This is a genomic window from Sporosarcina contaminans, from assembly GCF_042679045.1.
Classification (GTDB): domain Bacteria; phylum Bacillota; class Bacilli; order Bacillales_A; family Planococcaceae; genus Sporosarcina; species Sporosarcina contaminans.
Window position 1 is genome coordinate 1 of the sequence record NZ_JBHTLT010000037.1, and the last position, 57,671, is coordinate 57,671.

Annotated in this window: 52 protein-coding genes (1 of these 52 running past the window's edge); 11 read left to right on the forward strand and 41 right to left on the reverse strand. The window is 40.7% G+C overall.

Going from position 1 to position 57,671, the window contains the following annotated elements:
• Window positions 1–233 precede the first annotated feature (233 nt).
• A complete protein-coding gene (locus ACFQ38_RS07575; RefSeq protein WP_336822417.1) occupies window positions 234–737 on the forward strand; it encodes a TspO/MBR family protein in 504 nt (167 codons plus the stop codon).
• 114 nt (window positions 738–851) lie between these two features.
• Here ACFQ38_RS07575 and ACFQ38_RS07580 read toward each other — a convergent pair whose 3' ends face one another.
• The 16 genes from ACFQ38_RS07580 to ACFQ38_RS07655 all read right to left on the reverse strand — a co-directional run bounded on the left by ACFQ38_RS07580 (window position 852) and on the right by ACFQ38_RS07655 (window position 15,637).
• Window positions 852–1,469, reverse strand: a complete 618-nt coding sequence (locus tag ACFQ38_RS07580) for a hypothetical protein (protein ID WP_336822418.1) — start codon at window positions 1,467–1,469, stop codon at window positions 852–854.
• 45 nt (window positions 1,470–1,514) lie between these two features.
• Window positions 1,515–2,168, reverse strand: a complete 654-nt coding sequence (locus ACFQ38_RS07585) for a pilus assembly protein TadG-related protein (protein WP_336822419.1) — start codon at window positions 2,166–2,168, stop codon at window positions 1,515–1,517.
• On the reverse strand, window positions 2,165–2,518 hold the full coding sequence (locus ACFQ38_RS07590) for a pilus assembly protein (RefSeq protein WP_336822420.1): 354 nt from the start codon (window positions 2,516–2,518) through the stop codon (window positions 2,165–2,167). The genes ACFQ38_RS07585 and ACFQ38_RS07590 overlap by 4 nt, the downstream gene beginning before the upstream one ends.
• Before the next feature lie 74 nt (window positions 2,519–2,592).
• Window positions 2,593–3,039, reverse strand: coding sequence for a hypothetical protein (locus tag ACFQ38_RS07595; protein WP_336822421.1), 447 nt, complete (start codon window positions 3,037–3,039; stop codon window positions 2,593–2,595).
• A 15-nt stretch (window positions 3,040–3,054) separates the two neighbouring features.
• Entirely contained in the window at window positions 3,055–3,720 is a 666-nt protein-coding gene (locus ACFQ38_RS07600; protein ID WP_336822422.1) for a hypothetical protein, read from the reverse strand.
• Window positions 3,713–4,090, reverse strand: coding sequence for a hypothetical protein (locus ACFQ38_RS07605; RefSeq protein WP_336822423.1), 378 nt, complete (start codon window positions 4,088–4,090; stop codon window positions 3,713–3,715). Before ACFQ38_RS07605 ends, ACFQ38_RS07600 begins: the two co-directional genes overlap by 8 nt.
• A gap of 70 nt (window positions 4,091–4,160) precedes the next feature.
• The gene (locus ACFQ38_RS07610) at window positions 4,161–6,035 is read right to left on the reverse strand and encodes a hypothetical protein (protein ID WP_381480266.1); all 1,875 of its coding nucleotides are present in this window, start codon (window positions 6,033–6,035) and stop codon (window positions 4,161–4,163) included.
• 15 nt (window positions 6,036–6,050) lie between these two features.
• Window positions 6,051–7,454 (reverse strand): vWA domain-containing protein, encoded by a 1,404-nt coding sequence (locus tag ACFQ38_RS07615; protein WP_336822425.1) that lies wholly within the window; start codon window positions 7,452–7,454, stop codon window positions 6,051–6,053.
• 20 nt (window positions 7,455–7,474) lie between these two features.
• The gene (locus ACFQ38_RS07620; protein ID WP_336822426.1) at window positions 7,475–7,684 is read right to left on the reverse strand and encodes a hypothetical protein; all 210 of its coding nucleotides are present in this window, start codon (window positions 7,682–7,684) and stop codon (window positions 7,475–7,477) included.
• Between the two features lie 21 nt (window positions 7,685–7,705).
• A complete protein-coding gene (locus ACFQ38_RS07625; RefSeq protein ID WP_336822427.1) occupies window positions 7,706–8,638 on the reverse strand; it encodes a type II secretion system F family protein in 933 nt (310 codons plus the stop codon).
• 4 nt (window positions 8,639–8,642) lie between these two features.
• Window positions 8,643–9,569: a type II secretion system F family protein gene (locus ACFQ38_RS07630; RefSeq protein WP_336822428.1), complete on the reverse strand. Its 927-nt coding sequence runs from the start codon at window positions 9,567–9,569 to the stop codon at window positions 8,643–8,645.
• Window positions 9,566–10,915, reverse strand: a complete 1,350-nt coding sequence (locus ACFQ38_RS07635) for a CpaF family protein (RefSeq protein ID WP_381480267.1) — start codon at window positions 10,913–10,915, stop codon at window positions 9,566–9,568. Before ACFQ38_RS07635 ends, ACFQ38_RS07630 begins: the two co-directional genes overlap by 4 nt.
• A 10-nt stretch (window positions 10,916–10,925) precedes the next feature.
• On the reverse strand, window positions 10,926–12,086 hold the full coding sequence (locus ACFQ38_RS07640) for an AAA family ATPase (protein ID WP_336822429.1): 1,161 nt from the start codon (window positions 12,084–12,086) through the stop codon (window positions 10,926–10,928).
• 27 nt (window positions 12,087–12,113) lie between these two features.
• The gene (gene cpaB / locus ACFQ38_RS07645) at window positions 12,114–12,911 is read right to left on the reverse strand and encodes a Flp pilus assembly protein CpaB (protein ID WP_336822430.1); all 798 of its coding nucleotides are present in this window, start codon (window positions 12,909–12,911) and stop codon (window positions 12,114–12,116) included.
• 475 nt (window positions 12,912–13,386) lie between these two features.
• Complete coding sequence (locus ACFQ38_RS07650) at window positions 13,387–15,126, reverse strand: AAA family ATPase (protein ID WP_336822431.1); 1,740 nt, start codon at window positions 15,124–15,126, stop codon at window positions 13,387–13,389.
• Between the two features lie 379 nt (window positions 15,127–15,505).
• Complete coding sequence (locus ACFQ38_RS07655) at window positions 15,506–15,637, reverse strand: hypothetical protein (protein WP_336822432.1); 132 nt, start codon at window positions 15,635–15,637, stop codon at window positions 15,506–15,508.
• Window positions 15,638–15,900: 263 nt separating this feature from the next.
• On the opposite strand from ACFQ38_RS07655, the gene ACFQ38_RS07660 reads away from it, so the two are divergent.
• Window positions 15,901–16,713, forward strand: coding sequence for a C40 family peptidase (locus tag ACFQ38_RS07660; RefSeq protein WP_336822433.1), 813 nt, complete (start codon window positions 15,901–15,903; stop codon window positions 16,711–16,713).
• An 88-nt stretch (window positions 16,714–16,801) separates the two neighbouring features.
• Here the strand turns inward: ACFQ38_RS07660 and ACFQ38_RS07665 are convergent, their stop codons facing one another.
• Window positions 16,802–17,746, reverse strand: a complete 945-nt coding sequence (locus ACFQ38_RS07665) for a patatin-like phospholipase family protein (protein WP_336822434.1) — start codon at window positions 17,744–17,746, stop codon at window positions 16,802–16,804.
• A gap of 313 nt (window positions 17,747–18,059) precedes the next feature.
• Between ACFQ38_RS07665 and ACFQ38_RS07670 the strand changes: the two genes are divergently transcribed.
• Entirely contained in the window at window positions 18,060–19,112 is a 1,053-nt protein-coding gene (locus ACFQ38_RS07670) for a YsnF/AvaK domain-containing protein (protein ID WP_381480268.1), read from the forward strand.
• A 123-nt stretch (window positions 19,113–19,235) separates the two neighbouring features.
• On the opposite strand, the gene ACFQ38_RS07675 is transcribed toward ACFQ38_RS07670, so the two are convergent.
• From ACFQ38_RS07675 to ACFQ38_RS07685, 3 genes are all read right to left on the reverse strand, one after another.
• Window positions 19,236–19,664: a hypothetical protein gene (locus ACFQ38_RS07675; RefSeq protein ID WP_336822436.1), complete on the reverse strand. Its 429-nt coding sequence runs from the start codon at window positions 19,662–19,664 to the stop codon at window positions 19,236–19,238.
• A gap of 487 nt (window positions 19,665–20,151) precedes the next feature.
• Complete coding sequence (locus ACFQ38_RS07680; protein ID WP_336822437.1) at window positions 20,152–20,889, reverse strand: hypothetical protein; 738 nt, start codon at window positions 20,887–20,889, stop codon at window positions 20,152–20,154.
• A complete protein-coding gene (locus ACFQ38_RS07685) occupies window positions 20,882–24,715 on the reverse strand; it encodes a DEAD/DEAH box helicase (RefSeq protein WP_381480269.1) in 3,834 nt (1,277 codons plus the stop codon). Before ACFQ38_RS07685 ends, ACFQ38_RS07680 begins: the two co-directional genes overlap by 8 nt.
• 257 nt (window positions 24,716–24,972) lie before the next feature.
• On the opposite strand from ACFQ38_RS07685, the gene ACFQ38_RS07690 reads away from it, so the two are divergent.
• Entirely contained in the window at window positions 24,973–25,905 is a 933-nt protein-coding gene (locus tag ACFQ38_RS07690; protein ID WP_381480271.1) for a general stress protein, read from the forward strand.
• Between the two features lie 418 nt (window positions 25,906–26,323).
• The gene (locus ACFQ38_RS07695) at window positions 26,324–26,545 is read left to right on the forward strand and encodes a hypothetical protein (protein WP_336824522.1); all 222 of its coding nucleotides are present in this window, start codon (window positions 26,324–26,326) and stop codon (window positions 26,543–26,545) included.
• A 294-nt stretch (window positions 26,546–26,839) separates the two neighbouring features.
• On the opposite strand, the gene ACFQ38_RS07700 is transcribed toward ACFQ38_RS07695, so the two are convergent.
• Entirely contained in the window at window positions 26,840–27,550 is a 711-nt protein-coding gene (locus tag ACFQ38_RS07700; protein WP_336824521.1) for a sulfite exporter TauE/SafE family protein, read from the reverse strand.
• 208 nt (window positions 27,551–27,758) lie between these two features.
• Between ACFQ38_RS07700 and ACFQ38_RS07705 the strand changes: the two genes are divergently transcribed.
• Complete coding sequence (locus ACFQ38_RS07705; RefSeq protein ID WP_381480272.1) at window positions 27,759–29,444, forward strand: methyl-accepting chemotaxis protein; 1,686 nt, start codon at window positions 27,759–27,761, stop codon at window positions 29,442–29,444.
• A gap of 348 nt (window positions 29,445–29,792) precedes the next feature.
• Entirely contained in the window at window positions 29,793–30,971 is a 1,179-nt protein-coding gene (locus ACFQ38_RS07710; RefSeq protein ID WP_381480273.1) for a M20 metallopeptidase family protein, read from the forward strand.
• A 61-nt stretch (window positions 30,972–31,032) separates the two neighbouring features.
• On the opposite strand, the gene ACFQ38_RS07715 is transcribed toward ACFQ38_RS07710, so the two are convergent.
• From ACFQ38_RS07715 to ACFQ38_RS07795, 17 genes are all read right to left on the reverse strand, one after another.
• On the reverse strand, window positions 31,033–32,703 hold the full coding sequence (locus ACFQ38_RS07715; RefSeq protein WP_381480274.1) for an acyl-CoA dehydrogenase family protein: 1,671 nt from the start codon (window positions 32,701–32,703) through the stop codon (window positions 31,033–31,035).
• Window positions 32,700–34,205 (reverse strand): class I adenylate-forming enzyme family protein, encoded by a 1,506-nt coding sequence (locus ACFQ38_RS07720; protein WP_381480275.1) that lies wholly within the window; start codon window positions 34,203–34,205, stop codon window positions 32,700–32,702. The genes ACFQ38_RS07715 and ACFQ38_RS07720 overlap by 4 nt, the downstream gene beginning before the upstream one ends.
• 311 nt (window positions 34,206–34,516) lie before the next feature.
• On the reverse strand, window positions 34,517–34,894 hold the full coding sequence (locus ACFQ38_RS07725; RefSeq protein ID WP_381480299.1) for a MerR family transcriptional regulator: 378 nt from the start codon (window positions 34,892–34,894) through the stop codon (window positions 34,517–34,519).
• A 257-nt stretch (window positions 34,895–35,151) separates the two neighbouring features.
• Complete coding sequence (locus ACFQ38_RS07730) at window positions 35,152–36,426, reverse strand: TRAP transporter large permease (protein ID WP_336824516.1); 1,275 nt, start codon at window positions 36,424–36,426, stop codon at window positions 35,152–35,154.
• Window positions 36,423–36,920, reverse strand: a complete 498-nt coding sequence (locus ACFQ38_RS07735; RefSeq protein WP_336824515.1) for a TRAP transporter small permease — start codon at window positions 36,918–36,920, stop codon at window positions 36,423–36,425. The genes ACFQ38_RS07730 and ACFQ38_RS07735 overlap by 4 nt, the downstream gene beginning before the upstream one ends.
• Before the next feature lie 250 nt (window positions 36,921–37,170).
• A complete protein-coding gene (locus ACFQ38_RS07740) occupies window positions 37,171–38,205 on the reverse strand; it encodes a TRAP transporter substrate-binding protein (protein ID WP_336824514.1) in 1,035 nt (344 codons plus the stop codon).
• Entirely contained in the window at window positions 38,202–39,110 is a 909-nt protein-coding gene (locus ACFQ38_RS07745) for a hydroxymethylglutaryl-CoA lyase (RefSeq protein ID WP_381480276.1), read from the reverse strand. The genes ACFQ38_RS07740 and ACFQ38_RS07745 overlap by 4 nt, the downstream gene beginning before the upstream one ends.
• Entirely contained in the window at window positions 39,110–40,312 is a 1,203-nt protein-coding gene (locus ACFQ38_RS07750) for a CaiB/BaiF CoA transferase family protein (protein ID WP_336824512.1), read from the reverse strand. The genes ACFQ38_RS07745 and ACFQ38_RS07750 overlap by 1 nt, the downstream gene beginning before the upstream one ends.
• A gap of 12 nt (window positions 40,313–40,324) precedes the next feature.
• Window positions 40,325–40,996, reverse strand: coding sequence for a GntR family transcriptional regulator (locus ACFQ38_RS07755; protein WP_336824511.1), 672 nt, complete (start codon window positions 40,994–40,996; stop codon window positions 40,325–40,327).
• Between the two features lie 358 nt (window positions 40,997–41,354).
• Window positions 41,355–42,125, reverse strand: coding sequence for an ABC transporter ATP-binding protein (locus tag ACFQ38_RS07760; RefSeq protein WP_381480278.1), 771 nt, complete (start codon window positions 42,123–42,125; stop codon window positions 41,355–41,357).
• Complete coding sequence (locus ACFQ38_RS07765) at window positions 42,115–43,098, reverse strand: FecCD family ABC transporter permease (RefSeq protein WP_381480300.1); 984 nt, start codon at window positions 43,096–43,098, stop codon at window positions 42,115–42,117. The genes ACFQ38_RS07760 and ACFQ38_RS07765 overlap by 11 nt, the downstream gene beginning before the upstream one ends.
• Window positions 43,099–43,121: 23 nt before the next feature.
• Window positions 43,122–43,994 carry a heme ABC transporter substrate-binding protein IsdE gene (isdE, locus tag ACFQ38_RS07770; protein ID WP_381480279.1) on the reverse strand — a complete coding sequence of 291 codons (873 nt, stop codon included), beginning with the start codon at window positions 43,992–43,994 and terminating at the stop codon, window positions 43,122–43,124.
• 15 nt (window positions 43,995–44,009) lie between these two features.
• A complete protein-coding gene (locus tag ACFQ38_RS07775) occupies window positions 44,010–44,951 on the reverse strand; it encodes an NEAT domain-containing protein (protein ID WP_381480280.1) in 942 nt (313 codons plus the stop codon).
• Window positions 44,952–45,023: 72 nt separating this feature from the next.
• Window positions 45,024–46,568 carry an NEAT domain-containing protein gene (locus tag ACFQ38_RS07780; RefSeq protein WP_381480281.1) on the reverse strand — a complete coding sequence of 515 codons (1,545 nt, stop codon included), beginning with the start codon at window positions 46,566–46,568 and terminating at the stop codon, window positions 45,024–45,026.
• A 21-nt stretch (window positions 46,569–46,589) separates the two neighbouring features.
• Window positions 46,590–47,192 (reverse strand): NEAT domain-containing protein, encoded by a 603-nt coding sequence (locus tag ACFQ38_RS07785; protein WP_381480282.1) that lies wholly within the window; start codon window positions 47,190–47,192, stop codon window positions 46,590–46,592.
• A gap of 485 nt (window positions 47,193–47,677) precedes the next feature.
• Window positions 47,678–48,577 (reverse strand): 3-hydroxyacyl-CoA dehydrogenase, encoded by a 900-nt coding sequence (locus tag ACFQ38_RS07790; protein WP_381480284.1) that lies wholly within the window; start codon window positions 48,575–48,577, stop codon window positions 47,678–47,680.
• Between the two features lie 130 nt (window positions 48,578–48,707).
• On the reverse strand, window positions 48,708–50,165 hold the full coding sequence (locus tag ACFQ38_RS07795) for a methyl-accepting chemotaxis protein (protein WP_381480286.1): 1,458 nt from the start codon (window positions 50,163–50,165) through the stop codon (window positions 48,708–48,710).
• A gap of 221 nt (window positions 50,166–50,386) precedes the next feature.
• On the opposite strand from ACFQ38_RS07795, the gene ACFQ38_RS07800 reads away from it, so the two are divergent.
• Together ACFQ38_RS07800 and ACFQ38_RS07805 are read left to right on the forward strand one after the other, a co-directional pair.
• Window positions 50,387–50,530 carry a YfhE family protein gene (locus ACFQ38_RS07800; protein WP_336824503.1) on the forward strand — a complete coding sequence of 48 codons (144 nt, stop codon included), beginning with the start codon at window positions 50,387–50,389 and terminating at the stop codon, window positions 50,528–50,530.
• 322 nt (window positions 50,531–50,852) lie between these two features.
• Window positions 50,853–52,229, forward strand: coding sequence for an alkaline phosphatase (locus ACFQ38_RS07805; protein ID WP_381480287.1), 1,377 nt, complete (start codon window positions 50,853–50,855; stop codon window positions 52,227–52,229).
• A gap of 273 nt (window positions 52,230–52,502) precedes the next feature.
• Here the strand turns inward: ACFQ38_RS07805 and ACFQ38_RS07810 are convergent, their stop codons facing one another.
• Complete coding sequence (locus ACFQ38_RS07810; protein ID WP_381480288.1) at window positions 52,503–53,546, reverse strand: NlpC/P60 family protein; 1,044 nt, start codon at window positions 53,544–53,546, stop codon at window positions 52,503–52,505.
• 220 nt (window positions 53,547–53,766) lie between these two features.
• Here ACFQ38_RS07810 and ACFQ38_RS07815 point away from each other — a divergent pair, with 220 nt between their 5' ends.
• Complete coding sequence (locus ACFQ38_RS07815; RefSeq protein ID WP_381480289.1) at window positions 53,767–55,014, forward strand: copper amine oxidase N-terminal domain-containing protein; 1,248 nt, start codon at window positions 53,767–53,769, stop codon at window positions 55,012–55,014.
• Between the two features lie 232 nt (window positions 55,015–55,246).
• Here ACFQ38_RS07815 and ACFQ38_RS07820 read toward each other — a convergent pair whose 3' ends face one another.
• Complete coding sequence (locus ACFQ38_RS07820) at window positions 55,247–55,735, reverse strand: hypothetical protein (RefSeq protein ID WP_336824499.1); 489 nt, start codon at window positions 55,733–55,735, stop codon at window positions 55,247–55,249.
• A gap of 125 nt (window positions 55,736–55,860) precedes the next feature.
• Entirely contained in the window at window positions 55,861–56,733 is an 873-nt protein-coding gene (locus tag ACFQ38_RS07825) for a phosphotransferase family protein (protein WP_381480290.1), read from the reverse strand.
• A 176-nt stretch (window positions 56,734–56,909) separates the two neighbouring features.
• On the opposite strand from ACFQ38_RS07825, the gene ACFQ38_RS07830 reads away from it, so the two are divergent.
• Window positions 56,910–57,671: the 5' portion of a glycosyltransferase gene (locus tag ACFQ38_RS07830; protein ID WP_381480291.1), read on the forward strand. The gene runs 294 nt beyond the window's last position; 762 of the gene's 1,056 nt are visible here — the first part of the coding sequence; the start codon lies at window positions 56,910–56,912; the stop codon falls past the right edge of the window.

Here is a 57,671-nt window from a genome sequence, read left to right on the forward strand (position 1 = left end):
CACGGCCAACAGTAGGGATCACACGCAAAAATAGAGAAAGGTGAATTTGAGCATACTCAAATTCACCTTTCTCATTGTTTAAAGCTAGTTATGTCCCAGCCTCTTTATCAAACTGATTGTCGTTACATTCAGCTCCTCAAGAACCAACATGAAAAAATCATTTATGATTCGGACGAGCTTTAACCGTTTTTATTTTTGAGAATCGGGAACGATAGGAATAGGAGGTGTGACGATTGGAGTTATTAAAAGTTAACGGGCGTTTTGATGGCAAAAAGATTGCAGTCGGTATATTGGTGCCGGTCATTGGTGGAGCAATAACGGGTTGGCTCGCAAACAGGAACGCTCAAGAAAAGTACGATAAATTGAAAAAGCCTTCTTATTCTCCCCCGCCATCGGTATTTCCGATCGCATGGACAACCCTTTATACGATGATGGGCACAGCAAAGTATCGAGTGGGCATGAGGCAGGAAACAGGAAATAAAGAAAAACCTGCAATTCCACTGTACGAATTGCAACTAGGGATGAATTATTTGTGGTCATTTCTCTATTTTAGATGGGGATTAAGAGGAACAGCTCTCATTGAAATGACCGTTTTACTATCGACAATTGCATTGACAACATACGAATTTTATCAAGTGGACCGAACAGCCGGTACGTTAATGATCCCTTATCTCGGATGGGTACTATTTGCGCTTTGTTTGAATTATCATACGTGGAAATTGAATGACCGGAAGTGATTCAACTGTTTACAATCTACTTGAAAATAAAGACGGCCAAACGTAACCTGATTCGTTAAGCCGTTTTTTCTATTACTTGAAATTAGCTGCAAAGCCTTTGCACTATTTTCAAAATTACAAGCTATGCTCTACAAAACCATTCTCTTTCTTTACCTGTTCAATTTGATCAACCGGAATTGAGAAAGGTGTTGCTAAGTACAACAGCCCCACACTGACAAAATAAACAAAGATACTTAACCCAAAATTAGGATGAAAAGATTTCATTTGAAAGAAGATCAGCATGAAAATGGATGCAACTACAAAAATACGCATTAATACAGGCAATCGATATAATGTTTTTATTTTACTGGGACTTACAAAAAGCAATAGGATCTTTTCTCTAATGAAATGAGCATAAAAGAAGACGATCATCATCAATGGTGAAACAACCCAAAAGTAAGGTGTCCCATAACATAATCGTAATATTGGCAACGAAGCAAAAATATTTAGCCCTATTAAAAACCAATACATATTAATTGTATAATAATGTTTAGATTGATATTTATATCTTTTCCACAATCTAATTAAATGGATTACAATCAGTCCTTCTACTGCGAGTAAAATGGGTAGCCAAAAAAGGAAACGGCCTTCAGGAAAAGCAGCTGCAGCTAATAAGGATAATACATGAACACCAATGACAAGCCCTAACCGTTTTTCCGCAACTTGTTTGACTTCAATTTCACGTTGGTTCATTTATTCACGTCCCTGCAGATTTTTGTAATGATAAGCTTACCATAATCAATCAAATCCTCCCACTATTCCTTGCAAATAGCGTAAAGAAGGTCCACTCCCTTTTTGGGGAATTTCCTTCGACATTTTTGGCATATAGTTTTCAGCATGATCTGTAATGGCTTCATAAGTCGCGTCGGCTTGCACCTCCACACGGTAGTCGAGGCTAAATGTAACCGTACTCCGCTCAATATTGCCGCCATTATCTTCAATTACTTCTCGTACTACTTGTTTGAAATGATCTATTGCACCATTAATATGTCTGGATATTGACATTTTCAAAGACTCATAGTCTGTTATACGTGATGGCAAAACATCATTCAGCGCATGTATATATGCAATATCCTTCGCTTCTCCTCGTTGTCTATTCTTCTCCGCTTCTTCATCAATTAGTTCACTGACAGATTTCCCATCATCCGCTTTGCGTTGTTTCTCAACTTCTTCAACTTCACTACGATCAAAAGCTTCGACTCCTTTAACAGTCGCCTCCACCAACACAGAAGTGCCAGCCAAAGCTGCTTGCTGTGTTGCAGTTGCAGCTTGCTGTTTAACCGCATATACTTTCCCGATATTGACAACGATCACAAAAATTACAATGGACATGACCATGATCCAAAGAATATAGACCATCCCATGCCCATTTTCATTTTTTACTGTATTCATTCCATCATCACCTTACCTGCTGCTGTAGAATCAATCGGAACAGACATTTTTGATTTCCACTTTTCTGGTATAAAAACGAGAGGATGCCTTGCATTCACTTTCAACTCGAATCTTCCATCACCATTGGAAGGAATGTCAATCGTTACATTCGTTATTAAACTGCTATTGCCAATGGATTCATTGACCGTTTCAAGCGCTTCTTGATAGCTGCCTGTCAAAGCATACATTTGAGCACCATCATTGGCCGCGGATTTAATGCTAATGACCGCATATCCAGATGCTACAACTTGCCATAACAACAGGAAAAACAGAAAGTAAAAGGGAAGAACTCCTATGAATTCTATGCTCAAAGAACCTTTTTCATTGCGGATCGATCGAAATGCTTTCAGTATAATCACCTCATTCGATAGACAATTGAATTTCTTTATTTTGCTTCTACAATCGCATTTTGATTTACTTTATATTGAATATAAAATATGTGAAAAAAGAAGAGCAAAAATTGGTTGTACTTAATTGACGAAGTGCTTTCAATCAATTCCCGCATGCGAAAAACAGTGTAATACAATAAACCGACAAAGAAGAAACTAAAAATGATATCAAATGACTCAACGTATAAATATCCGATATCCGTAAAGATGAAATGCCTAAAGACATTTAAGAAAAAGAACACGATCAATAGAATTGTAGAAATGCTCCACAAATAAAAAGGGACATGATTTACTGAGTTTAGCTGTTGCACATCTTTTTTTCTATTCAACATCCAGATTCCCATGTAAAATCCCATCGAAATAATGCTTAAAATTATCATTAGCCAAACAGGTGCTTTTTTTAATAATAAATCTTCCGTTTTTTTAGTCGAAGTCGTTTTCATTTCCTACACCTCGCTTTAAATATTGATCATCGAAAAGTCTTCCTTCTTCTGTCTGTAGCGTATCGTTAAATAAATATAGAGGATTGGAAAAATAATCATATTAATTAGTGATCTTACTAACATATAAGAGAGCATATTATTATTAAAATTTTGAATGAAAAACATCATTCCAGCCCAAAGGAAGAGGAGCACGGACACGACAATGATCATATCAACTACTATTGCAATATTTTCCTCGATAATTTTATTTTTCGCCTGCACAAACATTTCTTTAATGGACGGATAATCTGAAAAGAATGGATAAATGATCGTAAATAGTAACAAAACGATCGTTGGGACCATCATCATCCAGCTTGTATAAATTGCCAACGTGTAAAATAAAAAGGAAGTGAACAAAAGAGGACCGAATTGGGTTGCAAAAAAGGTTAAACATTCTTTCAAACCAGCTCGTTCATCCTCAAAATCTCGTAAAGTCAGCCATAAAAATGGCGGCAAACAAATGATAAAATTAAATAGAAGGCTATAGCCTAAAAAGAAAACTGAAAGGTTGCCTTCAAACTCTATGCTAAATTGGATAATGGCAATAAATATAAAGCTAGTAATTGGAAAAATGATGAAAAGCATTAAGAGTAAAATACCGATTAAATTTCGATTATAAACATCTACCATATCTTTAAACATCGGCAAGTCTCCCGCTTCTATTTTTAATGAATAAAGTAATTGCTGTTACACTGAGCGCCATTAATACGGCAAAAGAAAGCATGTTGTTAATGCTTGCCGGGTTAATAAACACCCAAACACCTAACACAAAGTTAGAAAATAATATATTTAACATCGCAATAATCAATGCACCTATGTAAGAAGCAGTAAATGGTGTTTTAGGATTAAAAATGACTGCAAAGAATCCCATCGATCCATAAAATGCAAGCATTTGGATGATCAAGAAGGCTATGCTGTTATCAAATTGTATTAGCCCCAAAATAACCGATACAAGAATTGATAATAATAAGGATAACCCTATTGCCTGCATAAATTTTTTAACGTCAAACACTTTGTCTTCACGCCCTTCCTATTGATAGAGGAAGTCCTGTCAAGGAAATCCCTGACCGACTTCCATCATCTTATGAGCCCCAAATGCTCTTCAAGTTTCCGAACAACTTCTTGCCCGAATCAAATATTCCTTTTGCTGCTTTGACAGCTCCATCATATACAGACTTCACTGCATCTCTGGCAAATTGTTTAACAGCTCGACCAGTTTTCGTATTTAACAAAACAGTTGAAACACCGCCGACAATTAAACCAACACCTGCTCCAACTAACGTACCTACAATCGGAACAGGAACGGCAGTGCCTACCATTGCTCCTGCAGCCATACTGCCCGCAACAGAAGAAAGTGCTGTAATTCCGACACCAATCCCAACGTCAGTTGTTAAGTCCGCTGCAAAGTCTGTCGAAGCATAACCTTTTTTTGACTTTTCGGGATCTCCCCATTTAGAATAATCAAAAACACTATTCGCGGAGCTTAAAAGAACGTTAACCGGACCATTAAGCTTTGCAATGTTTGAAAGCTTCCAAAAGCCTTTGCTCTTAATATTGATTGCATCGTTAACACTTGATTTTGCGGCATCTTTTGTAAGCTGCCATTTAGATTTGTTTTGATTACCTTCAATCGGAATCTTTTTCGAGGCGTGATAATCATCTAATAAGTCCTGCCCAAGCCTTACGTTAAGTTTTCGCGTCTTGCCATCAACCGTATACTCCTTAAATTTTTGAAAATAATAATTGAGAATAGGATTTTTTACGTATCGCTGTCCTAAGATTTTATAATTACCAGTGCCATCTGGAACAATTTTAAAACCAGCCTGATAAGCTGCGATTGGTCCTAACAGCTTCTCACCGAAACCAAACCAATACGTTTTAATGTCCTTAATCGCACCGGTTACATGACCAAAAAGACCTCTTTCACCATCGGTTGATTTAACTAAAACATTCAGCATGGACGGGCCTCCGGCAAATGGATCAACATCGTCTATGCTACCTCTACTACTGGAATGACTATGTTCACGATCTCTTGTTGGCCCGCCTCCAGTCATGCCGTCTGAGGAACTGTCGCCTCCAGAACTATTACCACCACTTAGACCATCGCCGCCGTTTGGACCGTTGCCATTTGGACCATTGCCTCCGTTTGTACCATTACCGCCATTCGGACCTTCGCCACCATTCGGTCCATTGCCGCCATTTGGACCATCGCCGCCATTCGGACCATTGCCTCCGTTCGGACCATTGCCACCGTTCGGACCGTTGCCTCCGTTCGGACCGTTGCCTCCGTCAGGACCATTGCCTCCGTTCGGACCATTGCCTCCGTTCGGACCATTGCCTCCGTCAGGACCATTGCCTCCGTTCGGACCATTGCCTCCGTTCGGACCATTGCCTCCGTTCGGACCATTGCCTCCGTTCGGACCATTGCCTCCGTTCGGACCATTGCCTCCGTTCGGACCATTGCCACCATTCTGACCATTGCCACCATTTGGGCCATCGCCGCCATTTACAGCTGTTCCTCCATTTGGAGCTTGCCCTCCTGTTACTGCATCGCCAGTTGCAGGAGGATTACCGTTAAAGACAGGGGGTTGTCCAGTCGTTGGACTTTCACCAGCCGTAATTTGGCTGCCCGCTATTAACCATTCCCCGTATTCCGTGCCGTTGAGCGTACTAGGTATTAGGAAGAGACCGCTATTTTTCGCATAGACTGGAATAATTGCCTTTCCTGAGTGTTCTGGGAAAGTAGCCTTAATAGGCGTTCCAATTTTATAGACCTCTCCTGGCGTTATAAATGTGCCACCTGAAATTGGCTCACCTGGTGTGATTGGCTTCGTTACATCAATTGGTTTCCCCGGGGTGATCCAATTTGCCATAGCGATAGCGGGCAAGACCGTCCATGACAGGATGATTGCCAAAGTGAATATGGCAAACGCTCTTCTCAGCTTTAAACTCTTCAAATATATTCTCCTTTCTTAATCAGGAGTGTTTTGCAAATATTTGTCTTCTAACGCTTGAATTGCTTCGTTGTATTGCATATCGTTCATCTTTTTTAAATCCTCTTTGAGTGCATTTTGTTGAGATTTAATCCAATCATGGTATTCAGAATTCCTTGTACGCAAATAGTCATGGCTTTCACGGGACATAATTTTTTTCGTCTGATATAGATATTGCAAAGCGAAGCCTACTTGCTGCCCTTCATCCACAACCTTTTTATATTCCTTTGCATCGTATCCAAAAATTTCAAGTCCTTTTTTTGTACGTTCGTAACTTAATGATTTCGCTTCGCTCTCTTTCCATTCAGCCCATTTTTTCGCTATATCCTTTGCTTGATCAAGCTCCTTTTGAAGAGAAGCAGCATCTTGCACATCCTGGTAAGTCCCTTCTACAGCTTTCGCCACTTCTTTCAACTGGCGCTGTCCGTCATGGTCGACATTAAAACCAATTACGTTAATGATTGGGGTAATATTCGAATCATACAAAGCTTTCGCAGCCGCAACCGGATCATCATCACAAGTTGAAATTCCATCGCTGACGAGATAAACAATATTCGTATTCGAAGCTCCATCATAGGAGGCCAGATCTTTTTGTGCTTCCGTCAACGCCAATTCTGTCGGTGTCCATCCAGCTGGCTGTACTTGATCTAATGATTTTTGGAACGCAGCTTTATCGTACGGCTGGAAGGGATAAAGCAAATCACTGCTACTACATGACATTTCTTTATCGGCAGAGCTTCCAGTTCCTTTATGTCCATAGACACGCAATCCTACATTCGTTTCTTTCGGCAAACTGCCAACAAATTGGACAATTGCTTTTTTCGCAGCCGCCATTTGCGTTTGCCCACCAATATCCTTCGCCATACTTCCTGAGCCATCTAAAATAACTAATACATTTAAGTTATCCTTAAACTGCATGCGCGGATCTTCGACATCTGGACTACCTATTGACGAAAATTTCAATCTTGCAATTAAATCTTCCGGCCCTTGATAGTCTTGCTGAAAAATAGCAAGCAGCTCATTATAAAAATGGTTCAATTCATTTTCTGTCGGATTGTCCGAAATGTTAGGCAAGTCTTTCGTCAATTCATCAATTTTCTTTTGCCCTTCTTCGTCAAGAATAGAAATATAGGATGTATAACCAGGAGAAAGTGCAGCTACTTCTGATAGACTTTTAGGAAGAGGTGCTGCTTCAATTTCACTATCTTTGCCGCTATCGCTGTTATCTTCATCTGCTTCTTGCCCTTTATCCGTTCCCTGCTTTTCTTCTGAAGTTGATTTCTCTTCTAATTCATTCGATTTCTCAGGTTTTGCTTTTTCACTACAAGCGCTCATAAATACAATTACAAAGATGACTGTTAAAATAGGTATAATTCTTTTCATATGAACTCCTTTACAAGCAATCAATCTCCTACCATTTCACTAATTTTGGTTACAATCTTACCGATCAAATCCCCAATTGAAGCTTCTTCATTACTGACAGCTGTAGAAATAATACCCAACACTAAAATAAGCAAAGCAGCAATTCCTAACCATTCCAACGATTGAGCCCCTTTTTCGTTTTTCACTGGATGGCTCATCTTTACTAAAGCATTCATCAGTTTTTCTTTCATTGTAAAATCTCTCCTTATGGTTTAGTTGAATAATTCAAAAATCCCTTTATTCTGGTTGAATATATTTATTATCATCAAGCCTCCGATTAGAATGAGGGCGGAAGGCAATACAAGAAATGTCGTCACTAACGTCACTTTTGGTGATGCTTTTGCCGCCTTCTCTTTAATCAATTCTTTTTTTAATTTCCTCATCTCTTCAGCTTGTTGTTTAAACGTGTCTGCAATCGGTACACCTAAACGCTCCCCTTGGATGAGAGACTTGATCAATATTTGAAATTCCTTACTGTCATTCCGATCTAAAAGTGATTTATAAGCTTCCACTCGAGGTACGCCTACACTTAATTCTTGGATGAACCTTCCGAACTCCGCTTTAATTGGCCCTTCGAAATAATGCACAATGTCCCGCAATGCTTGGTCCATTCCAACGCCTGCCTGCAAAGTGACACTCATCGTATCCAAAAAATCTGGCAGCTGATAGGAAATTTCATCTTGTCTCTTTTTAGCCTTTGAGCGCAGCCATACAATCGTCCCAGCAAAACCGAACACCGGTAGCAAAATAAGCATAAATTGGGATAATGGGAAGCGCAGTATGAAAAGCACACCGCCAATGAATAGACCTGCGATCATCATAAATATTTTCAATCCTTGGAACCGTGCCACGGTTAAACCGTATGGAAAACCGGCTTGGGTTAGTAGCTTTTTCACCTCTTCATTCTCACTGGAAAAATTGATACGTTGGCCCAAGTCAGAAAAATCATCAGCAAATTTAAATAACCGCTCCAAATTTTTCTCTTTTTTCGTCTTTTTTTTCTTAGTCCAAGTCTGTATGAAAATAGAGTCATGCAGTTCCTCACGCAAATTTCGCTTTTTATCCAAATAAATATAATAAGCTCTCAAAGACAGCCCGATTAACGCGACGACTATTACGGTACATAAGGCAATCATGCCATCCATATACTCACACCCTAATATTCGTGATTTTTCGAACGATGACAAAAGTTAATACAGTGCCGATCAAAAATAGTGTCAGTAAAACAATTCCTATTCCTGTAAATAATGGATCTAAAAACCCATCAATAATATTGTTCATCATTAACACTAAAAAAATAGGAATCAATGGAACCATATTTGAAACATATCGCTGTTCAGCTGTCATCGTTTTCACTTCTTGTTTTAACAGCTTCCTTTCATCCAACGTCTGGCTCATTTCATCTAAAACCGCAGAAATATTGCCCCCTGCCTTTTTTTGAATAAGCAATGTAGCGGCAAATAATTGAAATTCCTTATGTTCTATCCTTTTTTCCATCGTCCGAAGAGCCATCGAAAAGTCTATGCCCAATGATAATTCATGCGCCATTCTCTTAAACTCACTTTTTGCAGGTTCCGCTATTTCCTGGGAAATAAGTTGGATTCCTTGATTAAGTGTCATTCCGGATCTTGTAGAGTTTGCTAAAATCCGGCAAATTTCCGGCAACTGTTCAATGAACATTTGCTTTTTCTTGTTTTTTCTTAAGATGAATAGCAGGCGTCTACTGCCTTCAACTAATAACAATGCAATGAATAATGATGGAAGTAAAAGTAAGTTAAACATGTTCATAAGTACGATGATGATGCCTAAATAACCGACAATAAGCGCTCCGATGAATTCGGATGGTGTAAACGGAATATTTGCGTCAGACAATTTCCGTTCAATCGCCTTCGCAGATTCTGTCTCATCGAATTTTGTACCGATAAGAACAATGACACTTTTTCTTTTTTCTCCATCAAGATAAAACTGCTGTACTTCTTTTCGCCATTCTCGTTTCAACTTCCTCATGCCTAAATAATGATAAATGGCATATAAGAAGACGAAGACAGTTGCTGCGGCTACGAGGGCTTCCATCATATAGAAACCACCTCTCTCACTTCAAATAGCCGCTCATCCATCTCGATTCCAAAAGTACGAATTCTGTCCAAACACATTGGTATTTCTCCAGTTGCTGTGAAATGGCCGGTGACCGTCCCGTCTTCCAGCATACCGGTTCGTTTGAATTTAAAAATTTCAACAACGCGATGGGACCCATCATCAAATTTCTGCACTTCCGAAATGGAAATAATTTTCCTTGTGCCATCTGTCAGTCGGGTTGCCTGAATAATAATATCTAATGCTCCGATAACGTATTCCCGAATAACAGACGACGGCAAGTCCATCCCCGCCATAATGACCATCGATTCAACTCGGCGCATCGCGTCTTCCGGGGAATTGGCATGTACTGTAGTCAATGAACCTTCATGCCCTGTATTCATTGCTTGCAACATGTCAAATGCCTCGCCACTTCGGACTTCTCCGACGATAATTCTGTCTGGACGCATCCGTAGCGCATTTCGCACCAAATTCCTTATCGTCACTTCACCTTTCCCTTCGACGTTAGCTGGCCGTGCTTCCATCCCTACGACATTCGGCCGGTCAAGCCGCAATTCCGCAGAATCTTCGATTGTAATGACTCGTTCACCATGTGGAATCGAAGCAGCGACGACGTTTAGCAAAGTCGTCTTTCCTGATCCGGTTCCTCCAGAGATCAAGACATTCATTTTTGCTTTCACTATCCCCTTTAAAAACTGTGACATCGTTTCACTCAGTGAGGAAAACCTTAGCAAATCCTCCATTTGAAAAGGATCTTCCCGAAATTTCCGAATGGACACCAACGTCCCTGATAAACTGACTGGCGCAATGACCGCATTCACTCGGCTACCATCTGGTAAACGAGCATCTACCATCGGAGAGCTTTCATCGATACGCCTTCCTAAAGGAGCAACAATTCTGTCCACAATATGCCGTACATGTTCATCATCTCGAAAAGACACATCCGCTGTTTCCAATCGCCCCGCCTTTTCAACGTATACCTCGTCAAAACCATTGATCAAAATTTCCGTTATATCCGGATCCTTGATCAACGGCTCTAAAGGTCCATAACCAACGGCTTCATCTAAAATCCTTGTAATGAGCAGCTCTTTATCATTCCGTGAAATGATCACTTTTTCCTCGGACATAAAGTGGGACACGTACTGCTCGATCCGCAGCCGCATTTCTCCTGGCGTCAATTGTGTGAGGGCTTCAAGATTCGTATCCCGTAGCAATCGCGCTTTATAATGATCAACCAATTCGTCAACTAAGTGATTTTCATACGTATAGGATGTCGCTTGCTTCTGCGCCAATTTTTCTTTTCGGCGTTCAAATAAAGAACTCACCATTCAACACCTCCTACTGTTTTGCAACTTCACGTGCAAACTTCCGGACATCCTTGGCAAATGGGATCATCTTCCGTTCTTTCGCAAGCTTTCTTACAGGTATCCCTTGATTGATAAAAGGCTGCAATCCTTTTGTATCTTGTCTAATTGAAGCAACAACTGGGTAACGCAATACATTTTTTAAGTCTTTTTGCTTCACTTCATAGTCCTTGGATAATTTATTCAAAGCGATTTCCATTCGGCTCGACAGCAATAAACCTAATCTTTCACATAGCTCTTCGTATTGTTTTAATATTTTCAGCGAAGGTGTGTCCGGCGTCAGCACATAATAGATTTTGTCAGACTCTTCCATTGCTGTGACGACAAGCTCGTTAATAGTCGATGGCAAATCTACTACGACATAATCAAACGTTCTTCTGCATGTTCTTAGTAGTCTTGCTATGAACTCATCATTCAAAGTTTCTAAAACTTCTGCATCGCATGGGCTTATCAATACTTCCATCTGAGAATGCTCTTGAGTTTGCGATACATTTCGTATATGGTTTTCGTTCAACTCATCAATAACTGGCATTAAATCTGCCAACGAACGATTGGATTCGATAGAAAGTAACGTTTCCACTCCTCCATATTGTCCATTTAGATCTATTAAAATGACTTCAGCTGAGGACTCCAATTTCATCGTTTGTGCAAATGTTGAGGATAGCAGTGAACATCCGCTTCCTCCCTTACCGCTGTAAAAAGAAATGATTTTACCTCGTCCGCGACCAAACGATAATGTTTTCGACTCTTCGCTTGCTGCTTTTTTAGCAGCATAGCTTTTTACTGTATTTGGGAACCTGCTTGAGAATAGACCGGATTCTTCTGGAAACACATAAAATTCATCAACTCCGGCTCTTGTCGTATTGCGCAGCAGACTAAAATCAGATTCATTTGCAATAAAAAGTATAAGTGCGTTTTGATTGATCACTTTCAACATTTGGACAATCTCCACTGACGTATCAGAATCCGTATCAACAAAAATGACAATATGGACGATATCTCTATTCATTTCACGGACTGCATCTTTCGATTTGACGCCAATGACACGATCAGCTTTCGTTTCTGCAATTGTCATTAGTTGGGACATGAGCGCTTCATCGTCTGAGACAATCATGATATTTAAACTATTATCCATCGGCCTCACCCTTCAAATATGTACTTATCAGTTAACCGAATCTTCCGACTTATTTTCTTGCACTGATTCATCTTCTGTTTTACCTTGTTCAGGCTGATCCTTTTTTTCTTCGGTCACTTGCCCTTCCTCTTTTGATTCAGGAGGCTTCGTTTCGGTTTCTAGTGATTCGTCATCCTTGCCTAATACTTGGTCCGTCCCTTCCCCGAATGTAGCAGCATCTCCAACGTTCGCTTTTAATACACGAATATGGTCTGCATAGTTTTGCATATGGATCAGCTTAGGAGCCTCTTCAGCAGAAACCTCTACAGCTACTCCTGCAAAATTGTCATCCGTTCCTTGAGCAAAAGCGACTAAGACATCTTTCATGAATATTTCTGTCTTTTTTTTAGATCCGTCACTTGTTGAAACGATGATATCCACTCGATCCAATGCAGTCAGAACTTGATCGAACTGCACTTTATCGGTTCTATACATTGTCACAAGACGGTTATTTGCGTTTTGCAAATTTGATACAGGTTTAATCATATTTTTCGTAATAAGATCACCTGGATTCAACGGAACAGTAGAAACTTGGTGTTCAAATTCATCTTGTGAAAGGATATGGCTATCTGTAACGAATTTATTAGGAATATCCATTTTTGTCACTTGTGAGGGCTGAATCGCAGTTCGGGAAGGTATCGATTCCTTTGCTATATATACTGATGTCATGCCACCCAAATCAGCATTAAGCTGCTTCACCTTCTCTAAAATTAGATATCCAGTAGCTGCCGCTAAAATAAAGGCCAAAATCAAAAATATGGCAGCCCGTCTCTTTGCTTCTAACATCCCAACCCCTCTTTCATTATGAACCTCGTATTCTATTCAAGTGCTAATAGGTACCTAATGCCTTAATTATTATCACGCGCATATTCTTATGTCAAAACTGTGACAAATACGTTTTAACGCAAGACAGGTCCATAGTCACCAGAACTAAAGTTTATTTAAAATTAAAGAATTAATAATTTCATGCGTATTCCAATAATTTTTTCTAATAAAATATGACAAATGATGCCATTTTTTAAACATAGTATGTCTTTCGATTCATTTTTTTGTGTAAATCAAATTTAGTAAAGTCTTGAAACAAAGGTAATCCTAAAGTCTTTCGCCTCATTATTTTTACTGTTTTAAAAATGTTTTTATTCTTTCAGTCAATACAAAAAACCTTAACAATAAGAAGCAGATGCGATAAACCTATAAAGTAAAAAAGACTATGCAAAGGACCATTGAGTCCTCCTGCATAGTCTTTACTATAATTTTTTTATTAACTAATGACTAATTGTTCCACGTTAGCACCAATTTTACGATCAACGATTTCTTGAACTTCAGTACCATCTAATGTTTCTTTCCGCATTAACGCTTCAACTAATTGCTCAAACTGTGGTGCATTTTCTTGAAGCAGCATTTCCGTCTTTTGGAGAGCTTTCTTATAGAGCAATTGCATTTTCTCTTCTCGCTCACCTTTATTGAACGTCAATGTGAAGCCGTCCTGCAATACACCCATGTCAACCATTTTTTCTAAAATATCTTTTGCTTGCTGAACGTCTCCGCTGACACCGACACTGTGCTCACCGAGATAAAGACGCTCTGCAACACCGCCAGCCAAAATCATGCTCACTTGATCCATTAGCTCGCTCGCTGTTTGCAAGTGCAGCTCTTTTGGGATCGGGGCTACATAGCCTAATGCTTGTCCGCGCGGAATGATCGTCGCTTTCCGGACGGACCCCGGCTTTGTCAATGCCGCGATTAAAGCATGCCCGGATTCATGGATTGCGACACGTCTCTTCGTCTCCGGATCGTTCAATGCACGCGATGTGCTTCCTAATATGGTGCGATCAATCGCAAAGTCAAGGTCGCTTTTAGCAATCTGTTCCCTGCCATCACGGATTGCACGTTTACTAGCGGTTTCAAATAAAGCGCTCAGCTCCGCACCAGAAAACCCCGATGTACTTTCGGCTAAAGTGTCTAATGATGCGAAAACTTCATCCGCAAGCATACGCCCTTTCGTATGGATGTTAATAATTTCACGGCGTCCATTCGCATCTGGAAGAGGCACATTAAATGTGTAATCGATACGGCCGGGACGAAGGAAAGCATCATCCAACATATCTTTCCGGTTCGTCGCTGCGATGAACAATATGCCGTCATTATCATTTCCGCCATCCAATTGAACAAGCAACTCCGTCAGCGTTTTCTCGGACTCCTCACCACCATGCTCTTTCCTTTTGCCAGCAAGTGCGTCTACTTCATCAATGAAAATAACAGCTGGACGTTGTTTCCGTGCATTTTGGAAAAGTGTCCGAACTCTTGAAGCTCCGACACCAACATATAACTCGGTGAATGCAGACCCGCTGGAAGAATAAAATGTGGCACCAATCTCTTGAGCGATCGCTTGTGCAAGCAACGTCTTCCCAGTCCCCGGAGGACCATAGAGCAAGATGCCCTTCGGCGGTTGAATGCCAATTTGAGCAGCCCGCTTCGGATCTTTAATGATCGATAGCGTCTGCTGGATCTCATCCTTCATTTCATCCGGCAATCCACCAATATCTTTCAGTGAAATATTAGGAAGTGGCGTCTCTTGTGAAGCGCTTTTCTTCATTGAAGAGATACCGACACCTAACTTCCCTTTTTTATGCAAAATGAATAGTGTTAAAAACGATGCGATGATGAGACCACCGATAATTAAACCGCCATACTGCCCACTATCCACATATTTATAGGAAAGGTCGTATTTTTCGACCAATTGCTCTGCTAAAGTGCTTTGCGGACGAACAGTAGTTGTGTACAATCCATCTTCCGTTTGTACAGACAAAGTTCCGTCAGCTTTTTCTTTCAAGGATATCGAATGGCCGTTCTGAAGAGCGATCATTTTCTCCAATTCGGAAAACGAAACCTCTTTCCCTTTATTTGCCCCAGAGACATACCATCCGACAGTTCCTGCAATTCCCGCGACTAAGAGGACAAGGACGACAATCTTTGCTGCAAACTTTGAAATAGGCTTCAAGCCATCCCCAACTCCTTCATAAAGATACTATACATTATAAAGCATATTTGCCTATGAAGATAGCCGGAAAGTTGTAGAAATGTTGACAAAAAAAATAAGATAGCTAACTAACTTGGGGACAATAAATCAATTCAGCTGCTTCTGTAAGACTTTTAGAAGTCGAACAAATATTTAAAATATATAAGCATGAAGGATTTATCCTTTTTCTTAATACTTATTTTTAGCTTTGCTTATGGCATACACCTTTTTGGAAAGAGATAGAACACTTTCTAAAAGTGAAAATGCTCACATCCATTGCACTTCCCGTCTATAGGGTTACACATTTCTTATTTCATTTGTAAAATAGAAGGCTTCGTAAAATAAAAAACGGTTAAGCAGACTATTGCCTGTTCAACCGTTCGTTTTCTTTACGCAATGCTTGCACTCTGAGTTCTCCGCTCGTCTTTCGTCGCGAAGTCGTTTTTTGACGATGTTCTTTAATGATTGCATACATCTCTACCAATTGGATCATACAAATCCCTCCATTCTTCAGTTCACTCTATAGTATGTACTGAAAATGGAAAGGATACACATCCATAATATGTTCTATTAATTAAAATATAACGATAAGTTTATCAAGAATGATAATTCTATATATTTATTATTACAGCCTACTTACTAAAATGAAAATTGTAATGTTTTTGTAACGTCACTGCATCCTTCCCGTAATACTCATTCTTTACAATGAAAAGCGTGTTCATTATATAAAGATAAAAGTTAGGGGATTTTAATATTATGAAGAAAGTTGCTATATCGTTCATCTTAGCTGGATCGCTTACTTTAGGCATTGCCGCAACAAACGCGGATGCTTCTACACATAAAGTCCAAAAAGGGGAATCATTATATACGATTTCCAAAAAGACAAATGTTTCTGTTGCAAATTTAATAAAATGGAACAACTTATCATCCGATCTCATTAAACCAAACCAAGTGTTGAAGACTTCTGCTTCATCGTCAGCTACTGCTGCAAAGAGCTCAAAAACGTATAAAACAGCATATAATGTCAATATCCGTTCCGGAGCAGGTACAGGCCATAAAATCGTTACTTTAGCGAAAAAAGGAACAACAGTGAGCATCATTGGGGAGAAAAAAGTAGGTAAAGAATTATGGTATCAAGTAAAAGTGAATGGAAAATCCGGTTGGGCGTTAAGTACGCTGTTAACGAAAAGTACGGCAGCACCATCTACAGTTGCAAAATCGAATGACGTTGTATCGGTCGCTAAACAGCTCACTGGGATTCCGTACCGTTTTGGTGGCACGACAACTAAGGGATTTGATTGCAGCGGCTTTGTTCAATACGCATTTAAAAAATCTGGAAAAACAGTTGCCCGCGACACATTAAGTCAGTTTAATCAATCTAAAAAAGTGTCAACACCAAAGCCTGGTGACCTTGTTTTCTTCCAAAATACATATCGTAAAGGAATTTCACACGTCGGTATTTATGTCGGCAATAATAAATTTGTCCATGCTGGCGGATCGAAATCCCAAATTACAAGCTTGAGCAATTCCTATTGGAAATCAAAATTCCATAGCTTCAAACGACTATAGTTTGAGCAAAGCATTTGGAATTCAATTTTAGGTATCCGCATATAAAAAGAAAAAACGGTCTGTCGACAATCGGCAGGCCGTTTGCGTATTATATGACTTTACGCATCCCTCCTTCCGAATGGCTCATAAAAATTTTTCCCGACTGATTTGCATATGGCCATGTTTGTAGAAATTGATTTGTTCGTTGTCGCCCAATTTGCATAAGCTCATCTTTTTGTTCATCTTCCATATTGAATTGCGTTGCGCTATATTGCTCAACAGGAATAAAGATAATATCTTTTTCGTGCTTTCTTGAAATATATCGTTCGTCATGCGCGTTTTTCATCGTAGAGAATAATGCTTCAAATAGGTGCAAAGCATTTTTTATTTCTTTTCCGACCATCTCCTCTTTCGGATGGCTTAGCTTCATGCCAATTAACGGTCGTTCTCGCTTTCCATTCGCATCATCAAACAGCCACATTGGAAAATTGCTCAGTACACCCCCATCTACAACGATCGTCTCCCCTGTAGGCACTCTTAGTTTTACTGGTTCGAAGAAAAACGGAATGCCGCAGCTCATACGCAATGCTCTTGCAATTGAAAAGGTTTCAGGCTCAATGCCATAATGGATTAAATCATCCGGCAATACGATTAACTTGCCATTCGTTAAGTCAGATGCTACTAATTTAAGCGAGCCGGCGGGCAAATCTGAAAAGGTATAGATGCCTTTCAACGACAACTTCTCAAAGAACCAATCTTCCAAAGCTTTGCCTTGGTATAACCCCATTCGCCAATAAAGCATAAGCCACTTCATGAACGGCAGTGGCAATATCGTTTTTCTTGGATCCAATAGCGCCCCTAAATCCTCTTCTTGCATCATTTGCTCGATTTCCTTCCCCGTATAACCTGCCGCGATGAAGCAAGCAAGTAACGCTCCTGCACTCGTTCCCGCTACACGTTGAAAACGATAACCTTTCTCTTCTAACACTTGATAAGCGCCGACCAATGCAAATCCTTTCAATCCCCCTCCAGCGAACACGCCATCTATTAACAAACGGCATCCCCTTTCAAACGTATTAAATTCCCTTCCCTTATAGATAGGATGAACAACGCCCAAATGTGATTATTATTTTAAACATTCCTAAATGGAATGCATCAGACTGTAGACAAAGTATCTTTTTACTTTGTCTACAGTCTTTTTAAGGTTTTGTAGTCACTATATAAGTGCTTCCCAGCTTGGCTTGAAAACCCTTGTCAACAAGCTTTGTAATAGTTTATGCATGAAAAAGCTATCAATCACTCTTCCAAAGTTTTTGTTTTTGTAAAAAGGGTATCAAAAGAAGACAATCATAAGGAGGAGGCAAAGTATGAACGACAAAACATTTATTGGTATGTTCTATGACGACGAAGAGATATTGAAGCAAATAGACGATTTAAAGGCGCAAGGGTTTGATGGGGAAAATATATATGTCATTACGAAGGATAAAAACGATGTAGCCATGTTCCAGGGACTTAAATACGGGGATGTCCAAACGACGCCAGATTCTTGGTTCGATCGTTTCATAGATTTTATGACAGGAGAAGACCATGTTCGAAGCATGCTGAAGGAAGTCGGCGTAAACGATAATGATATGGATGCTTATTACAGAGATATTGAAGCTGGCGGAAAACTTCTTTATGTGGATGAAGGGGAGGCAAATCGGCTTTATAAGACAAATGGGGAGAGATTTGGCGCAACCGGCCTTGGAACAGATCCGAATTTAGGCGCAAACAGGGTCATTGAAAATGAAACAACTGATGAGATTTTCCCGGAAGCATACGATGCCCCTTATGCAGCGACGAATGAAAATTTAGGTCGTGTAGGAGGCGAAGCATTGGTAAATCAAACGAACTATGAAACACCTCCAAACAATAATCGGAAAGAAACAAATGCATATAAGGCAGAAACACCACATGAAGAAACGATGCGGCTGCGTGAAGAGCGCTTGAGCGTCGATAAGGAGAAAGTAGAAAAAGGGGAGATTTCCTTGCATAAGGATGTCGTAGAAGAACAACAATCGATCGATGTTCCTGTCATGCGTGAGGAAGTGTATGTAGAACGTCGTCCGGTAAATGAATACGAACAAAATGAAGCGGATTTCAGATTGCAAGATGATGAAGAAACAATCCATATTCCAGTTATGGAAGAACGACTTGAAGTAACGAAAAAACCGTATGTTTCAGAAGAAATCGTTATTGGCAAACGCGAAGTGGAAGATGTCGAAACAGTGCGCGATTCAGTGAAGCATGAAGAAGCGTACATGGAGCAAGACGGTAATGTAGAAGTGACTGGAGAGTTCGAAGATCGCTCAAATGTAAAGCGCAATAAACGAAATGATGCTGAACTCAATTCGAGAAAAAACGACAAGCTTGATTTGTAATGCATTGTTCTAAAGAATTTGCTGCCTAAAAGAAACCAGTGAAGCTACAAATAGTACCTTCACTGGTTTTGTTATAAATTATCTCTTCCATTATCCTCTAATTCTTCTTGGACTTGCTGATTACTATTGATCTCCAGAATCATCCAACTTTCGTTTCTGCAAATTCTCTAACATTTTTATAATATCTTGTGTGTCCTCTTGACTATTGAAAACAAACTCATTCATCGTATAACGGTGATTCCTCAAACTTCTGCGCAAACGGCTAATATCGCTCTTCTGCTCTTGCAACAATTCGAATGCATCCGATTGAAGATCTAAATCATCCAATTGCCTGTGATAGATGGACAGCAGCCTGTTGCTCAAACGATAATGACGCTTTCTTTGCTCTATTTGCTGTTCCACCAACCAATCAACCGCCGACTCCAACTTCTTTAAACGATCTAAAATAAGTGTATACATCTCCAATTGTTGCTCAATGAAAGATTCGTAAGGATTATATACGAACTGGCGCTGATTATGTCCGATATCAAAATGAGGATCCTGTTTCTCCATGAGACATACCCCTTCTTACCTTCTTCTTTCTATTGTATGGAAGCTAGTAAGTTCCGTGAGTCGCATGCACGAGAATATGCCATTTTTCTACATTCACCATTCTCAATAACATTGGTTAGGTAAATCCATCGATTACATAGAACCTACAGACTGTAGACAAAGTATTTTTTCACTTTGTCTGCAGTCTTTTTAAGGTTTTTAGTCATGGAATAAGCGTTTGCCCAGCTTGGCTTGAAAACGCTTGTCAAGGAAGGCAACCTAAGAACGCCACGTCCTAAAGGTGCCTTAATTTCTGCTAAGAGCGCAATACGGCAAATCGAACCCTTCGCCGTTCGATTGTCAACAAGCTGCCTATTTGGCAACTGGAGAAAGTGCGTATTTCAACGGTGCAATCCCGCATGCTTTCCTGTCTATTGCTCGCTATTTATTTTTCAAATAAGTAAAAGAGGTTATCATGAAAGCAAGAACGCTTCAGACAACCTCTTTTTCATATTTTATAGTGCTCTCTCCATGTTGAAAGTTCTTTCTCCATAATTTCCTCTGCCAATTGTTCATCCCATTGAGCGGATAAACTGTTCCAAACGCGTGCATACATTTTATCCTCGGCCGCATGATACAAATGGTACTCAAAAATAGGAACCGTATGCATATCGAGCTCCGTTACAGATCGAATGGATTGAACTGTAATAAGCATTTCTTCTTCTATTGTTGCAGATAGTTTGTCCACAGCTTTTCGCAGCTGGTTCTCTTCAATTTTCTCCACCGCTACTTCTTCTTTTGCATAGCGATACAACGGTTCACTTCCCTCTTTTAATTCCCCGAAAAGAAATTCGCCATGTGTACTGCTATAATAGGCTGTCTTCTCTTCTTTTTCAGGCGGGTGAATAAAAATTCCTAATTTCAACTGCTCTTTTCCTGTTTCAGTTAAACTGAAATACTCCGGCTTCTTTTCGATCATTTTTGCGTATTGCATACTTTTTATCATGTCTTCAATGAACAATGGTTCAACACGCAAAAGGTCACTTATCTCTTCAACCGAATCTGTTTGCATTTTGCTGAAAACGATGAGTAGCATTTTCATAAGCAAATCCATCGGTGTACGCTTTACTGTTTCATAGGAAATTTCAATTTCTTGAATAGGTATTGTCCACGTTGCCGAATGCAATAGGCGGACGTTTGGATCGGCTAACAACTCCCTGTTTAAATTCTTTTTCACATTATCCATTGGCTCGTCCTCCCGCATGATGTAACAAACGGAAACCGTTTAACCGCCTTACTTGCTCTACTAAGCGGCTATACATTTCCCTCGTTTCCGCTTTTTTTGGCCGTTTCGTAAACATTTCCGAGCTCCCAACGATCAATAGTAACTCCCTTGCGCGTGACAGTGCGACGTTCAATCTGCGGTAATCCTCCGCAAAGCCGATTGTACCGCTTGGCTGCTGATGGTTTCGGACAAAGCTTAACAAAATAACATCCATTTCCATCCCTTGAAACTTATCGACCGAGCCTGTCCGACAATGCAAATGATTAGGGCGAATTTCTTGCTCAATCAAGCGGTCAATCCGCTTTACTTGTTCGCCATAAAAACTAATGATCCCAACGCTTTTTTTACTGTCAGCAGGGAGTCTCCCTTCCCTTTTCGCTTGCTCAGTCGCCTCATCCAAATCCTCTAATAGCTCCCCAATCATTTGTAATTCCGCTTCGTTGTACAAACTAGTGCCGCCTTTCACTTGCGCCTCAAAATAATCCGGCTCATTCGGCATATCAAACCATAATAAATGGTCATTGCGATTAAAGTAGCGGGAATGGAGGAAATGGTCACGCACCCGTTCCGAATCATCCAGCCCACAGCGGAGGCGATAGTTGCCTTCCTCGTAAAATGGAGCAATCGCATCCATTATTTTCTCATGCATACGATACTGGATGGAGAGCATTGTTTTGTTTTTCTTAGGCAATGTCCTGAACAATCGTTCGAACAACGATTCTTTTAGCAAGCTGCGCAGCTCATTCTTTTCCGTTTCATCATTGATTTCATCCACAAACTCCTCCATCGTTTCCCTACCGATTAAAGGGGGCAGTTGATGATGGTCTCCAACTAAAATGATCTTTTTCCCTTTTAGCATCGGCAATAACAGTTCTGGCGGCGTCGCTTTTGACACTTCATCAATAATGACAACATCAAAGTCCGGGTAATCCTCAGCAAAATCCTTTCTCGCTGACGCAACGCAAGTCGTGCCGATAACATTGGCATGTTTTACATATAATTTCCGAATTTCATCCAAATCATAAGAGCTTGCTTCGGATAATAAACCGCTCCATTCTTCCTGTAGCTCCTGAATAATCGGCAGCCGCTTCTGTTCATGCTGCAATTCAACCTTCCGTTGTCCGATTGAACGGACTTCTTCTAACAGTTCTTTTTTCATTTGTTCCACATTGACACGTGTTATTTCATATAAAACATCGAGCCGTTCCTCAACATGTACGACATTTTCCGTCATCAATAACTGTTTTGAAAGAATGTCATCCAATGCATTTTGCGCATCTTCAAGCTTCCTTAATTGCTCAACGAGCGCTTCTCTTTTTTCAACGATTGAACGTTCAATGATCGTTACTTTTGCGGAGCGATCTTCAAATGCGGAAATTTCTTTTTTCAATGCAGTAATTTCTCGCTCGATTGTTTTGCGGTCTGCATCTTCATCGACACTTTCTGCAAGCTCTGCATGTTCTTTTTTCAAGTTGGCGATTTCCTCGATTTGCTTTACAACGTCCTCCTTTGCTGCAGTCATTTCAGCTTCCAATGAGCGCAGCCGTTCCGTAAACTCTTCTTGAATTTCATTTTTTACCAATAAAAAACGATTGGCCGCTTCTTCATTTGAGGAAGCTTTAATAGCAGCCATCCGTTTTTCCACGTCATCTTTTTTCCCTAACAAATACGCAACATTCTTTGCAATGCGTTGCAATAGAGCTAATTTTGCTGGATTATTTTGCATTGCAATTTGTCGCTTCGTCTCCTTTGCGCTTAAATACCGGCCGAATTGATCTAACATTTCATGCATTTCATCGGTTGTTTGAAAACGATCAGTCTGTCTCGGTTTCATTTGTTCAACCGGATAGGAGTTTTTATTCAATAGTGATTGAGCATAATCAATTCCTTTTACTAGCCTCTCCTCAACTTCACTCCATTCCCTTAATTCATAAGGGTAAATTCCTCTTTGAATTTCCGTTCTCAATTTACGCAGGGCGTTGATCTCCAAACTGATCGGCAAAGATGGTTTAAGCTGAAGGGCAGCGAATAGATCTTCTACTTCCTGAAGCTTGCGAACCGGGGCAAGCAGCGTTAAAAACTGTCTAATTGGCTCACATTGTACAGTTTTTCTTGCAGCATCCTCTTCCATTCTTCTAACAGAAGATTGAGCAACTTCAATCGCTTCTTCTGTTTGGAAATAACGCAACGTTCGTTGTAAGAATGCAACTCTTTGCTGCTTCTCTTCCATTTCAAGCACCATTTCTGAAGGAATGGCCATCTCTTTTCTTTTCTGTTCTGCAATCGCCGTTTCAGCTTTTAACGTTTCGATCACAGCTCGAATGTTATCTAACTGTTCAGCTGCTTCTGTTTCTTTCCTTTTCAACTCCATTTTTTCAGTCTGCATTTCCCTATGTTGTTTCGACAACTCGGCATGTTCAGCTTCAGCAGCTTGCTTTTCTACAATTTTCTGTTCAATATCCTCAATTTCTTTTAGCAATCGCGCCTCTTCATCCACTAATCGCGAAATCTCTTCACTCACTTCACGTTCACGTTCTGCATGATGGCGCCTTTCTGTTTCAACCGCTTCAAAAGTTTCGTCCCGCCAATGCAAGGCAACATTTTCTTCAATGAAACGCTTACCTTCCTCTTCAATGCTTTCCGTTCTGCCATAACGCAATATGCGGATGCCCGGATCGGATAGTAGTCGCCCTAAAGCATTGTCTACTGCCAAATTGGATTGCGAAGCAACTAACGTCCGTTGTCCGGCTTTCACTAACTGATGACAAAGCTCAGAAATAACTGTCGTTTTTCCCGTTCCTGGTGGTCCTTGAATGACGTATAAGTCATGCGCGGACATAGCGCCTGTAACGGCTTCACGCTGAAATTCATTTAAAGGATGATGGAATTCTAACTCGACTTGTTTATTTGTAATTTGAACGACAGGACGCTCTTCAAATAAAACCTTTTCCAAATTGGCGTTTGCCGCAATCCCATCCTGCAAATCTTTGAAGCCTTTCCGGAGTCTTTTGATCTGGCTCAATTGAGCAAAATTGCTGAAGACAATTTCATTTACGTTGTTCGGAAGCAATGCTCCATGCCGTGCTTTCGCTTGCGATTTACGGGTCAATTCTATTTTCACTTTTCGGCTCGATCGTTTCACATCGATTACAGTGCCAATATCCTCTTGCTGCCCTTTTAGCTTCGCACTGAAACGAACAATCGTATTCCAATCTTTTGCTTCCAATCCGCTGCATACAATCGTTAACTTACTGAAATCTTCATTATAAAAAGGCTGAGAAAAATGAGCCACCATATCTTCCACATCTGCATTCTTTTCCTCAATCCGTAAATATCCTTCCCAGCTTTTAATGCGTTTTTCTACATAGGCGGATCGTTCTTCCGCTATCGGAAGTTCGCGTAAAGCTGTATACAACTGAATTGGCATCGCTTTTCCAGTAGATCCTAAGGCGAACTTCAATCGCGCGGCATAACGTCGATTCGTCTGGACACGCTCTCTCCTGCCTCTCACACGAAAGTTCGTAGCGACAAACCCTTCATTCTTATATACACATTCCAAAATAGGCACTCTTCCGTCCAAAAAATTACGCAATTGGACATTCGTCTTCGGGTCAAAATAAAAGGAGAAAGACATATTGTCCTGTTTCGCGGGCTGTTTTTCTATGTAAACATCAAAATGATCCTGCATCGAAAATAGGGCATGTTCATCCACTATCCATCTACCAATTTCTTTTCGAGCACGATTCGTCATATCCAATCTGCACGTCACGACTTCCAATTCACTCAACAGGACAACCTCCTTTCGTTGTTCAATAAGATATTTCCGATGATCGTAGCCTTAATTGATACCTATATGAGTGGATTTCAAACTAGATTAACCATTGCAAAACCCGAATTACAATGCGTTAAATAGAAACCATACGTTCTATCATACATCAAAACGGGACTAAATTTGAATGGAAAACAATGACCATTACGAAAGTACATTCGTTTCCAATTTTCTAAAATCGGGTATGGATGAGCATAGATAAAGGAGGAATTGCTATGGAACAAAAAACCTTTGTCGGGTTGTATGATACAGAGCAATCAATCATCGACGCCATTGAGAAATTGGAGGAAAAAGGTATTGATCCTTCTTCGATGTATATCGTTGCAAAAAATGAAGAGGACGTAGATCTTTTTAGGCGAAAGTCATTTCATGACATTCAATCCGCCCCAACCAACTATTTAGACCGCATCATTAGTTTCTTTTCCGGGGAAAACCATGTACGAAGCATGTTAGTTGAAATAGGATTGGATGAAGCAGATCTAAAAAAATACGAATCGGAAATTAAACAAGGCAAGTGGCTGCTTTATGTCGAAGGGGAACCTGAAAAAACGGTGTATGAAATTTTGGAAGAACGAAACAAGCCGGAAACGAATCCATTCAATCGCCCTGTTTCCGAAGCAGCTTATTTACAACAAAATCATGACCTATCTTCTAATATCGGCGATGACGGCATGCCAAAAAACGATTTTAGGGACAGCATCGTGCCGGATACCTATGAAATGCCATTCGATCAGAACCGTGCTTTAGGCAGGATCGGAGCTGAGACGCTTTTTGACAAAACAGAATACGAACCAAAAAATAGCAACCAACACATTACACCAAACAATATACAGAGCAGTACCGATGAAGAACGAAAACGTCTCCATATGCGATACAAACAAGAACGGATGAAACGACATGAAGAAGAACAATCCGGGCTTCCACATCCGACAACCTTCATGGAAAGCCAAACAGAACGTCAAGGCGCTATAGAGGAATTCGATCCGGAGGAAACATCCACTCACGTTCCAATGCCTAAAAACACAGACGGCGAAAACGTTAATACGGTTCATGAACCAATTATAATCGACTTAAGAAATATTCATAAGGCCTCAAATAACCCGCATAGCTATTGTACGAACGACCATAGTTCCGAAAAGAAAAAGTAAACAATTGCATGGTTTTGACTGAAGACAAAGTATCTTTTTACTTTGTCTTCAGTCTTTTTAAGGCTTTTAGTCATTGTAAAGATGTTTGTCCGGCTTGGCTTGAAAATGCTTGCCACGTGGAAGGCAGTCTAAGTTCGCGATGTCCTCAGTGCCTTAATTTCCATAAAGGGCTCGTAAATATGGCAAATTGAACCCTTCGCAGTTCGATTCGCAGTATGCATGCGTTTGTCAACAAGCTGAACCGCGCAATCATCATTGCATGGGTGTTTTTGTTTGAAGCAGCTTATAACTTGTTAGAGTGCAAATGCCAACGCAAAACATCGCGGCTAAACTGTTTGGACAGAGAATGTAAATTGCATTGTTGGACAAAGTGAAATAGTATGGACGTTATAAAAACCGCTTGAATGGAGGAGCAAAAATGTCAGAATTCAAAATTACGTACTTTTTCGATGAAGAGCATTATATTCGCCGATTTATCCATACCGATTCATTCGAAAGCGCGGAGAAAATTGTGCAAAGCGAACGCGATCAATATATTTCATTTCGCGATAGCCGCGGCATTTATCATGAATTGAATACAAGTAAAGTGCGTGTCGTCCAAATTTCAGAATATCATCGAATCGATAAGACGAAAAAGTAAGGGGAATATGCTACAACTACTCCTTGCCGTAGTGAGTACAATATTTCCCAAGCAACAATCACTTTTAACCAATCATACTTACAGCGATATAATTGCTTTTTTGTTAACAATCAAAAAAGGAAAGAATTTATTTGTCCATACAATATGGTGGACCATGCCACCAATCCTACTTCTTTCCTTTATTGTTTTCACATCGCTTGGACTAACGGTCCTTTCTAACAGAAGCACAAGCGAGTTATGAAACGTCAATATTGTATTTTATCGCTTTCTTCTATGTGCTAGTCCTGTTGATTGTTAGGTGTTGAAAAGCAAGTAAGCGCCAGTAAATAGCAGAATGGCGTATGTAAACAACTGAAACATTTTTTGATTGATCCGTGAAAAAAGATATTGACCTGCCAATTGCCCCAACAGTACGATCGGCAAAGCACATAATGCATACAACCATACTTTGTTTGATGTGCCCGCTGCAAAAATTTGTACAACTAAACTGAAGAAGTAAATGAATAAATAATACGCTAATGTTGTCCCCCGGAGTTTTGCCTTTTCTGTTTCAGTACCGGAAAAATAGAGCAGCAATGGGGGTCCTGGCATGCCGATACTCGTTGTCAAGGAACCTGAAATTGCCCCCACTATGCGGTCGCGGCCTCTCGTCTGCCCAATCCGAAATTTTAGAAGCAACAATACTGTCAAAAGCAGGATTAATATGCCAATCGCTATTTTTAAATAGTCGATATTTGAAAATGAAAATACCATCATACCAATCGGCAAACCGATAACACTTCCACTAATAAATCTCTTTAAAACACCTCGATCGATGTCACTTCGAATATTTTTAAATAAGGTCAGTGAAATGAATAACGATAAAATTAAATTCAATTGAATCGCATCTCTTGCATCAAATAGCAGGAGCAAAAACGGTGTAGCTACTATTGAAAATCCGAATCCCGTACTCGTTTGCAAAAGTGATGCCGTGAATATAAGTAGAATAAATAACCCGACTTCCAAAATGAAAACCTTCTTTATCTAAATTTCCATTCATTATAGCATAACGGATTCCATAAAATCTGACTGTTACCAAAATTAGTTTTTAATAGATTCATATAGCATTTCCATCAATTTCTTTGTATCATAGGTAATAAGAACTTTCTAACATAAAACAAAAGTTTCACAAGTTCTATTTCTCCCTTATTCTAAATGATTAGGAGGTACTATGATGTTTAAGCAAAAGGGATCTATACGCAAGAAGATCATCTGGGCTACGCTCATACCGATTTACATAATTGCCACACTCTTCAGCGCATTGTTTTATTTTCAAGCGATGGATATCGTAGAAAAAAACGTTATACCGCAATTTGAAGATTCCCTAACTACAACGATGGATGAACTATCGGGCAAGTTGCCTGCACGCGTTATTAACCGTGCCTATTCAGACAAATCTGCACATCTTCAATTGTTGAATATTTTGAATTCGGCAAAACAGAAGAGTGGATTTGAAAACATTTATATCGTCACTAAAGTTGATGGAGAAGATATGCTCTTAGCCATGTCCGACTCTACTGATTATTTAGTTCCGCAAGCGCTTACAGCAGAACAAAACAAAGCTTTGCAATCGGAAAAACCATTATTTAGTGATATCTATTCAAATGATTTAGGCGTACACAAATCGATGTTTATGCCAATTGAAGGAACCGAGGCACTGATCGGTATCGATCAAGACGCAAAGTTTATTACCGACATTAAAAGAAATGTTGTCATTATATCTCTTGCAACCGTTATCATCGGTATGTTGATTAGCATTGTGATTCCTTCATACGTTGCAAGAAAGATTTCGAAGCCGCTAACTCAACTCATTCAAATAACAGAGGAAGTCGGGAAAGGTGATTTGACGAAGTCCATTACGATCAAAAGCAGGGATGAGATCGGCCGGTTAGCCCATAGCTTTAATTTAATGAAAAACGAGCTTCAACATATGATCCAGCAAGTAAATAAAACCTCCGATAATGTAGTAGCATCGTCATCTGAAATGTCGGAGAGTGCTGACCAAATGGCGAAGGTCGCAAACCAATCGACAATTGCTACGCAAGAAGTATCAGCAACGAGCGAAGCACTTTCTGAGGCTGCAGCTCAAAACCTACTTGCTCTTGAACAAATAACAACAGGCATCCAACAGATTGCTGATTCTGCATCAAAGCTCTCGGAGGACACGTCAGACGTTTCCAATGCAGCACATGAAGGAAGCGATTTGATCCAAGATTCAATCGAAGGCATTCATACAATTAACCAATCTGTACAAGCATCTATGAAAGTCACGCAAGTCATGCATACACGTTCGAATGACGTTACGAAAATTATTGGCATGATTACCGATATTTCCGATCAAATCAACTTGTTAGCCTTGAATGCTGCTATTGAAGCCGCCCGAGCAGGCGAAGCTGGAAAAGGATTTAGTGTTGTTGCAAGCGAAGTTCGGAACTTGGCCGAACAATCCGCTCGTTCTGCCAATCAAATTAGCACGATCATTCAAGAAATCCAAAGTGATGCGGAACAATCTGTCCAAGCAATGGAAAAAGTGTTTGAAGATGTCGAACGTGAAACCGTCATTGTAAATGAAGCCGGGAATTCATTCAAAAATATCTCAAGCCGCATCCAGCAAATTAGTGCAAGCGTCCAAGATGTTTCCGCTACGATCCAAGAAATTTCAGCTGGTTCAGAAGAAATATTAGCATCTACACATGACACAGTCCAATCGTTGGAAAATTCATCTGAACATACGCAAAATATTGCGGCATCTATGGAAGAACAACTTGCAGCTATGCAAGAAATGGTTAGCACTTCAGCGTCATTGAACGACTTGGCTGATCAATTGAAAGAAGAAATTAAGAAATTTAAAGTTGAATAACAATAAAAATCCCGTTCGCCTCAAATGGCTGCGGGATTTTTGTTTAACAGTAACCGTTTGCCGCCTTGCCCAACCGCCCTTTGCAATTAGCAGGTAATGGGGGGGCTTACTACTCTACTCAACTTATTAGGTTGAATTATTATAATTCCGAGTTGACATATCGGTATTATAGTCATAAAATAAGGAAAATTACATTCTTTTTGAAATGCTTAGATCGTTTCATGGAATTTTGATCTATGTAGACGAACAATCTTTTGTAGATCAGAGGATTTTAAATCGTACTTGAAGAAGCAGTAGGCAGACAGCTATTATTCATTCAAAAAAGATTAGTAGAAATGGGGGATCGGTATGGTAATTGAACAGATTTTTAATGAGTTAGAGCAACATTCTAGTAAAGTGATCGAATGGAGAAGGTATTTGCATCAGCATCCAGAGCTTTCGTTTGAAGAAACGGAGACCGCCGCTTTCATAAAAGAGAAACTATTGAGCTTTGGCTTGGAGGTGAAGTCGGACATTGGTGGAAATGGGCTGATCGGGATTTTGAAAGGCAGCAAGCCTGGAAAGACAATTGCATTGCGAGCTGATTTTGACGCGCTTCCGATTGCAGATGAAAAAGATGTCCCCTATAAATCAACTCGGCCGAATGTTATGCATGCTTGTGGACATGACGGCCATACTGCTGCCCTGTTAGGAACTGCACAAGCACTTAGCCAATTTCAAAAATCCATTGCAGGCACCGTTATTTTCCTTTTCCAGCATGCGGAGGAAAAACCGCCTGGCGGGGCAAAATTCATGATAGAAGATGGCGTACTGCAAGATGTCGACTTTGTATTCGGCGCCCATTTGGCATCTGATACACCGGTCGGCCATTATGCAGTTGGTTCTGCTTTCAAAATGGCCGCTGTCGATAAATTCTCCATTACAATCCAAGGAAAAGGCGGACACGGCGCTAAGCCGCATGACAGTGTCGATGCGATTGTCGTTGGCAGCGATCTTGTCAGTGCTCTGCAAAAAGTCGTTAGCAGGCAAGTGAATCCATTACAATCGGCTGTTCTCACAATCGGCGTTTTTCAAGCAGGCAGTGCTTTTAATATTATCGCAGATACTGCTAAGCTTGAAGGAACTGTACGTACATTCGATGAAGATGTCCGTCAACAAGTAAAGGAAAACATTTATACGATTACAAAGGGTATTACCGAGGCATTTGGAGCTAAGGCAACAATTGATTATTTGCATGGTTACCCTGCCCTCTATAACCATGAGATAGAAACCGATCAAGTTCGAACGATCTTCGAAAACCATTTTAGCAAAGAAAACATTGTTGAATTGCAGCCATCGATGGGAGCAGAAGATTTCGCTTACTTTCTGCTTGAAAAACCGGGAACGTATTTCAAAGTAGGCTCAAGAAATGAAAACAGCGACACCCACTTCCCTCATCACCATCCAAAGTTTGACATTGATGAACGTGCTCTATTGAACACTGCAAAAGCCTTTGTTGCAATCGTTGATCATTATTTAGGGAAATAAAATCAGACCTCCTCATTGCGATAGCGCTATGAGGAGGTCTTTAACAAACTTTGACCGTTTCCTACACGATTTCTGTAAAATAACTGACAGTCTTCATTCTATCCCCAGTCCTTCTTAACTTCCATGTTTCTTCAATGAACACCTCAGCTATTTTTGCATATTTTCCACCATGCTGAGCCGCCCATTCCAACGCAACGATACTCTCATATAAATCGGACATGCGTTTCATGAAAGCTTTCGCTTCGAATGTTTGCAATGCTTGATCATAACCCGCAAACGCAACTAAATCTGCAGAAAGCTTTTCCAGCTCTGCCTTAACGGCCGCTTTCATTTCATTTTCCTGAATGATGACGAGCCGTTTTCGCATTTCATCGACAAACAGCTTATGTGCTTCGAATTTATTCACAAGGCGGATGAGCTCTAACCCTAAAATATTTGCGGTTCCTTCCCAAACAGTGAGCACTTGGGCATCGCGCAACAGTCTCGGCGTGACGAAGTCTTCGATATAGCCGTTCCCGCCATGCATTTCTATTGCCTCGTGCGCAAAATGAATTGCCTGCTCGGCGGATTCCTTCTTCATAATTGCAATGAAAAGACGGTTCAGCACTTTTTCCCGATCTGTCGCTTCACCATCCGTAACTCGCTCGTAAAGCTTAATAAAATCAAAGATCGCCGCAGTTTCAACATGAAGCTTAGCCGCCATCTTTCCTAAAGTGTCCTGTACCATTGGATAATTGGTGAGCCTTTGTCCGAATGCATTGCGACGCTCCACATATTCTTTCGCCTCTATGAAAGCACGCCGCATAATGCCTATCGATGCCACAGCATTGCATATTCGGGATAGGTTAAGCGCTTCCATCATATAATAAAATCCTTTTGCAGGATCTCCGACGACATAAGCGACAGCTCCATCGAATTCGATTTCACCAGATGGCACAGCTCGGACGCCTAACTTATCCTTCAATCTACGGATGCGCAAACCGTTCACCTCACCGGATTCCTTGCGCCACGGGACGGCGAACAACGTCAAGCCTTTGGAACCATCAGGCGCTCCTTCCCTTCTCGCCAATACCATTGCAACACCTGCCATGCCTGCATTTGACGCAAAATATTTCTCCCCGTATAGACGATAATGTTCGCCGTCTTTCACTGCTTTTACGACATTTGCACCGACATCCGAGCCACCTTGCCTCTCCGTCAAAAATGTTGCCCCTTCATACAACGGAACTTCTCCCGTGGAACAAACATTGTCTAAAAACAGCTGCTTGACATCGTCATTTGCGTAATGATCCAATAGATATGCAGTCGCTTGTGTTAAAGTAACTGGGCAATAAAATCCCGGCTCCGTTTGCGACAAAATATACCCTTGAGCAAAACTGTATGAGTAATTCCCTTTGCGAGATAGTTCGGGAATTTCTTTATGGACATAGCCGACAATCCCAGTCCTATAAGTTTCTCCTACAGTTTTCCGGTAGCCTTCATTGACCCATACTTCAGATGTTTCCTCTCCGAATTTATTGTAACGTATGAGCCTCGGCTCTCCTTCACGGTCGGTATGCTTCGCCCGTTCATCGATTTCGTTCGCGCAAGCTTCCCCAAAGCGATGCAATTCCCGTTTAGCATATTGAAGGAAATCGTCATCCAAATGATTCTCTAAAATGAATTGCAATGTCTCATCATTTTCAAAGAAATTCCGTTTCCCTTCAATCTTTCTCTCTTGCAGTACCTTCATTTCACCGCCACTCCTTCCCGCAAAGGCTGTTTTAGTATTTTGCCCGATGCGTTTCTCGGCAGCGCATCTACTTGCTCATATAAACGAGGAACTTTGAATTTCGCCAAATGCGCAGATAGAAAGTCTTTCAATTCATCTACATCAATTGGAGATTTTGCCGCAAATACAGCTTTAACTGTCTCGCCCCATTCCACGTGCGGCACACCGACAACTGCCACTTCTGTCACATTAGGGAATTGCAAAATGACTTCCTCAATCTCTTTCGGATAAACATTGACCCCACCTGAAATGATCAAATCCTTCTTACGATCGACAATCCAAATGTAGCCATCTTCATCAAATCTGCCTAAGTCACCTGTCTTCAGCCATTCTCCTATGAATGTTTCTTTTGTCGCCTCGTCATCCTTATAGTAGCCAATCATATTGCCTTCACCCAAAAGGACAATTTCCCCAACCTCTCCAGGTTGAACGTCTTCACCTTGATCGTCAACGATTCGAAGTTCTGTATGAAGCGGAGCACGTTTTCCGATACTGCCGGCTTTTGCATCATGCTCTTCTGCCAACAGCAATGATCCGCTTGGTCCCGCTTCTGTTAAACCGTACACACAGCAAATATTATCGGTTCGGAAAGCCTGTTTTACCATCCGTACTTCATTCGCGGAAAGCGGTGCACCGCCGTAAATCCACCATTTCATGGATGAGAGATCTGCCGTTTTCAACCGTGGATTATCTACAGTGAGCAAATAAGCAACAGGCGCCCCGAAAAAGTGTGTCGTCTTCTCTTTTTCTACCGTTTCAATCAATAGATCAGGAGTGAAAGTAGGTGTGATCACAAGCGTCGAACCGACAAGTATGCCAGCCATTAAGAATAAATGTAGCGGCGCAGAATGGCTAAGCGGCATCATAAGCAACATGCGGCTCTCCGGCTTCACTTCCATTTCGACTGCAATCATCGTAGCGACCGTTAATATATTTCGATAGCTAAACAGGACCCCCTTCGGCTTGCCGGTCGTTCCTGATGTATACAAAATCGTTGATTCATCGTCTTCCTTCAACAAGCAAGGAAACGAGGCATCCTCTGCGTTGTCAATTAAAGACTCGAAGCTGAGGAAATTGTCCTGTGGCTTTCCTGTTTTGATTAATAAAGAAGGAGCTTGCAACTGTTTTACTGTATCAAACACCATCTCATGTGCAATGAGTGCATCCGCATCGGAATGGTCCAAAATGTACTCTAACTCTTCAGTAGTCAGCTTCACATTAATTGGAACAACGACAGCGCCGATCCGTTGGACAGCAAAATAGGAGATGACAAACTCCTCGACATTCGGCAGAAACAGCGCCACTTTTGAACCTTTCTGAATCCCTTCCCCGATCAGTGCATGGGCGAGCCGGTTCACTAATTGATCCAACTCTTTATACGTTGTTCGTTTCCCCATACAAACTACGGCTTCCCGATTCGGATATTTACGTGCATTACGTGCCAATAACTGTGAACTATTCATCCATTCATTCCCCTTCCATTAATTTGACTTTTCAGTCTATTAAACAGACATTTCTCCTTAAACTACCTCAACCAGGACTTCAATAATTGATCATTATCCTTACCAACAAGAATGTTTCCTTACAATGAATAAACAATCTGTTCCGCTTATTCCTTTCATCTCAAGACACAATCTCGTATTCATTCAGACGATTGAATTCAATACCTTTTTACGTTATATGGCTTTACCATGAAATAAATAGGCATCCTGCCTTTTTATTGATCCCCTGCACTAATGCACTTTTACCTATTTAGTGAAACACCACTTCTAATTTAGTTTCTGTCCAATTGATCGTACTTTTCCTTAAAATCAACAAGCAACTGTTCCATTTCAATTTTCATTTCTTGCAATTCATTAATCTTCGCTTCAATTTCACTCAATCGACGCTCCCCATATACAATCGTCCGTTCCAACTGCCTTCGCCCCGTCCGATCTTTGTTGAATAAAAGTACCATCTCTTTAATTTCATCAAGCGAAAAACCGTACCGCTTCCCCCGAAAAATCAACTTTAGCTTCGCCAACTCTGCACTCGAATACAGCCGCTGATTATTCTCCGTCCGTTCCGGTTCAAGCAAGCCGATCTCTTCATAATAGCGGATTGTCCGAGTCGATACACCAAACATCTTCGCCATCTCCGCAATCGTCTTCAGCTTCACCACCCCTTCATCCGTTTATCTTGACTATATCATTTACGTTAACGTAAAGGGCAAGTGTAGAGTGTCATTTTTTAGTACTATCTACTATGAAACGTAACTACGACGCATTACAACGTACGCAACGGAATATAAAGCGTGTGCACCGAAACGGAATGACGGCATAACACTCCGTAAAACTGTCAAAACAATTTGCAACTTCAAATCCGCATAAAAAAGTTCCACTAAGGATTTCTCCTCGTGGAACTGTTCGTTTACTCTACATTGTCGACAAGTACTGTCGCAATCTCTGGGAAGAAGGAGAGGACGACTATGAAAACGATCATAATAACAGCGTAAGGAATAACGCCTCTCACAATTTCATTAATTGAATTACGCTTGTCCAACCCTTTTAGTACAAATAGGTTTAAACCAACTGGAGGCGAAATCAGTGCCAATTCCATATTAATAACCATAATGATAGCGAACCAGATTGGGTCGAAACCTAAAGCCATTATTATTGGATATAGAATCGGCAATGTAATTACTAATATAGAAACAGTTTCCAAGAACATTCCCAAGATAAGCAACACAATATTGATCAAAATAAAAATGATCCATGGCGAAATGTCTTGTGACGTCGCTACGTTTACGACACTTTGTGGAATTTGCAAGATTGTCATAATGTAGCCTAACAGCATTGCCCCTACAATAATGAGCAAAATCATTGCATTCGTTTTTACGGTTTCTACTAAAATCTTTTTCAAAGCTGAAAATGTCAAATTACGGTAGACAAATATTGCGATTGCAAAGCTAAACACAACGCCTACTGCCGCAGCTTCCGTTGGGGTAAATTTTCCTGAATAAATACCGCCAATAATAACGATTGGTAGCAACAGGCCCCAAATAGCTTGTTTGGAAGCCGAGAACCTTTCTCTCCAAGTTGCAGGCTTATCTTTAATATGCCGAGTTTGGTAAGCTGAAAACAGCATGAATGCAATTGTCAAAATTGCCCCAGGGATAACTCCGGCGATAAACAGTTTCCCAACAGACTCTCCAGTAACCGACCCATATATAATCATTGGAATACTGGGAGGTATTAAGATTCCTAAAGTCCCTCCAGCAGCTAACAGCCCTAATACGTGGCGCTTGTTGTAGCCGCGCTTTACCATCTCCGGTAATGCAACAGCACCTACTGTAACTGCAGTTGCCACACTTGATCCTGATATTGCGGAAAATACAGTACAACAAAAAATTGTAGCAATTGCCAGACCGCCTGGAAAATGTCTAAACCACTTGCTTGCCATATCATACAAATCTCTTCCAACGCCGCTAATGACTAAAACTTGGCTCATTAGAACATACATCGGCAAAGCGGTTAAGGAGAAGTCGTCCAAGGACTTATAGGAAATGATCGGGATTTGCATAAATGCAAACGTACCACCATTGAAAAAATACATACCCGCCACTGCCAATAAACTTAGTGCAAATGCAACGGGCAAGCCTATGAGGAGAAGAACGCCAAGTCCTCCAGTAAAGAAGATATTCATAGATGCTCTCCTCCTTTATGAACGCCGCCATCGATTAATTGTAAAATAAACGCAATGCAGAGCAGTACTCCCCCTGCGACAAGCAAGGACTCAGGTATGTACATCGGAATCCTCAATAATGATGCAGATGTTACATTCAACTTGAATGTTTTGATCACATGTAAATAACTATAAATCGTAAAAATAACACTAAATAGCAAGCCTAAAGAATTGGAAAGATAGGCCAAGATTGTTTTCATACGATCATTCACGTTATTAATCAATAAATCTACCGTAATATGCGAATAGGTCCGAACCGCATAGGCACTTCCTAAAAAACAGCTGCCGATAATCGCATAAATCGATAATTCAGTTGCCCAGGAAGTAGGTTTGTCGAAAAAGGATCTTGATACGACTTCATAGAAAGTCATAAATGTCGTAATCAATATGAGTACACCGGCAATATATGCTCCCCATCGTACGAGCAGATCCGCAAAATGATAGACCTTTTTCACGATCGGTTCCCCCTTTACTTGAAAATCGTTCAGACTGAAGACAGCGTACCTTTTCAGTCCGTCTTCAGTCATTTTAATGTTTGTAGTTATAATTGTTTGCTTATCTCTCGAAAACGCTTATCACGTAGAAGGCAGTCTACGTGAGCGATAGCCTGCCTAACTTTCCACAAAAGACGCAAAATTCAAGGCAAATCGACCCCATCATCATTCGAGCCGCAGTATACGAGCATTTAGTCAACGAGCTGAATATTTATTTCTTATCGACCATATCCAATAATTCCTGACCTAATTCTCCAGCATTTTTAACAAATACATCCCGGACAGGCGCAGCTGCTTCTATCCATTCTTCCAAATCTTCTTGAGGCACTACGTATACATCCATCCCTTTCTCCTCTAACGCTTTTGCAGATTCAGCATCCTCTTTCTCTGCTTGCTCACGAATCCACTTTTCCGTATCAGCAGCAACTTCCTCGATCAATTTTTGAGTTTTTTCAGGGAGCTTATCATAAAAATCTTTATTGACGGCCAATAAGAACTCTAAATATGCATAGTTATTAATCGTCAAATATTTGGTAACCTCTTCATATTTTCGTTGCAGCATCGCAGTTGTGCCAGAAGTTGCTCCATCGACTGTGTTACGCTGTAAGGCCATGTACACTTCGCCGCCTCCCATAAATACAGGAGAAGCTCCGTATGCTTGGATCAATTCAGATGGTAAATCACCAATACTTCTAATTTTCAATCCTTTGAAATCTTCCGGTGATTTCAATTGACGTTTGTTATTCGCAAATTGAACGTAGCCATAATCAGCAAACATTAACACTTTGGCACCTTTCTCCTCCATAGCACCACGAAGCTTATCGCCAAACTCTCCGTTAACTGCTTCACCTACCGCAGAATAATCATTAAACACATACGGCACGTCAAAAATCCCCATTGCCGGCACTGTTGAAGCCCAGAGAGTCGATGAGTTCACACCCATTTCAACGCCGCCCGATAGGATTGATTGATTCATATCTTTATCACTTAATAGCTGCCCTGCGGGATATACTTGAATATTGACATTACCGCCTGACTTTTCTTTAATTTCCTTAGCAAAATTTTCAATGCCGACTGCAACATGATGATCTTGAGGCAAGTTATACGCAAGACGAATCGTAACCTTTTCATAGTCGTCGCCATCAGCAGAGCTACTGCCTCCTGTTTCTCCATCCGCTTCGCCGCAAGCGGATAGAACCATCGTAGCCATTAAGGCAACTACAAACATTGCGAACCACTTTTTCATACTGCATTCCCCTTTTCACTAATTTTTTCAACATGTCGAATACGCCCTAATGGTGTTTTTGTTGATAAACTAGCAGCAAAATCCGCTGCTTCCAATAGATGATTGAAATGAATACCTGTTTGCACTTTCATTCTTTCAAATAAATAACATAGGTCCTCTGTTGCTAGATTTCCTGCAGCACCTGGGGCGAAAGGACACCCGCCGATACCACTAGCGGACGTTTCAAATATTCTAATGCCAGTCCGATAAGCCATATACGCATTCGATAATCCTAACCCTCTCGTATCATGTAAATGAATTGCAACTGGCGTTTCGCCTGCTATCTCAAGCACTTTTGCCATCAACTGCTCAACTTGGTTTGGTATCGCAATGCCAATCGTATCAGCGATGCCTATCCGATCAGCGCCAGCCTCTAACGCTTGTTGTACAATTTCAATGACATAGTCTTCCTTAACATCGCCTTCATACGGGCAGCCGAAGCTAACTGCAACTGAAAAACAAGTTTTAATGCCATCCTTTTTCGCTTCTTTCACCAACTCTTTAAATTGCGACATATTTTGGGAGATCGACATACCAATATTTTTTTCGTTAAAAGTTTCAGTTGCTGCACTAACATAATTCACTTCCGACAATCGATGCACTCTCGCCCGCTCGTACCCTTTCATATTAGGGATCAACGCGATCGCTTCTATGCCGTCAAAATGTGCAATGGATTCCAATAATTCTTTTGCATCTGCCAATTGCGGAACCTTTTTCGGGTGAACGAACGATGTAGCTTCCACTTTCTTTATGCCCGAACGTACAAGTTTCTCTATTAATGCGACCTTATCTTCTGTGCTCGTCCATTTTGGATCGTTTTGCAAACCATCCCGGGGGCTAACGTCTATTATCGTGACAGCAGACATTAAATCACCCCCTTCTCTCTTAGCTTGTTAATTTCATCCGATCCTAAACCGAGAAAACCTTTATAAATCTCCTCATTATGTGCTCCAAGAGAAGGACCGTTCCATTCAATATCTCCTGGCGTTTCCGAAAGCTTCGGCACGATGCCAGGCACCATTAATTGTTCACCATTTGGCAATTCAACTTTCCGGAGCATATCACGGGCTTGATAATGCTCGTCTTCTATAATGTCGTGAATTCCGTAAATTGGACCGACCGGAACGGAAGCTTCGTCCAATATTTTTTGCACTTCATGCATTGGATGCTGTAAAGTCCATTCCTCTATTGCGTTATCGATGAAATCTACATGATCCGCGCGACCTTGGTTTGTCGAGTACTTCGGGTCATCTGCAATATCACCTCTACCAATCGCCACCATTAGACGCTGAAAAATCCGATCACCATTGCCCCCGATTACAATATGTTTTCCATCTGCGCATTTATATGTGTTGGAAGGGGCTATGCCAGGCAATGTACTGCCTGTCCTCTCCCTTATTTGTCCCGTCAAATCATATTCAGGAAGTATCCCTTCTAATAAACTAAACACAGATTCATAGAGTGCTACATCGACGACTTGGCCTTCTCTTGAAGGGTGATGGTCACGTGCTCTTAATGCCATTAGCGTTCCAATAACCGCATATAGACCCGCAATCATGTCACCGATTGCAATGCCGACACGTACGGGCGGGCGGTCCGGATAACCAGTCAAGTATCTGAGCCCGCCGATCGCTTCCGCCACACTTCCAAATCCTGGTTTTTCTTTATAAGGACCACTTTGTCCATAGCCTGAAATTCTCGTTAAAATAATGCTTGGATTCACGTTTTTCATTTCTTCATAACCGAGGCCCCATCTCTCTAAAGTTCCCGGCTTGAAATTTTCAATTACGACATCCGCCTTTTCAACTAGTGACTTCACGATGTCTTGTCCTTCAGAATCTCGGAGATTAATCGTAATAGACTTCTTATTTCTGCTTTGTACATACCACCAAACGGAAGTATCTTCATGCATAACTCGCCAATTTCGTAAAGGATCCCCATTTTTCGGTTCCTCCACTTTAATTACTTCTGCCCCAAATTCCGAAAAAAGCTTTCCTGCAAATGGGGCAGCAACTAAATTTCCTAACTCTAACACCCTAACGCCTTCCAACGGCTTTCTATTGCTCATTTTCATTCCCCCTTACTGATTCGCAACCACTTTCATAAAGGATTGGTAATCATGTTCAATATGCGCTTTCATGCAATTTTTCGCTTCTTGTTCATCTTGGTTTACAATTGCCATGTAAATTTTTTTATGGTCTTGTAATGCACCACGCATATATTGAGGATTGCCTTCTAAAATTGCTTTTCTATAAAAGCTGTTTATTCCTCTCAGTTGTAAAGTCATCGATACTAAAAATGGATTATGGCTTGCTCTTACAACCATCTCATGAAAATTAAGGTTAACGCTAAGCAATCCCTTTACATTATTTGCGGAAATCTCCTTTTCCATGTCCCTGATGGATTTTTCCATCAGTACAATTTCATCAATTTTCCGACGTCTTGCGGCATAAAAAGCAGATAGGGACTCCATTTCTACCCGAATTTCATATAAATTTCGATAATCCTCAATCGTTGGATTCGCAACTGTAACACCACCCGAAGCATTTACCTCTAACAGACCATCCTTTTCCAATAACCGAACCGCTTCTCGGATCGGACTGCGACTGACATTCAATGTTTCAGATATTTTCTCTTCGATCAGGCGCTCCCCCGGCTTAATTTCCCCCAATGTTATCGCATTCTTTAAATACTCATAAACTTGTTCTTTTAAAGTCGTTCGCTTAACGATAATTTCCGCCAAATCTTCCACCCCAATTTCCGTCTACTGTATACAGTATTCTTCAAACACATTAAACCATCTATTTTGAGTTGTCAATATTATTTATCAATACTAAATAGACCGATAAGTATGTATTATTTTGGGATTATATCGAGAAAATAGGAATTATGACTAGATCGGGTCTGTGCAAACGGTAAATAACGTAAGGGAAGGAAGCCGCAAATCAGTGGCAACCATGTATGTAAAAACGCTATATAAACGGCTTGCAACGAAACGTAATGGCGCCCGCCATATCACAACATAGTCCATTCGCAACGCAATGTAGAAAACACAAGCACTGTTTTCCAACAAAATAAAAAAACCTCCACAATGGGAGGCTTTCGCATGGTTAAATTCCGACTGGCACGATATACATGCCGGCTTCGGGGTCGTGTTTAACAACGACGTTTACACCGTAAATTTCTTTAATCATTTCTGCTGTTATAACGTCTTGCGGTTTTCCTTTAGCGGCGATTCTGCCGTCTTTCATAGCGATGATGACATCGCTATATTTAATCGCTTGGTTAATATCGTGAAGTACCATGACGATGGAGATGCCATGTTGTTTATTCAAATTGCGGACGAGCTCCAACAATTCGTATTGGTAAAATATATCCAAGTATGTCGTTGGTTCGTCTAAGAATAAGTATGGGGTTTGCTGGGTAAGCGCCATGGCGATCCAGACACGTTGCATTTGTCCGCCAGATAGGCTATCTATCGGTATGTTGCGCTTCTCAAGCAAGTTCGTGCTTGCCAAAGCCCATTCGATTGCTTCTTCATCATCTGTTGTCGTGGAAGAAAAAAGATTTTTATACGGAATTCTTCCATAAGCTGTTAACTTTTCGACCGTCATATCGGATGGTGCATTGTTTTGCTGGTGGACGACAGCCAACTTTTTCGCTAATTCTTTCGGCTTAAAATCGGCCAGTGACTTACCGTCTAACAGCACGTTTCCGCTTTTCGGCTTATAGTGATTCGATAAAACACCTAACAAGGTTGATTTCCCGCAGCCGTTCGGTCCAATGATTGTCGTCACTTTCCCAGTATCAATTGAGCTATCGATGCCATGCAATGTATTCCTCTTCTTGTCATATGAAAATGTGACTTCTTTAATGTCCATAGATACGATCACTCTTTCTTAGCAAAAATATGAGGAATGGCCCGCCGATTACTGCCATAATGATGGAAGCCGGAATTTCATTCGGCGCAATGAATGTCCTTCCAAGTGTATCTGCAAGCAGTATTAATAAAGCGCCTGCCAATGCAGAAAATGGGATGAGCACTTTATGGTCATTGCCGACAAGTGTTCTACCAATATGGGGGACTAATAATCCTACGAAAGCGAACATACCAGCAATCGCCGTCGCTACAGAAGCCAACAGAACAGCAATCAATGAAATGACGAATCGCGCCAAGTTCACATTGACACCGAGGCTTTTTGCAGTTCGATCTTCCAACGATAAATAGTTGCACCATTTATAAACGAAAAAGGATAATAGAATGCCAATCGTTCCATAAAGGGCGATTACTTCGACATCGCTCCATTTTTTCATGGATAACGTTGAAGTCGTCACTTGGCTCATTGACTGTGTAATGCCGCTGCCACTAAATCCGATTGCTTGGCCTAAGCCGGTAAAAAGCGCGTTGACCGCGATACCGATCAAAATCATACGAAGCGGATTCAACCCGGACTTCCATGATAAGGAATAGACTAAGAAAAACGCCAAAGCACCGCCAATAAATGCAAATAGCGGTACGAAGAAAAAGAACGTAGGGATTAGAGCAATGATAAGTACAGACATGAAGCTTGCGCCTGCAGAAACGCCAATAATCCCTGGGTCTGCCAATGGATTTCGCATAACTGCTTGCAAAAGTACACCTGCAACAGATAGAGCGGCTCCTGCAAATACCGCAATCAAAATTCGTGGTATTCGCAAGTCTTTTATAATTGCAACGTCCTCATTCGTTCCCGTCAGCAGTCCGTGAATCAATTCGATCGGTGTCACCTGAATGCTGCCGGTCAAGGCGGATTGCACGAAGACAATCGCGAGTAAAAGAATGACGACTATGAAACTGAGCATTTTTCGATTGATTCCAAACATGCCATTACCCGCCTTCAATTCTCTTCATACAGCATTGTCAAAAGAACATCCAATGCTTCTGCCGCTGCTAAGTTGCCCGTCGTGCCGAAAAGCTCCTCTTCCAAATCATAGACACGTCCGTTTTTTAGGGCATTGAAATGCTTCCATATATCATTTGAACGGAACTCCTCATCGAACATTTCCACCACTTGCTCCGGCATACCGTGTGCTGCCCGTAAAATGATATCTGGATTCGTTTGTTGCAAATGTTCCGTGTTGGAAGAAATAAATTCAACATCCTCGCCTGTAATGACATTCACCCCGCCAGCTCTCTTCACAAGATCGCCGATATAGGAATGCTCAGTCGCGACTAAATAGCTTCCTGGAATCCCCATCAGAATCAATACAGAAGGCTTCTCTTTCCCTTCAACTGCCTTTTCAATTTCAGCTGCTTTCTCTTCGAATTGAGCTACAATCAATTCCGCTTGTTCCATTCGATCGTATTTTTCGCCGATCTTCAATATTTCATCGAGCATCGCGTCAACGCTCTCTAAGTTCGCATACGTCATGTCGATTCCACGCTCGTCAAACATTTCTTGCAAATCGTATTTCAGCGTCGTCACCGAATAAATTTCTGTCGGCTTCAACGACAACAGCATTTCCATGTCAGGGCTCATCGGATTGCCTACTTCCTTCGCATTTTCATATCGTTTAGGCAAATCTTTATAGCTCGAAGGTACACCGACCAAATCAATTTCAAGCGCATCCATAATTTCCGTCAAAGCGACGGTCGTTGCAACGACTCGATCGCCATCCTGTTCGCCGATTTGCACATCCTCCTGACCTTCGGAACAGCCTGCAAGCATAATACTACATAACAATCCGAATAGGCCGATCGCTTTTCTCATTTCAGTACAACTCCCTTATTTACGAACACGTTTCTTCGCAAAAGCAAATACGATACCAGCAACAACGACCGCTGTAACGATTAAAATAATTATAAACGTCATGCGATTAGAAGAATCTTCTGCTTCATCCTTCACTTCTTCGGCGACAATTTCTTCTAAAGCTTCGTCTTCTAACATCTCTGACTCTTCAGTTACAACGGCATCTTCTTCGTCTTCTGCCTGTTCACTTTCTGATGCTTCATCCGACTTGTCTGCCTCTGTTTTCACTTCTGCTTGCTCTTCAGATTTCATATCGGATTGCTCTGTTGTATCCTTTTCGGATTCTTTAATTACCTTTTGATTTTCTTTCGTCGTCGCATTTTCGTTCTTTTTTACAACCGTTTGTTCAGATTTCTTTTCTGGTGTTTTTTGAACCGGTTTCTCTTCCGTCTTCTTTGGTGTTTCCGGTTTCGTCTCCTTTGCCGGTGGTGGAGTTGTCACTGGCTTTTCCACTGGAGGAGCTGGGATGGAAGACGTGTTGAAATTAAAACGGATATCATATTTATTGTCATAATCAAAACCTGGAATGCCTGTTACGATGATATGTATTTTCGCGTTGACGACTTTTGTCAAATCCGACACAGTAAAGCGAACTACACGCGTATCACCTGATTCGCTCACTACTTGCACATCCGAGAAGCTGCCGCCATTTTGAACTTTAAAATATTGCCACCAAGAACTATTTTTCAGAGTAACCGTAACTGTAGCTTTGTCGTTTACTAATTGCACCTTCGCCGGGCTGACCATATAGTCTGCCGTCGTGGATTGCTCATTGCTATTATCTTTCAACACAGTGAACGGAACTGAATATTCCCCATCAGCAAACGTTGCGGCTTCCGCTTTCATCGGCATCATTACTGGAAGGAAAAGCACCATGACCACTGCAAACGCCATTGCTCTTAAAGATATTTTTTTCATTGCTATCTCCTTCGTCTCTACACACAACGCCGGCTGTCACAATAGTCGTGACGCCGGCATTCGTGCAAAAAATTATTTGATTGCTTCAAGCATGTTATAAACCATTTTCACTGCATGCGCACGAGTTGCGCTAGCTTTCGGTTCAAACACTTTTTCACCTTTTACAACATTACCATCGATAATGCCCAGGCCAGCTGCCAATTGAACAGCTTCTTTTGCGTAATCGTTCATTTGAGCCGCATCCGCGAACTCAACAGTTGTTTCTACATCTTTCAATAGTGAAGCATCTTTATATTCGATCGCACGGATAATCATTGTCACCATTTGCTGACGAGTGATTGCCGCATTTGGATTGAACTTTCCAGCATCACCTTGGATGATTCCTGCACGGTTCGCTGCTTCTACTTCATAAACGAAGCCTTCCATCTCTTTTGTTACATCAGAGAATGTACCTTCGAAATCTTGCTTTTCAAGATCCAATGCACGAGAGATGATTAACGCGAATTGCGCCCTTGTAATTTTGTCGTTCGGAGCAAATGTATCTGCAGTTTTACCTTTCACGATTTGCTTCTCAGCAAGTGCTTCGATGTAAGGTTTCGCCCATGATTGGTCGATATCCTTGAATGATACAGTTACTTCTTCTTCAGGCTGTTCTGGAGTCTCGGGTTGTTCCGGTGTTTCTGGTTGTTCTGGTTGTTCTGGCGTTTCTACTACTACTGGTTCAACGCTATCTTGGTCAAATGATAAACGAACTGAATAATGGCCAGTGTGGTTCGCTGCAGCAACGAATACTGTCACTTTCGCATTCATGATTTTTGAGAAATCAGCTACTTCAAAAGATACAGTTCGTTGATTCGCCTCTTCATCTACACTAACTACACTCGCATCAACAAATTCACCATCTTGTTCAACTTGGAATTCAGTAATTTGTTCGTTGTTTGTCAGTGTGAAAGAAACGATTTGTTTGCCATCTTTGACAGACAATGCAGCAGGTGTTTCGATATAGCGTGTCATAGATGATTCTTTTTCTTCTTCTTCATGCAATACTTTAAAATCAATTGTATAATCGCCGTCTTCAATAGATGTTACTGGTGTTTCTGGTAGTTCTGAAGTTTCCGGTGCTTCTTCCTCAACTTCTGTTCCTTCTTCTTCAGTTGGAACATTGCTCGCGTCGAATTGGAAACGGATATCGTACGTATGGTCATATTCACCAAGACCAGGGATGCCTGTCACGATGATATGTATTTTTGCATTCAATGCTTTTTCAACATCTGTTATTTCAAATTTCACAAGGCGAGTTTGTTTTTCTTTATCCTCGCTAACAACTTCAACATCAACAAATTTGTCGCCCTCTTGAACTTTCAGTGATTGCCAATATTGGCTGCTTAGCAACGTCATATAGACGAAAGTTTTACCATCTTCAACTTTCACTTGAGCAGGATTTTGTACATAGTTGCCTGCTGCTGACACTTCGTCACTTTCTTGTTGCAATACTTTAAATGGAAGCTCGTATGATACAGCTTCTTGCTCAGCCTCTGCTGCTACAGACGGAAGTGCTGGCATCGCTGTAAACACAAGCAGCATTGCCGTGAATAAAACCATTACTGTTTTCTTCATTCTATATTTCTCCTTTTCTATTTACTTTGACCGCCTAAATCGTATAGCAACAAAAATTGCCACTATGACAACTAACGCAACCGCAATGAAGAACCAGATTTTACTGCCTTCCTCAATAGAGTCAACCCATTGCTGGTCAGTCTCCTTCAAGGAACTTTCGTCAACTGCCAATCGTACAGTGTACGAATGGTCATATGGCATCTCTAACTCATCGATCACCACATGCATCTTCAACGGAAACGGCTCGGCCAAATCACCACTTACATTCAGCTGAATAACGCGCGTATCCGCTTCGTCATCCTCCGCAACGACTCGCACATCAGAAAAACTGTCGCCGCTTGCTTCTTGCAATTCTTGGACCCACTTGCTATGATTCAGTGTCATTTGCAAAATTAGCTCATCGCCATCCACCTTCAACAACGCAGGTTTTTCAAAATAATCATTTGCAATTGACGTAGAATCCCGATCTCCCTGCAGCAGCTCATAATCCACTGCATACAAGCCATCATCTAATGGCTCTGCCGCCTTTACAGGCATAAACGCGGCGGACCACAACAGTAAAACAGCACCGATCAATGGCGCCAACCGTTTACCCATGGATACTCCTTCCCCATCATTCTCCATCTACGAAACTCTTAGTGAGAACTGTTATCAATTACTACTCTATCATCATAGTCGAACAGCACATAGTTTAAAAGCCCTCCTGACATAATTCACATATTGTTCACAAAAAAATGGAGGAAAGGTGACTTATGGGAAGAAATGCAATATTGGTTAATACATGTAGTACGCGGGAGAGCAAGCAAACAACAAATGTTCCACAACTTAGATCGAACAACACAACATAAACCGATCGCAACACAGCGTAGACTGATCGCATTACAACGTGAACGATAGATTAAACTGTATTCCTTCGCATTACACCTTAGGCGCTACATCCAATTGCCGACATCGATAGAGTCAATAAAACTTGGACAAAACATTATCGAGACTAGCCCAAATACAGCTTCCACAATACATTTCTTTCCAGTGCTGATGCCAACATACAGTTTGCTACATAAAAAAATCCCGCATAGAGACTATATCTCATGCGGGATTTCCAATATTATTTATCCTTTTAAGAAATCAGGTTGTGCAAAGGATGGGTTCGGATATTTATAAAACCCTTCTCCTGTTGCTCTGCCCAGTTTACCTTGATCGATGTATTCTCGTTTCATAAGATCAGCCACTTTTTGAGCTTCTGGATTGCCAGTAGCCTGAGCTTTTGCCGCAACAATATTATAAGCAGTCGTTATTCCTACAACATCCAAAATTGCAAACGGTCCTAATGGAGCTCCTGTGCCGATCATCCATGTTTTGTCGATCGTCTCGACATCTGCTATTTCTCTCGCTAATAATGTTTGGGCAGCATCTAAAAATGGCACTAAGAGCGAATTTAAAATATAGCCAGGCTGTTCTTTATGCAATGGCAAAGCAACCATGCCGATCGCTTTTGCAAATTCGATCACATCTGTAAACACACTTTCATCTGTACCCGGGTGCTTCATCACTTCGGCAGTATTGTTTTTCCAAATTTCATTCGCAAAATGAAGGGCTAAAAATTTCTTAGGACGGCCAGTCGCTTTTGCAAATTGGCTTGGCAATAAAGTGGAAGAGTTCGTAGCAAAAATAGTTTTTTCTGGAGCAACTTTTCCTAACTTTTCATAGAAATCCGTCTTAATGTTGACCACTTCTGGAATAGCTTCAATGACGAGATCAGCTTTTTCAACCGCCTTAGATAGATCGCTGTTAAATGACATACGTTCAAATGCTGAATCGACATCTTCATCTGTTGCGTTCAAATCCGCTTTGTAGTTTTCTTTCAATTTCAAAATTCGTTCTTTCGCCGTGTTCAGAGCATCATCATTAATGTCGTAAACGGAAACTTCAAATCCTTTGAATGCCGTTTGATATGCAATTTGGCTTCCTAAGACGCCACTTCCTGCTACAGTAATATTTTTAAATCTCATAGTATATTGCTCCTTTCAGCCTATGGCTCATATCCTATAATTATTATAGGACAATAATTTTCATCGCACATCTAATTTGCCTACAATAACATTCCCTCTTTCAGGAAATACGTTCTAATATTTCAATTACCTATAATGAATTTACTTTGTTTGCAGTCATTTCCATCTCCTGAGCGACCAATTTACTGTCCGCATTCAAGTTTTCGATGATTTTGCTCATCGCTTGCAAATTCGCTGAAGTTTCCTCAACTATTGCGGCAAAATTGTTTGTGGAATCTTCAACTTCGACAGACTCCTTAATCATCTGATTAGAAGAAGCAGTAAATTTAATCAGTCCTTCATCTAACTGCTTCAGCGTACAAGCAACTTTCATAATCTGTTCGGATACGACTTGTGTTGTCAGCACGTTTTGTTCGATTTTCCGACTGCTTTCTGTCATCTTTTTAAATGCCGCTGTATTGCTAACGTTCAATTCAGACAAATTAGCTGTAATTTTTTCTGTCGTTTGATTCGTCACTTCTGCTAATTTACGGATCTCTTCTGCAACAACCGCAAACCCTTTACCTGCTTCTCCAGCTCTTGCGGCTTCTATCGAGGCATTAAGCGCCAGCAAGTTCGTTTGCTCTGTAATTCCTTTAATGAGAGCTGCAAATTCATTTGTCTCTAACAATTTATTGGATAAAGAAAGATACGTCTCATGTAAATCGGCTATATCTTTCTTCAAAACCGTCATGTCTACTGATAAAGCATCAATTTGCCGATTCCCTTCGATAGCAATGCCGTTTGCTTCTTCAGATTCTTTTTTTAATTCATTCGCCAAGGTGAATAAAGATGTGATACTGTTTTTCATGGAAATTGTATTTTGTGCAATGTCCGAAATTTGATTCGCCTGCGATTGACTGCCATAAGCCATTTCTTCAACTACAGACGCCATCTCATCTTGTGTAGACATATTTTGTTGTATGCGCTCATTCATCGAAGAAATGCTCTCTACAATTTCCTCAACATTCGCTTCTAAATCCGCTTTTTCTTTCTCCTTCAATTTTGCATCTTCCGCAAATTCTTCTGTATAGGCCACGATTTGTTTGAATTGCCCATTCGTCAATCGTATAATGACAAAAAACATAACACCTAAGAGGATGTACAAAAGGAGATAATAGCTAAATAAAGACTCTACCATTTCCTCCACACTCATAATGCGATTGACAACCATCAAAACAAAACCGTAAGTATATCCAAAAAGAAATGTAGGCAAATTTAGCTGAACAGCGGAAAAAATAGCTAAGAAAATGATGATCAATACCGTCTTAACATTTCCTCCATATAAGACATTTCCTATTAACGCTAATGTGTACACATGCAAAATCGCCGCGTACGGATACCATCTATGTTTCTTCAAAAATTGGTTGAATAAAAAATAGTAACCAACTACGCCTAACAAATCTACCCCATACAATATTGTTGGACCAACGCTATTGGTCAAAGCAGCCAACAATAATGCAGAAAACAAAGTGATCCCCATTGTAATAACCATTAAATGATTTTTCTTCATCGTATCCCTTAAAACCAATTGCTCAATCGTGTCCATTTTATCTCCTCATTTCATTATTCCACTATAATATCGGCTACAATTGCAGTTTCTGAAGAATTAACCAAGATATGGGATAAATCGACCTGCTCGTTCACGACAATCTTCGTTCTTTTTCAAAAATCATGCTGATAATTTCAATCTCCGCTTTTCTTTCAATGTTTACAACTCCATATAAAAGGAAAGGAATTGAGAATACGTATGGAAAGGAGTGTTTATTTGTGAATGAAAAAAAGGAGCCGCATGAACGATTGACGGAAAAAAATAACGGACTGAAGGATACACAGGAAGTGCTGTATGCTAAAGACTTTAAACGTGCTGACAATGCCGCGAAGAAGAGAAATGAACAAAAGAAAGAGCGGTAACGACAAAAAGCCATAATCGATTTTAGCGAGTCGATTGTGGTTTTTTGTTTGAATGAAAGGATTGTGGTCATGAGATAGGTGTTTGCCTATCTTGGTTTGAAAACGCTTGCCAAGGAAGGCAACCTCAGAACGCCACGTCCTAGGGGTGCCGTAATTTCTGCTAAGAGCGCAATACGGCAAATCAAACCCTTCGCCGTTCGATTCGCGTATGCGAGCGTTTGTCAACAAGCTGAAAGGATTAACAATCCTTTACATGTCGTTCATATAAGATTAATAATCTCCTTCTACAATTGTAGATGTAGAAAAAAGAGGAGGTTATACAATGTTATTGAAAAAGAAAGGCTTCAAAAAAGTGCTGCCGATTGCATTAGCTTCGACCGTCATAATAGGTGGCGCGCTAACAACTAGTTCTTATCAGAAAGTAAAAGCCGATGAGGTGAATAAGGAGCAGGAAATAAAAAACGTTATTTTCCTAATTGGGGATGGAATGGGCACTTCCTATACGTCCGCGTACCGTTATTTAAAAGATGATCCAACTACTCCTGTAATCGAGTTAACTGAGTTCGACAAATACCTTGTAGGACAACAAATGACGTATCCAGATGATCCAGAATCGACGATTACGGATTCTGCAGCTTCAGCGACTGCTATGTCCTCTGGAATAAAAACCTATAATAATGCCATCGCTGTCAATAAAGAAAAAGAAAATGTAAAAACAGTGTTAGAGGCGGCGAAAGAAGCGGGTAAATCTACCGGTCTTGTCGCAACATCAGAAATAACACATGCAACGCCGGCAGCGTTTGGCGCACATAACGAGAGCCGTAAAAATATGGATGCCATCGCTGATGATTACTATAATTTGCGCATAAACGGCAACCACTCCATTGACGTTTTATTAGGTGGAGGAAAATCAAACTTTGTACGTTCTGACGTTAATCTTGCGGAAGCTTTCAAAAACGATGGCTACAGCTATGTCACATCGAAAAATGAGCTTCTGAATGATGAAAATGATAAAATAGTAGGCTTATTCGCAGATGGCGGCATGCCGAAAATGATTGACCGTACAGAAGTGACGCCTTCTCTTGAAGAGATGACGATCGCAGCAATTGAGCGACTCAGCAAAAACGACAACGGCTTTTTCCTAATGGTTGAAGGCAGTCAAATTGATTGGGCTGGCCATGCCAATGATGTTATCGGTTCTATGAGTGAAATGGAAGACTTTGAAAAAGCATTCCGCGCAGCGATCGAATTTGCAAAAGAGGACAAGCATACGTTAGTTGTTGCGACTGCGGACCATTCAACTGGCGGATTTTCTATCGGTGCGGACGGCTCAGGAATTTGGGATACAAATGTGATCAAGGCTGTAAAAAGGACGCCTGCCTTCATTGCTGAAGAAATTGCGAATGGAACAGATGCGGAAACAGCATTGCTTCGTTATATCGATCAGGACCTTATGCCTCTAACGGCGGAAGAAATTGATGCGATAGCTGCCGCTGGTGAAAAAGCTGCAGATATCGAAACTGAACTTAAACGTCTCATTGACAAGCGCTCCTACACAGGTTGGACGACTGGCGGCCATACTGGAGAAGATGTTCCTGTCTATGCTTTCGGTCCATCAAGCGAGCTTTTTGCTGGGCTTTTAGACAACACGGATCACGCAAATATCATTTTTGACATCATTGCCGGAAAGTCCAAATAATAGGAAAGGAGAAGAAACGCAAAATCGTTTCTTCTCCTCAGCTTGTTGACAAACGCTCGCATACTGCGTTGCTCGTCTCGCTCGTCCCCTCATGAACCTTAAGTTCTATTCGGGTCTTCGCTCGACTTCGCGCCTTGTCTGGCAAGCGTTTTCAAGCCAAGCTGGGCAAACACTTATCCCATAACTAAAAACCTTTAAAAGACTGTAGACAAAGTGAAAAAATACTTTGTCTACAGTCTGAGGAGAAGAAACGCAAAATCGTTTCTTCTCCTTTTACTGCAAATACCGCTTAGCTCCCGAAAACTCCGATTTATATGGTTCGACATTCACTGAAATGATTTCGATTGACCGTGAATAATTTGGGGAATGGATCATTTTTCCACCGCCAACATACATAGCAACATGGTGCACATTCCCTTTTCCTTTATTATAGGCAAAAAACAGCAAATCTCCCGGCTGCAAATCCTTCTTTCTAATAGAAATTCCAGATTGCGCTTGGGCAGTAGAGTCTCTCGGCAGTAAAATGCCATGCTGTTTGTAAATACTATATGTAAATCCCGAGCAATCAAAACCATATCCAGAAGTACCCGCCCATAAGTAGGACAGCCCTAAAAACATCTTCCCCGTCTCAAGCAAGTCTTGTTGTTCGGGCTTTGGAATGCTTTCAAAGCTCTTCGCCACTTTCACATCCGCCGTTTTCATATATTTCTCCCCATCCTTTGGAGTTTGCACGATCACCCATTGCTTCCCTTCTTTCGTAATAGGCAATATCGTATTAAAGCTTATTTCCAAAAATGGATCTTTCACTGAAGCTGTATGATATAAGTTGGTTTTCTGAACAGCGACAATCGCTATCGAACAGCCCTCATAGTTCATAGATTGCTCGGCAATATGAGATTTCGGCACCCATCCGGGATATCCTTTGCTATTTTTAGGGCTACCTTGATCTTTGACAGCAATTTTATACCAATCTCCTTTACTCTCTACTATTGTCACTTCATCACCATATAATGCTTGAGAATCGATCTTGCCAAGCAGCCATAGCTTTTGCTCATGGGACATGTCTTTTTTCCATTTCAAAATATTTACTGGATCAGTCGTTGATGGACTGTCCACTTTCCTCAGTTTATTGGGCTCTGACCAAAGCGTTGTCACCGCAACGTTGACAAAATACTTTTTATTGAGTGCCATTTGGTAACACGTATTTTCTTCATCCTGACCTATCTCTAATACACGTGATAATGCAGCTTTGTTCAACACGCTGTTTGAAAAAAATAATATAAAACAAAGGAATAATACCCTTATACTCTTTTTCAACTAAATCCCCCTTCCATGCACTTCAACCTGTTTGTAAATTTAGTATAATCCATTAGTAAAGACTATACCTTAGTTAGCAGATGAAATTTCATCATTCATCACATTTTTCAGTGACTAAACTCTTATTTAGATAATCAGTACTTCCTACATATTCGAAAATTACTGAAATTGGATTAAATTAGTAGCATAGGAGAACTTGATCATTGAAAGGGGTACGATGATGAGAGGTAAAAAATTTATTGTAAGCACGATGCTGCTCTTTATTCTATTTGTAGGATCTACAACGCAAGCATTTGCCGCAAGCAAAAGTTTTATGGATCAAATTCGTAATGAGTATGTCAATTTCGAAAAGAAATCCTCGGCAAATTACGAAAAGTATCATACAAAAACGGTCAACGACTATGAGAAATATAAAAATGCAGAGCAAGCTTCATTGGACCGTTTTATTAACCAAACGAAACAAGATTTAAATAAGTTGGAACAGCAACTAAAAGAAGATATCGCCAAATTGGAGGCCCAATATGCAGGTTCTAAGGAACATGCATCGAAACTGAGGGAATATAAAAGCGCAGTAAGCGCAACTTCGCTTAGCAGCCCGATGAGCAAATATGCACAGAGCATCAATCCAACTGCTCTCAGCAGCCATATGTCCAAATATAGAAGCGCTGTAAACCCAACTGCATTAAGCAGCCCAATGAACAGCTATCGGATGGCCGTCAATCAAACCGGATTAAGCAGTCCAATGAATTCGTATCGCATTGCGGTAAGCGAAACAGCCCTTAGCAGCCCAATGTCAGCTCTACGAATGGAAAGCAGCTCAACTGCTTTAAGCAGTGTTATGGCAGATTATAGACGAGGAAAATTAACGCAGAAACAAGCTAGAAAACAATGGGATTCTATTTTTGCGAAAGAACAAAAAAAGCTGCAAAACACAATTACAAAAGCGAAACAGGATATTGAGGCTACAAAAGAAAAAACCGACAATGCAATTCTTGAACAAAAATCATCAACAATTAACGGCATTCTCCAGCAACGTGCAGAGTCATTGCAAACAATTTCTGATTTACGTGCAACCCATTTCGGGCAAGGAATTACATTCGATGCTCTCATTCCCGATTTAGGTGTCATCAATATAATGGTAGATGGTGAGTGGATCGCTACCAAACAACCGCCTGCTATAAAAGACGGCGAAGTGATGGTTCCTGTACGTCTTGTTTTTGAAACAATCGATCCGTCAACTAAAGTAGCGAAGAAAGGCAATACAGTAACAATCAAAAAAAGCAATGACAACATCGTCTTTACATTGAATAAGAACAACTACACAATCAATAACAAAGCAAGTAATTTCAAAGTAGCGCCACAATTATTGAATGGTCAAACGATGGTTCCCCTTCAGCTTGTGAATGAAGCATTTGGCCCGATTGCAAAATACGACAGTTCCAAAAAGACCGTATTCATTTCAAAATAAGTAGATAAGCAGGAGAAGAAACTTTTAATGTGTTTCTTCTCCTGCTCTTTTATTGCCGCTACCATATATATCAGATTTACCATGCGCGTTCCAAATGGCGATGCTACTTTCAGAGGAGAAGGTAGGAAAATGCATTGTCATACATATCGCTGCCACTACTAACGAACTCGACAATTTTCATCCAACGAAAAAATGCCCTGTTTTAAGAAAACGGGACATTTTCTTGGATTGGTTAGCAAAGCACAATTACTTTATGGGGTGTTGTTTGAGCAGGCATACTGCGCGTTGTGTTGCTATACACGACAACTAACTCACGATTTTCTGGTCTGCCCGAAAAGGACTGCCCGTTCTCAAGAAGAATCGGAGTACTTCGGGTCAGATTTAATTTTAATGTGCCATCGCTGCTTACTAGCTGACGGTTGAAATGATCCACTTTCACAAATTGTCCGGATTTCTCTTTCGCCATTACAATTGCACGATATTGAGGCGGGTAAATGAAAGGCGTAGGTGCATCTGCATCATAATAGCCGGTTACAATATCACCGACCTTCACCAATACATGATCAACAAAATACGTTCCCGGCTCAATGACAAAATTGACGACTGCACCTTCCCGATCTGCTACTGTAAACATTTTATAGCAGCCAGACCCAGTATTATTCATTTGTACCGAAAAATCATTCATTTCCATCACTCTACCGGTAAACGATTCAAAATTCATCCACATACCTCCTGTAAAAAACACTCGCTCTATAGACTATGCATCGACTATATTGGGTGTTCAACAGGGGTCAATAAATAAAGGCCGACAAAAGAATAATTGCAAAAACTTTGAGACCACTTCCCCTACCCCAAAATTTGTATTTCATCTACCGAATGATCTTTCAAAATAGAATTGGCGCTAATAAGAGCTAATACCCTTTCGACTGTGTCATTTCCAATAGGGACACCGCCATTTCTATGCAATAACAACCATCTTAAAATGGCGATTGCTTCAAAGTTTTTTATTTCCTCCATTTGAATAGGATGCTTTTCTAAATATGACATGGAGAAATTAACAGATAGTGATTCGGATAGATACAATTTGGTTAACATCCTGGACCATGCAAAATCATAACGAGAATCTCCTAATTGCCCATTCGTCCAATCTATGACTGTAAACCGATCACCTTCCTCCACAATGTTCTGAAGATGAAAGTCGCCATGGATCAAACAATCATGCCTCATTTTCACAGCGCTCATTATTGTCTTTAATATAGCTTCGAGATCCTTATGGCGATGAATGTCCGGAAAGAAATGTCTGATGAAGTCAGGTGTTGGAAACTGAAATTCCCCTTGGGCATCGATAAGGTGAATAGTAGATAATATTTTTCCGATTTCCTTCATACTGTTTTCAGTAAAAGATGTAAGCTGTGTTCCGTCAAACGAAGTTAATAGAACTTGTTGCCCATCTTTGTTCCATCCCCATCCAAAAACTTTAGGAACTGGTATACCTCTTTCTAAAAGTGCTTTTAATAAAAAATATTGATAGCCAATATTCGGGTTAGCACTTTTATTCCAAATCTTAATCACAAACTCCTCATCACTGTTTTGCAACTTCATCACTTCAGCTTCGAATCCTTGTTCTAACGCCTCGATGGAAAGAACATTCTTTTGCAATAAATCATTTAATTTTTCCGTTCTCTCTTTCCACTCAATTCGCTGTAATATATTTCCCAAGAAATAATCCCCTTCCCCGTATAGTCAAATAATGATGTTACGATCATCTTCTCCCTTGGAGAGAAAAAACCTTTCCCTTCCTATCTTTTAATCCCCGAAATTGTATCTATGTCTACTCCCCCTTTGATATCCAGCCGTATACTATGGCGACTGTTAACGAAGGGTGTGATAAAAAATTGGAAATTAGTTTGTGCATGATCGTCCGAGACGAAGAGGATGTGCTTGAAAGATGCTTGCTCTCCGTTTGCGATGTTGTGGATGAAATCATTATTGTAGACACCGGCTCAATAGACCGGACGACAGAAATTGCTAAAAAATTCACGGATAATCTATTTCATTATGAATGGGTGGATGACTTTGCGGCTGCCCGTAATTATTCATTTTCACTTGCAACAAAAGAGTATATTATGTGGCTGGATGCGGATGACGTATTGGAAGATAAAGAGTCATTTTTAACCTTGAAGAAGCAATTGGATGGAAAAATCAATAGAGTTTCCATGCCTTACCATTTGTCATTTAATGAGAACGGACAGGTTACACATAGTTTAAAAAGAAACAGGATCGTCAAAAATGACGCACGGTTCCAATGGTCAGGAAAGGTGCATGAGTTTTTAATCGTGTACGGCGAGGCATTGGAAAGCGACATACCAATATTGCATAAAAAAATAAAACCACACTCTTCTCGGAACTTAAAAATATATTTAAAAATGATAGAGTCTAAGATTCCGTTTACACATAGGGACACTTTTTATTTTGCAAATGAATTGATGTACAATGGTAGGACAGAAGAAGCAATCAAGTATTACGAGTCCTTCCTTTTAGAAAAAGGAGGCTGGATTGAAGACAATATTACTGCATGCTTACATTTATCTCATTGCTATAAAGAGCTTGACCAAGAGAGAAGACTCCATTATTTATTCCAAACCTTCGAATACGAT

What these genes read in the sequence shown, in the direction of transcription:
- ACFQ38_RS07580 (WP_336822418.1), bottom strand. Translation starts at nt 1,469, where the DNA reads ATGAACCAACGTGAAATTGAAGTCAAACAAGTTGCGGAAAAACGGTTA.
- ACFQ38_RS07585 (WP_336822419.1), bottom strand. Translation starts at nt 2,168, where the DNA reads ATGAATACAGTAAAAAATGAAAATGGGCATGGGATGGTCTATATTCTT.
- ACFQ38_RS07595 (WP_336822421.1), bottom strand. Translation starts at nt 3,039, where the DNA reads ATGAAAACGACTTCGACTAAAAAAACGGAAGATTTATTATTAAAAAAA.
- ACFQ38_RS07600 (WP_336822422.1), bottom strand. Translation starts at nt 3,720, where the DNA reads ATGTTTAAAGATATGGTAGATGTTTATAATCGAAATTTAATCGGTATT.
- ACFQ38_RS07615 (WP_336822425.1), bottom strand. Translation starts at nt 7,454, where the DNA reads ATGAAAAGAATTATACCTATTTTAACAGTCATCTTTGTAATTGTATTT.
- ACFQ38_RS07620 (WP_336822426.1), bottom strand. Translation starts at nt 7,684, where the DNA reads ATGAAAGAAAAACTGATGAATGCTTTAGTAAAGATGAGCCATCCAGTG.
- ACFQ38_RS07625 (WP_336822427.1), bottom strand. Translation starts at nt 8,638, where the DNA reads ATGGATGGCATGATTGCCTTATGTACCGTAATAGTCGTCGCGTTAATC.
- ACFQ38_RS07630 (WP_336822428.1), bottom strand. Translation starts at nt 9,569, where the DNA reads ATGATGGAAGCCCTCGTAGCCGCAGCAACTGTCTTCGTCTTCTTATAT.
- ACFQ38_RS07635 (WP_381480267.1), bottom strand. Translation starts at nt 10,915, where the DNA reads ATGGTGAGTTCTTTATTTGAACGCCGAAAAGAAAAATTGGCGCAGAAG.
- ACFQ38_RS07640 (WP_336822429.1), bottom strand. Translation starts at nt 12,086, where the DNA reads ATGGATAATAGTTTAAATATCATGATTGTCTCAGACGATGAAGCGCTC.
- cpaB (WP_336822430.1), bottom strand. Translation starts at nt 12,911, where the DNA reads ATGTTAGAAGCAAAGAGACGGGCTGCCATATTTTTGATTTTGGCCTTT.
- ACFQ38_RS07655 (WP_336822432.1), bottom strand. Translation starts at nt 15,637, where the DNA reads ATGATCCAATTGGTAGAGATGTATGCAATCATTAAAGAACATCGTCAA.
- ACFQ38_RS07660 (WP_336822433.1), top strand. Translation starts at nt 15,901, where the DNA reads ATGAAGAAAGTTGCTATATCGTTCATCTTAGCTGGATCGCTTACTTTA.
- ACFQ38_RS07670 (WP_381480268.1), top strand. Translation starts at nt 18,060, where the DNA reads ATGAACGACAAAACATTTATTGGTATGTTCTATGACGACGAAGAGATA.
- ACFQ38_RS07675 (WP_336822436.1), bottom strand. Translation starts at nt 19,664, where the DNA reads ATGGAGAAACAGGATCCTCATTTTGATATCGGACATAATCAGCGCCAG.
- ACFQ38_RS07680 (WP_336822437.1), bottom strand. Translation starts at nt 20,889, where the DNA reads ATGGATAATGTGAAAAAGAATTTAAACAGGGAGTTGTTAGCCGATCCA.
- ACFQ38_RS07690 (WP_381480271.1), top strand. Translation starts at nt 24,973, where the DNA reads ATGGAACAAAAAACCTTTGTCGGGTTGTATGATACAGAGCAATCAATC.
- ACFQ38_RS07695 (WP_336824522.1), top strand. Translation starts at nt 26,324, where the DNA reads ATGTCAGAATTCAAAATTACGTACTTTTTCGATGAAGAGCATTATATT.
- ACFQ38_RS07705 (WP_381480272.1), top strand. Translation starts at nt 27,759, where the DNA reads ATGTTTAAGCAAAAGGGATCTATACGCAAGAAGATCATCTGGGCTACG.
- ACFQ38_RS07710 (WP_381480273.1), top strand. Translation starts at nt 29,793, where the DNA reads ATGGTAATTGAACAGATTTTTAATGAGTTAGAGCAACATTCTAGTAAA.
- ACFQ38_RS07715 (WP_381480274.1), bottom strand. Translation starts at nt 32,703, where the DNA reads ATGAAGGTACTGCAAGAGAGAAAGATTGAAGGGAAACGGAATTTCTTT.
- ACFQ38_RS07720 (WP_381480275.1), bottom strand. Translation starts at nt 34,205, where the DNA reads ATGAATAGTTCACAGTTATTGGCACGTAATGCACGTAAATATCCGAAT.
- ACFQ38_RS07730 (WP_336824516.1), bottom strand. Translation starts at nt 36,426, where the DNA reads ATGAATATCTTCTTTACTGGAGGACTTGGCGTTCTTCTCCTCATAGGC.
- ACFQ38_RS07740 (WP_336824514.1), bottom strand. Translation starts at nt 38,205, where the DNA reads ATGAAAAAGTGGTTCGCAATGTTTGTAGTTGCCTTAATGGCTACGATG.
- ACFQ38_RS07745 (WP_381480276.1), bottom strand. Translation starts at nt 39,110, where the DNA reads ATGTCTGCTGTCACGATAATAGACGTTAGCCCCCGGGATGGTTTGCAA.
- ACFQ38_RS07750 (WP_336824512.1), bottom strand. Translation starts at nt 40,312, where the DNA reads ATGAGCAATAGAAAGCCGTTGGAAGGCGTTAGGGTGTTAGAGTTAGGA.
- ACFQ38_RS07760 (WP_381480278.1), bottom strand. Translation starts at nt 42,125, where the DNA reads ATGGACATTAAAGAAGTCACATTTTCATATGACAAGAAGAGGAATACA.
- isdE (WP_381480279.1), bottom strand. Translation starts at nt 43,994, where the DNA reads ATGAGAAAAGCGATCGGCCTATTCGGATTGTTATGTAGTATTATGCTT.
- ACFQ38_RS07775 (WP_381480280.1), bottom strand. Translation starts at nt 44,951, where the DNA reads ATGAAAAAAATATCTTTAAGAGCAATGGCGTTTGCAGTGGTCATGGTG.
- ACFQ38_RS07780 (WP_381480281.1), bottom strand. Translation starts at nt 46,568, where the DNA reads ATGAAGAAAACAGTAATGGTTTTATTCACGGCAATGCTGCTTGTGTTT.
- ACFQ38_RS07785 (WP_381480282.1), bottom strand. Translation starts at nt 47,192, where the DNA reads ATGGAGAATGATGGGGAAGGAGTATCCATGGGTAAACGGTTGGCGCCA.
- ACFQ38_RS07790 (WP_381480284.1), bottom strand. Translation starts at nt 48,577, where the DNA reads ATGAGATTTAAAAATATTACTGTAGCAGGAAGTGGCGTCTTAGGAAGC.
- ACFQ38_RS07795 (WP_381480286.1), bottom strand. Translation starts at nt 50,165, where the DNA reads ATGGACACGATTGAGCAATTGGTTTTAAGGGATACGATGAAGAAAAAT.
- ACFQ38_RS07805 (WP_381480287.1), top strand. Translation starts at nt 50,853, where the DNA reads ATGTTATTGAAAAAGAAAGGCTTCAAAAAAGTGCTGCCGATTGCATTA.
- ACFQ38_RS07815 (WP_381480289.1), top strand. Translation starts at nt 53,767, where the DNA reads ATGAGAGGTAAAAAATTTATTGTAAGCACGATGCTGCTCTTTATTCTA.
- ACFQ38_RS07820 (WP_336824499.1), bottom strand. Translation starts at nt 55,735, where the DNA reads ATGAATTTTGAATCGTTTACCGGTAGAGTGATGGAAATGAATGATTTT.